This window comes from Thiothrix sp. UBA5583 (assembly GCA_002425225.1).
Lineage (GTDB): Bacteria > Pseudomonadota > Gammaproteobacteria > Thiotrichales > Thiotrichaceae > Thiothrix > Thiothrix moscowensis.
In genome coordinates, this window is sequence record DILV01000003.1 from 1 (window position 1) to 55,750 (window position 55,750).

The 55,750-nt window shown below is 53.8% G+C and carries 59 protein-coding genes and 2 tRNA genes (1 of these 61 cut by a window edge); 32 read left to right on the top strand and 29 right to left on the bottom strand.

Annotation, left to right across the window (positions count from 1 at the left end; translation table 11 throughout):
* Positions 1-220: 220 nt before the first annotated feature.
* From B2U47_RS00295 to B2U47_RS00340, 10 genes are all read left to right on the top strand, one after another.
* A tRNA-Val gene (locus tag B2U47_RS00295) sits at positions 221-297 on the top strand.
* Between the two features lie 62 nt (positions 298-359).
* Complete coding sequence (gene thrS, locus B2U47_RS00300) at positions 360-2,285, top strand: threonine--tRNA ligase (RefSeq protein ID WP_296674760.1); 1,926 nt, start codon at positions 360-362, stop codon at positions 2,283-2,285.
* A 15-nt stretch (positions 2,286-2,300) separates the two neighbouring features.
* Positions 2,301-2,819: a translation initiation factor IF-3 gene (gene infC, locus B2U47_RS00305; RefSeq protein ID WP_296674767.1), complete on the top strand. Its 519-nt coding sequence runs from the start codon at positions 2,301-2,303 to the stop codon at positions 2,817-2,819.
* Positions 2,820-2,903: 84 nt separating this feature from the next.
* Entirely contained in the window at positions 2,904-3,104 is a 201-nt protein-coding gene (rpmI, locus tag B2U47_RS00310; RefSeq protein ID WP_296674758.1) for a 50S ribosomal protein L35, read from the top strand.
* A gap of 17 nt (positions 3,105-3,121) precedes the next feature.
* Positions 3,122-3,481: a 50S ribosomal protein L20 gene (gene rplT, locus B2U47_RS00315; protein WP_296674755.1), complete on the top strand. Its 360-nt coding sequence runs from the start codon at positions 3,122-3,124 to the stop codon at positions 3,479-3,481.
* Positions 3,482-3,673: 192 nt separating this feature from the next.
* Positions 3,674-4,693, top strand: a complete 1,020-nt coding sequence (gene pheS, locus B2U47_RS00320; RefSeq protein WP_296674753.1) for a phenylalanine--tRNA ligase subunit alpha — start codon at positions 3,674-3,676, stop codon at positions 4,691-4,693.
* A gap of 18 nt (positions 4,694-4,711) precedes the next feature.
* A complete protein-coding gene (gene pheT, locus B2U47_RS00325; RefSeq protein ID WP_296674751.1) occupies positions 4,712-7,099 on the top strand; it encodes a phenylalanine--tRNA ligase subunit beta in 2,388 nt (795 codons plus the stop codon).
* 16 nt (positions 7,100-7,115) lie between these two features.
* On the top strand, positions 7,116-7,424 hold the full coding sequence (ihfA, locus tag B2U47_RS00330) for an integration host factor subunit alpha (RefSeq protein WP_296674748.1): 309 nt from the start codon (positions 7,116-7,118) through the stop codon (positions 7,422-7,424).
* A complete protein-coding gene (locus B2U47_RS00335; protein WP_296674746.1) occupies positions 7,402-7,785 on the top strand; it encodes a MerR family transcriptional regulator in 384 nt (127 codons plus the stop codon). The genes ihfA and B2U47_RS00335 overlap by 23 nt, the downstream gene beginning before the upstream one ends.
* Before the next feature lie 51 nt (positions 7,786-7,836).
* Positions 7,837-7,913 (top strand) — tRNA-Pro (locus B2U47_RS00340).
* Between the two features lie 139 nt (positions 7,914-8,052).
* Here the strand turns inward: B2U47_RS00340 and ssb are convergent.
* The 3 genes from ssb to B2U47_RS00355 form a co-directional block, all read right to left on the bottom strand.
* Entirely contained in the window at positions 8,053-8,520 is a 468-nt protein-coding gene (ssb, locus tag B2U47_RS00345) for a single-stranded DNA-binding protein (RefSeq protein ID WP_296674744.1), read from the bottom strand.
* Positions 8,521-8,552: 32 nt separating this feature from the next.
* Positions 8,553-9,911: an MFS transporter gene (locus B2U47_RS00350; RefSeq protein ID WP_296674741.1), complete on the bottom strand. Its 1,359-nt coding sequence runs from the start codon at positions 9,909-9,911 to the stop codon at positions 8,553-8,555.
* 93 nt (positions 9,912-10,004) lie between these two features.
* Positions 10,005-10,457 (bottom strand): universal stress protein, encoded by a 453-nt coding sequence (locus B2U47_RS00355; protein ID WP_296674738.1) that lies wholly within the window; start codon positions 10,455-10,457, stop codon positions 10,005-10,007.
* Positions 10,458-10,710: 253 nt separating this feature from the next.
* Here B2U47_RS00355 and dsbD point away from each other — a divergent pair, with 253 nt between their 5' ends.
* A complete protein-coding gene (gene dsbD, locus B2U47_RS00360) occupies positions 10,711-12,546 on the top strand; it encodes a protein-disulfide reductase DsbD (protein ID WP_296674736.1) in 1,836 nt (611 codons plus the stop codon).
* 3 nt (positions 12,547-12,549) lie between these two features.
* On the opposite strand, the gene B2U47_RS00365 is transcribed toward dsbD, so the two are convergent.
* Positions 12,550-13,602, bottom strand: coding sequence for a thioredoxin fold domain-containing protein (locus B2U47_RS00365; RefSeq protein WP_296674734.1), 1,053 nt, complete (start codon positions 13,600-13,602; stop codon positions 12,550-12,552).
* Positions 13,603-13,626: 24 nt separating this feature from the next.
* Positions 13,627-14,832 (bottom strand): NnrS family protein, encoded by a 1,206-nt coding sequence (locus B2U47_RS00370; protein WP_296674731.1) that lies wholly within the window; start codon positions 14,830-14,832, stop codon positions 13,627-13,629.
* 170 nt (positions 14,833-15,002) lie between these two features.
* Between B2U47_RS00370 and B2U47_RS00375 the strand changes: the two genes are divergently transcribed.
* Complete coding sequence (locus B2U47_RS00375; RefSeq protein ID WP_296674727.1) at positions 15,003-15,398, top strand: YchJ family protein; 396 nt, start codon at positions 15,003-15,005, stop codon at positions 15,396-15,398.
* Here B2U47_RS00375 and B2U47_RS00380 read toward each other — a convergent pair.
* From B2U47_RS00380 to B2U47_RS00390, 3 genes are all read right to left on the bottom strand, one after another.
* Positions 15,380-16,162: a sulfite exporter TauE/SafE family protein gene (locus tag B2U47_RS00380; protein ID WP_296674725.1), complete on the bottom strand. Its 783-nt coding sequence runs from the start codon at positions 16,160-16,162 to the stop codon at positions 15,380-15,382. The genes B2U47_RS00375 and B2U47_RS00380 overlap by 19 nt on opposite strands.
* Positions 16,163-16,192: 30 nt before the next feature.
* Positions 16,193-16,951 carry a hypothetical protein gene (locus B2U47_RS00385; RefSeq protein WP_296674723.1) on the bottom strand — a complete coding sequence of 253 codons (759 nt, stop codon included), beginning with the start codon at positions 16,949-16,951 and terminating at the stop codon, positions 16,193-16,195.
* Positions 16,952-17,013: 62 nt separating this feature from the next.
* Positions 17,014-17,805 (bottom strand): inositol monophosphatase family protein, encoded by a 792-nt coding sequence (locus B2U47_RS00390; RefSeq protein WP_296674721.1) that lies wholly within the window; start codon positions 17,803-17,805, stop codon positions 17,014-17,016.
* A 243-nt stretch (positions 17,806-18,048) separates the two neighbouring features.
* Between B2U47_RS00390 and B2U47_RS00395 the strand changes: the two genes are divergently transcribed.
* On the top strand, positions 18,049-18,396 hold the full coding sequence (locus B2U47_RS00395) for a hypothetical protein (RefSeq protein ID WP_296674719.1): 348 nt from the start codon (positions 18,049-18,051) through the stop codon (positions 18,394-18,396).
* A 46-nt stretch (positions 18,397-18,442) separates the two neighbouring features.
* Here B2U47_RS00395 and B2U47_RS00400 read toward each other — a convergent pair whose 3' ends face one another.
* From B2U47_RS00400 to B2U47_RS00445, 10 genes are all read right to left on the bottom strand, one after another.
* Positions 18,443-18,868 carry a DUF1841 family protein gene (locus B2U47_RS00400; RefSeq protein WP_296674717.1) on the bottom strand — a complete coding sequence of 142 codons (426 nt, stop codon included), beginning with the start codon at positions 18,866-18,868 and terminating at the stop codon, positions 18,443-18,445.
* Positions 18,868-19,500 (bottom strand): endonuclease III, encoded by a 633-nt coding sequence (gene nth, locus B2U47_RS00405; RefSeq protein ID WP_296674715.1) that lies wholly within the window; start codon positions 19,498-19,500, stop codon positions 18,868-18,870. The genes B2U47_RS00400 and nth overlap by 1 nt, the downstream gene beginning before the upstream one ends.
* Entirely contained in the window at positions 19,497-20,240 is a 744-nt protein-coding gene (locus B2U47_RS00410; protein WP_296674713.1) for an electron transport complex subunit E, read from the bottom strand. Before B2U47_RS00410 ends, nth begins: the two co-directional genes overlap by 4 nt.
* Positions 20,237-20,881 (bottom strand): electron transport complex subunit RsxG, encoded by a 645-nt coding sequence (gene rsxG, locus B2U47_RS00415; RefSeq protein WP_296674710.1) that lies wholly within the window; start codon positions 20,879-20,881, stop codon positions 20,237-20,239. The genes B2U47_RS00410 and rsxG overlap by 4 nt, the downstream gene beginning before the upstream one ends.
* Positions 20,882-20,892: 11 nt before the next feature.
* Positions 20,893-21,906, bottom strand: a complete 1,014-nt coding sequence (gene rsxD, locus B2U47_RS00420) for an electron transport complex subunit RsxD (RefSeq protein ID WP_296674708.1) — start codon at positions 21,904-21,906, stop codon at positions 20,893-20,895.
* Positions 21,903-23,450, bottom strand: a complete 1,548-nt coding sequence (rsxC, locus tag B2U47_RS00425) for an electron transport complex subunit RsxC (RefSeq protein WP_296674706.1) — start codon at positions 23,448-23,450, stop codon at positions 21,903-21,905. The genes rsxD and rsxC overlap by 4 nt, the downstream gene beginning before the upstream one ends.
* Positions 23,447-24,031 carry an electron transport complex subunit RsxB gene (gene rsxB, locus B2U47_RS00430; protein ID WP_296674704.1) on the bottom strand — a complete coding sequence of 195 codons (585 nt, stop codon included), beginning with the start codon at positions 24,029-24,031 and terminating at the stop codon, positions 23,447-23,449. The genes rsxC and rsxB overlap by 4 nt, the downstream gene beginning before the upstream one ends.
* A gap of 7 nt (positions 24,032-24,038) precedes the next feature.
* Positions 24,039-24,620, bottom strand: a complete 582-nt coding sequence (rsxA, locus tag B2U47_RS00435; RefSeq protein WP_296674702.1) for an electron transport complex subunit RsxA — start codon at positions 24,618-24,620, stop codon at positions 24,039-24,041.
* A gap of 351 nt (positions 24,621-24,971) precedes the next feature.
* Positions 24,972-25,964, bottom strand: a complete 993-nt coding sequence (gene pdxA, locus B2U47_RS00440) for a 4-hydroxythreonine-4-phosphate dehydrogenase PdxA (protein WP_296683038.1) — start codon at positions 25,962-25,964, stop codon at positions 24,972-24,974.
* Positions 25,957-28,140 carry an LPS-assembly protein LptD gene (locus tag B2U47_RS00445; RefSeq protein WP_296674695.1) on the bottom strand — a complete coding sequence of 728 codons (2,184 nt, stop codon included), beginning with the start codon at positions 28,138-28,140 and terminating at the stop codon, positions 25,957-25,959. The genes pdxA and B2U47_RS00445 overlap by 8 nt, the downstream gene beginning before the upstream one ends.
* Positions 28,141-28,589: 449 nt before the next feature.
* On the opposite strand from B2U47_RS00445, the gene B2U47_RS00450 reads away from it, so the two are divergent.
* Positions 28,590-29,054, top strand: coding sequence for a DNA-binding protein (locus B2U47_RS00450; RefSeq protein ID WP_296674692.1), 465 nt, complete (start codon positions 28,590-28,592; stop codon positions 29,052-29,054).
* 21 nt (positions 29,055-29,075) lie between these two features.
* Here B2U47_RS00450 and dapE read toward each other — a convergent pair whose 3' ends face one another.
* The 6 genes from dapE to B2U47_RS00480 all read right to left on the bottom strand — a co-directional run bounded on the left by dapE (position 29,076) and on the right by B2U47_RS00480 (position 33,242).
* Positions 29,076-30,209: a succinyl-diaminopimelate desuccinylase gene (dapE, locus tag B2U47_RS00455; RefSeq protein WP_296674690.1), complete on the bottom strand. Its 1,134-nt coding sequence runs from the start codon at positions 30,207-30,209 to the stop codon at positions 29,076-29,078.
* Between the two features lie 18 nt (positions 30,210-30,227).
* Complete coding sequence (locus tag B2U47_RS00460; RefSeq protein ID WP_296674688.1) at positions 30,228-30,578, bottom strand: ArsC family reductase; 351 nt, start codon at positions 30,576-30,578, stop codon at positions 30,228-30,230.
* On the bottom strand, positions 30,575-30,976 hold the full coding sequence (locus B2U47_RS00465) for a S24 family peptidase (protein WP_296674684.1): 402 nt from the start codon (positions 30,974-30,976) through the stop codon (positions 30,575-30,577). The genes B2U47_RS00460 and B2U47_RS00465 overlap by 4 nt, the downstream gene beginning before the upstream one ends.
* Positions 30,977-30,979: 3 nt before the next feature.
* Complete coding sequence (gene cysG, locus B2U47_RS00470; protein WP_296674682.1) at positions 30,980-32,410, bottom strand: siroheme synthase CysG; 1,431 nt, start codon at positions 32,408-32,410, stop codon at positions 30,980-30,982.
* A 126-nt stretch (positions 32,411-32,536) separates the two neighbouring features.
* Complete coding sequence (locus B2U47_RS00475) at positions 32,537-32,986, bottom strand: hypothetical protein (RefSeq protein ID WP_296674680.1); 450 nt, start codon at positions 32,984-32,986, stop codon at positions 32,537-32,539.
* A 19-nt stretch (positions 32,987-33,005) separates the two neighbouring features.
* A complete protein-coding gene (locus tag B2U47_RS00480) occupies positions 33,006-33,242 on the bottom strand; it encodes a hypothetical protein (RefSeq protein ID WP_296674678.1) in 237 nt (78 codons plus the stop codon).
* A gap of 166 nt (positions 33,243-33,408) precedes the next feature.
* Here B2U47_RS00480 and B2U47_RS00485 point away from each other — a divergent pair, with 166 nt between their 5' ends.
* The 4 genes from B2U47_RS00485 to B2U47_RS00500 all read left to right on the top strand — a co-directional run bounded on the left by B2U47_RS00485 (position 33,409) and on the right by B2U47_RS00500 (position 39,169).
* Positions 33,409-34,587, top strand: a complete 1,179-nt coding sequence (locus B2U47_RS00485) for a M20 aminoacylase family protein (protein ID WP_296674675.1) — start codon at positions 33,409-33,411, stop codon at positions 34,585-34,587.
* 15 nt (positions 34,588-34,602) lie between these two features.
* Complete coding sequence (locus B2U47_RS00490; protein WP_296674672.1) at positions 34,603-37,476, top strand: UvrD-helicase domain-containing protein; 2,874 nt, start codon at positions 34,603-34,605, stop codon at positions 37,474-37,476.
* A 124-nt stretch (positions 37,477-37,600) separates the two neighbouring features.
* A complete protein-coding gene (locus tag B2U47_RS00495; protein ID WP_296674669.1) occupies positions 37,601-37,888 on the top strand; it encodes a hypothetical protein in 288 nt (95 codons plus the stop codon).
* Between the two features lie 96 nt (positions 37,889-37,984).
* Positions 37,985-39,169, top strand: coding sequence for a pyridoxal-phosphate-dependent aminotransferase family protein (locus B2U47_RS00500; RefSeq protein ID WP_296674667.1), 1,185 nt, complete (start codon positions 37,985-37,987; stop codon positions 39,167-39,169).
* 10 nt (positions 39,170-39,179) lie between these two features.
* Here the strand turns inward: B2U47_RS00500 and B2U47_RS00505 are convergent, their stop codons facing one another.
* The gene (locus tag B2U47_RS00505) at positions 39,180-40,454 is read right to left on the bottom strand and encodes a lytic murein transglycosylase (RefSeq protein ID WP_296674664.1); all 1,275 of its coding nucleotides are present in this window, start codon (positions 40,452-40,454) and stop codon (positions 39,180-39,182) included.
* Positions 40,455-40,559: 105 nt separating this feature from the next.
* On the opposite strand from B2U47_RS00505, the gene B2U47_RS00510 reads away from it, so the two are divergent.
* Entirely contained in the window at positions 40,560-41,375 is an 816-nt protein-coding gene (locus tag B2U47_RS00510; RefSeq protein ID WP_296674663.1) for an NAD(P)-dependent oxidoreductase, read from the top strand.
* 3 nt (positions 41,376-41,378) lie between these two features.
* Here B2U47_RS00510 and B2U47_RS00515 read toward each other — a convergent pair whose 3' ends face one another.
* Positions 41,379-41,708: a DUF1820 family protein gene (locus B2U47_RS00515; protein WP_296674660.1), complete on the bottom strand. Its 330-nt coding sequence runs from the start codon at positions 41,706-41,708 to the stop codon at positions 41,379-41,381.
* Positions 41,709-41,832: 124 nt separating this feature from the next.
* Here B2U47_RS00515 and B2U47_RS00520 point away from each other — a divergent pair, with 124 nt between their 5' ends.
* The 10 genes from B2U47_RS00520 (at position 41,833) to pyrF (ending at position 52,136) form a co-directional block, all read left to right on the top strand.
* Positions 41,833-43,071, top strand: coding sequence for a glutamate-5-semialdehyde dehydrogenase (locus B2U47_RS00520; protein ID WP_414717827.1), 1,239 nt, complete (start codon positions 41,833-41,835; stop codon positions 43,069-43,071).
* Positions 43,072-43,104: 33 nt separating this feature from the next.
* Entirely contained in the window at positions 43,105-44,235 is a 1,131-nt protein-coding gene (hisC, locus tag B2U47_RS00525) for a histidinol-phosphate transaminase (RefSeq protein ID WP_296674655.1), read from the top strand.
* Positions 44,232-45,113, top strand: a complete 882-nt coding sequence (locus B2U47_RS00530; RefSeq protein ID WP_296674652.1) for a prephenate dehydrogenase — start codon at positions 44,232-44,234, stop codon at positions 45,111-45,113. The genes hisC and B2U47_RS00530 overlap by 4 nt, the downstream gene beginning before the upstream one ends.
* Positions 45,110-45,967 carry a CHAP domain-containing protein gene (locus tag B2U47_RS00535; RefSeq protein WP_296674650.1) on the top strand — a complete coding sequence of 286 codons (858 nt, stop codon included), beginning with the start codon at positions 45,110-45,112 and terminating at the stop codon, positions 45,965-45,967. The genes B2U47_RS00530 and B2U47_RS00535 overlap by 4 nt, the downstream gene beginning before the upstream one ends.
* A 38-nt stretch (positions 45,968-46,005) precedes the next feature.
* Entirely contained in the window at positions 46,006-47,328 is a 1,323-nt protein-coding gene (aroA, locus tag B2U47_RS00540; RefSeq protein ID WP_296674647.1) for a 3-phosphoshikimate 1-carboxyvinyltransferase, read from the top strand.
* Positions 47,325-47,978 (top strand): (d)CMP kinase, encoded by a 654-nt coding sequence (gene cmk, locus B2U47_RS00545; protein WP_296674645.1) that lies wholly within the window; start codon positions 47,325-47,327, stop codon positions 47,976-47,978. The genes aroA and cmk overlap by 4 nt, the downstream gene beginning before the upstream one ends.
* A gap of 121 nt (positions 47,979-48,099) precedes the next feature.
* On the top strand, positions 48,100-49,767 hold the full coding sequence (gene rpsA, locus B2U47_RS00550; RefSeq protein ID WP_296674642.1) for a 30S ribosomal protein S1: 1,668 nt from the start codon (positions 48,100-48,102) through the stop codon (positions 49,765-49,767).
* A gap of 139 nt (positions 49,768-49,906) precedes the next feature.
* A complete protein-coding gene (locus B2U47_RS00555) occupies positions 49,907-50,212 on the top strand; it encodes an integration host factor subunit beta (protein ID WP_296674640.1) in 306 nt (101 codons plus the stop codon).
* 64 nt (positions 50,213-50,276) lie between these two features.
* The gene (locus tag B2U47_RS00560) at positions 50,277-51,428 is read left to right on the top strand and encodes a tetratricopeptide repeat protein (RefSeq protein WP_296674637.1); all 1,152 of its coding nucleotides are present in this window, start codon (positions 50,277-50,279) and stop codon (positions 51,426-51,428) included.
* Between the two features lie 15 nt (positions 51,429-51,443).
* Entirely contained in the window at positions 51,444-52,136 is a 693-nt protein-coding gene (gene pyrF, locus B2U47_RS00565) for an orotidine-5'-phosphate decarboxylase (RefSeq protein ID WP_296674635.1), read from the top strand.
* On the opposite strand, the gene hflD is transcribed toward pyrF, so the two are convergent.
* The 3 genes from hflD to B2U47_RS00580 form a co-directional block, all read right to left on the bottom strand.
* Positions 52,125-52,760 (bottom strand): high frequency lysogenization protein HflD, encoded by a 636-nt coding sequence (gene hflD / locus B2U47_RS00570; protein WP_296674632.1) that lies wholly within the window; start codon positions 52,758-52,760, stop codon positions 52,125-52,127. The genes pyrF and hflD overlap by 12 nt on opposite strands.
* 70 nt (positions 52,761-52,830) lie before the next feature.
* On the bottom strand, positions 52,831-53,943 hold the full coding sequence (mnmA, locus tag B2U47_RS00575) for a tRNA 2-thiouridine(34) synthase MnmA (protein ID WP_296674630.1): 1,113 nt from the start codon (positions 53,941-53,943) through the stop codon (positions 52,831-52,833).
* A gap of 1 nt (position 53,944) precedes the next feature.
* Entirely contained in the window at positions 53,945-54,403 is a 459-nt protein-coding gene (locus B2U47_RS00580; RefSeq protein ID WP_296674627.1) for an NUDIX hydrolase, read from the bottom strand.
* Between the two features lie 143 nt (positions 54,404-54,546).
* On the opposite strand from B2U47_RS00580, the gene nadD reads away from it, so the two are divergent.
* The 3 genes in view from nadD to rlmH are tightly spaced (each overlapping or abutting the next) and all read left to right on the top strand, a layout consistent with a single transcriptional unit that may run on beyond the window.
* Complete coding sequence (nadD, locus tag B2U47_RS00585) at positions 54,547-55,170, top strand: nicotinate-nucleotide adenylyltransferase (RefSeq protein WP_296674625.1); 624 nt, start codon at positions 54,547-54,549, stop codon at positions 55,168-55,170.
* The gene (rsfS, locus tag B2U47_RS00590) at positions 55,170-55,526 is read left to right on the top strand and encodes a ribosome silencing factor (RefSeq protein ID WP_296674622.1); all 357 of its coding nucleotides are present in this window, start codon (positions 55,170-55,172) and stop codon (positions 55,524-55,526) included. Before nadD ends, rsfS begins: the two co-directional genes overlap by 1 nt.
* A protein-coding gene (gene rlmH / locus B2U47_RS00595) for a 23S rRNA (pseudouridine(1915)-N(3))-methyltransferase RlmH (protein WP_296674619.1) crosses the window boundary here: on the top strand, positions 55,527-55,750 show its beginning. Its footprint extends 250 nt past the window's final position; the window shows 224 of its 474 coding nt (coding positions 1-224); its start codon is at positions 55,527-55,529; its stop codon lies beyond the right edge, outside the window. It begins immediately after the preceding gene.

Consider the following 55,750-nt stretch of genomic DNA (forward strand, 5'->3'; position numbering starts at 1 on the left):
GCATCACTTCCGGTCACACCCGACCAGTTCTATTGATCAAGTCAGGTTGATTAGCGGCATTTCATTAGTTTTTATTATTTAAATATTCTGTATTGGATTTGTTTTTCTTATAAAAAGATTTGCAGCCTTGTTTAATAAGCAGTTTCTGCTGGTTGCAGCCTATCATGAAAAAATGCTTGCACTGTCGTGTCATCTGGCTATAATGCGCTCCTTCAACGGCAGGCGCGTAGCTCAGTTGGTTAGAGCACCACCTTGACATGGTGGGGGTCGTTGGTTCGAGTCCGATCGCGCCTACCATTCTTGATTACCCCTAATATAACCATGTGACTCCTCGTATAGGTCACCACTGGAGTAAAATTATGCCAGTCATTACACTCCCTGATGGAAGTCAACGTTCTTTCGCTGAACCCCTTTCTGTTCTTGCTGTAGCCGCCGATATTGGTGCAGGTCTTGCCAAAGCCACACTGGCAGGCAAAATTGACGGCCAATTGGTTGATGCTGCTCATGTCATTGATCGTGATGTGGCACTGAGTATTGTCACTGCCAAAGACACAGAAGGGCTGGACATCATCCGCCATTCTTCCGCCCATCTGATGGCACAGGCAGTCAAACAACTGTTCCAGGATGTGCAAGTCACGATTGGGCCGACCATCGACAACGGCTTCTACTACGATTTTGCTTCTCCGCGCCCATTCACACCAGAAGATTTGCAGGCGATTGATGCGCGGATGCAGGATCTGATCAAGCAGGACATCCCGGTCGAGCGCAGTACCCTGTCACGTGATGAGGCTATCGCCTTCTTCAAAGGTATGGGTGAGGCCTACAAAGCCGAGATCATCGAAAGCATTCCGGCAGGTGAAACACTTTCCCTCTATCGTCAGGGCGATTTCATTGACCTGTGCCGTGGGCCACATGTGCCTAGCACTGGGCGGATTCCCGCTGTCAAGGTAATGAAAGTTGCAGGCGCTTACTGGCGTGGCAACTCCAACAACGAGATGTTGCAGCGTATCTACGGTACTGCGTGGGCGAACAAGAAAGATTTGCAAGCCTACCTGACCATGCTGGAAGAGGCTGAAAAGCGTGACCACCGTAAACTGGGGCGTCAGCTTGACCTGTTCCACTTTCATGAAGATGCGCCGGGTGCAGTGTTCTGGCATCCAAAAGGCTGGTCGGTTTTTCAGGAACTGATTGGCTACATGCGCCAGCGCCAGCAACGTGCCGGTTACGTTGAGGTCAATACCCCGGATGTCATGGATCGCAGCTTGTGGGAAATCTCTGGTCACTGGTTCAATTACCGCGAGAACATGTTCACTACCAAGACTGAAGATGAACGTGTATTCGCCCTTAAACCGATGAATTGCCCCGGTTCCGTGCTGATGTTCGCGCAGGGGCTGAAAAGCTACCGCGATTTGCCATTACGCATGGCGGAATTCGGCAAGGTACACCGTTACGAGCCATCCGGTGCGCTGCATGGCCTGATGCGCGTGCGTCACTTCACCCAGGATGATGCCCACATTTACTGCACCGAAGAGCAGATGGCGCAGGAATGTAAGGATGTAGTCGCGCTGGTGCTGGACATTTACAAGGATTTCGGCTTTGACAATGTGCGCATCAAGCTGTCCACCCGCCCGGAAAACCGTATTGGTTCCGATGAGATCTGGGACAAGCTGGAAGGGGCACTGGCTGATGCACTGGAAAGCATGAATCTGCCATACACGCTGTTTCCCGGTGAAGGCGCATTTTACGGTCCTAAACTGGAATTTGTGCTGCGTGACGCCATCGGTCGTGATTGGCAGTGTGGCACTTTGCAGGTGGATATGAACTTACCGGAGCGTTTCGACGTGTCCTACGTGGCGGAAGACAACACCCGCAAACGTCCGGTCATGTTGCACCGGGCGCTGTTCGGCTCACTGGAGCGTTTTGTCGGCATCCTGATCGAACATCATGAGGGGCGTTTCCCGCTTTGGCTGGCTCCTACCCATGCCGTAGTGATGAATATCACTGACAAACAGGCGGATTTCGTGCAAACTGCCGTCAAGCAACTGCAACAGGCCGGCATCCGTGCCGTGGCAGACTTGAGAAATGAAAAAATTGGTTTTAAAATCCGCGAACACACTTTACAGCGTGTCCCTTACCTGTTGGTAATTGGTGATCGTGAAGTGGAAACGCAATCCGTGTCTATGCGCACGCGTTCCGGTAAAGACTTGGGCACATTCCCGTTGAATGAAGTCCAGCAGCGTCTGCTTGAAGAAATTGCCGCACGTAGACTCTCGTTGTCCGAATAAAGGAGGACTGAACTTATCGCTCTCGAAAAAGAACACCGTATCAATGACGACATCAATGTTCCAAAGATTCGTCTGATTGATAAGGAAGGGGAAAACAAAGGTGTTGTTTCCCTGCGCGAAGCCCTGGAAATGGCTTACGACGCCGAACTGGATCTGGTGGAAATCGTTCCTAACGCCAAGCCACCTGTCTGCCGTATCATGGATTATGGCAAATTCCGTTTCGACGAAAGCAAAAAAGCGGCGCTAGCGCGTAAAAACCAGAAACAGGTACAGGTCAAGGAAATCAAGATGCGTCCGGCAACGGACGAGGGCGACTACCTGATCAAGATGCGCAAGCTGAAAGAGTTTCTGGATGAAGGCGATAAGGTCAAAGTTACCCTGCGCTTTAAAGGGCGTGAAATGGCGCATAAGGAACTCGGTATGGATGTTCTCAAGCGCGTTGAAAAAGAGCTGGAAGAATTGGCAGTTGTTGAGCAATTCCCTAAGCTTGAAGGTCGTCAGATGGTAATGATGCTGGGGCCGAAAAAGAAGTAGGGGGAATTCTCCCCCACACCATCCTGTTAAGGTGAGGCACTCTTGCAGGATGTTTTAATCTACCTCTCGTTGAAGGAGACCAAGATGCCTAAAATGAAATCCAGCCGCGCTGCGGCGAAGCGTTTCAAAAAGTCGGGTAGCGGCTTGTTCAAACGCAAGCAGTCACATCTGCGTCACATTCTGACCAAGAAGTCCACCAAACGTAAGCGTCATCTGCGCTCTGGCGACAACTACGTTGTTGCTGCGGATCACGCTAACGTTCAAAAAATGCTGCCTTACGCATAATCAGGAGGACTTGAAACATGGCAAGAGTAAAACGTGGTGTAACGGCACGCGCCCGTCACAAGAAAATCCTGAAACTGGCAAAAGGCCATTACGGTGCGCGTAGCCGCGTCTACCGTGTAGCCCACCAGTCTGTCATCAAAGCCGGTCAGTATGCATTCCGAGACCGTCGCCAGAAAAAACGCCAGTTCCGTGCTTTGTGGATCGTGCGTATCAACGCTGGTGCGCGTCAATTCGGTCTGTCTTACAGCCGTATGATGAACGGCCTGAAGAAAGCTGGCATTGCGCTTGACCGCAAAGTGTTGGCTGATCTGGCAGTCCGCGACATCGCGGCGTTTGGTGCGGTCGCAGAAAAGGCAAAATCTGCCCTGGCTGCTTAATGGAAGAACCCCTCACCTCCTAACCTCCTCTCCCTCAAGGGGGAGAGGAGGAACAAAGAGATCCTCTTAGCCCCTCTCCCCTTGAGGGAGAGGGGTTGGGGTGAGGGGTAACACAGCCAATCAAGGCGGGGGAAGGTTTTATGCCTCTCCCCGCCTTTTGTTTTTTACCCAACCCCACTAAAGGAAACCGTCGTGCAAAGTTTGCTGGAACTGATGGGTCAAGCCCATGAGCAGATTGCGCAAGCCGCCAACCTCACCGCGCTGGATCAAGTACGAGTGCAGTACTTGGGCAAAAGCGGTCTGTTGACTGAGCAACTCAAGCAATTGGGTAAATTGCCGCATGAAGAGCGCAAAACCGCTGGTGCAGAAATTAACAATGCTAAGCAAGCTCTGACGTTGGCATTGGATGACCGTAAGTTGAGCCTGCAAGCGGAAGCCCTTGATGCACGATTGCAAGCCGAAAAGGTTGATGTCACCTTGCCCGGTCGGCGTATGGATACGGGCAGTTTGCACCCGGTCACATTGACGATCCAACGTATTACAGAGATATTCGCGCAACTGGGTTTCAGTCTGGCCGAAGGTCCTGAAATCGAAGATGATTTCCATAATTTTACGGCGCTGAACATCCCCGAATCACACCCGGCGCGGGCGATGCACGACACGTTCTACATGGAAAGTGGTTTGCTGCTGCGTACCCATACCTCATCCGTGCAAATTCGTCATATGCAACACAACCCACCACCGCTGCGTATCATTGCACCGGGGCGCGTGTACCGTTGCGATTCCGACATGACCCACAGCCCCATGTTCCATCAGGTGGAAGGGTTGATGGTGGATGAAGATGTCACTTTCGCTGATTTGAAAGGCATCCTCGACGCGTTCTTTAAAGCGTTTTTTGAAGTGGATGAATTGCCGACCCGTTTCCGGGCGACCTTCTTCCCGTTTACCGAACCGTCAGCGGAAACCGACATCCAGTGCGTCCACTGTGGCGGTGACGGTTGCCGTGTGTGCAAGGGCACAGGCTGGCTGGAAGTAATGGGTTGCGGCATGGTGCATCCGAACGTATTGAACAACGTCGGTATCGACAGCGAGAAATACACCGGCTTTGCCTTCGGTTTCGGGGTTGAACGGCTGGCGATGTTGCGTTACCAGATCAATGACTTGCGCGTGATGTTTGATAATGACGTGCGCTTCCTCAAACAATTCAGCTAAACAAAGCGGAGTAACCTTATGAAAGTCAGTGAAAAATGGCTGCGTGAGTGGATTGATACCCCGCTGCCACTGGATACCATTGCCGACAAGCTCACCATGTCTGGCTGTGAAGTGGAAGCCCGTGAAGCGGTGGCAACAGCTTTCACCGGCATTGTGGTGGGTCATGTGCTGGAGCGTGAAAAACACCCGGACGCCGACAAACTGAGTGTGTGCAAGGTCGATAACGGTCAAGGCGAAACCCTGCAAATTGTCTGCGGGGCGCAAAACGTGCGGGCGGGCATTAAAGTGCCATTGGCATTGATTGGCGCAGTGCTGCCGATGCCGGATGGCAACCCCTTGAAAATCAAGAAGGGCAAACTGCGCGGGGTCGAATCCTTCGGCATGTTGTGTTCATCCACTGAATTGGGGATGTCCGACAAGTCCGACGGTTTGCTGGAATTGCCGCAAGACGCGCCTGTGGGGGCAGACATCCGCGACTACCTCAAGCTGGATGATGAAGTTATTGAACTGGCGATTACCGCCAACCGTGGCGATTGCATGAGCATGATCGGCGTGGCGCGGGAAACCGCTTTGTTGCTGGATGTGCCGTTGACACTACCCGCTATTGCTCCGGTTGCCGCGCAACACACCGATACCTTCCCGGTTGAGGTTCAGGCGACGGATGCTTGCCCGCGTTACGCTGGGCGGATTATCCGCAACGTCAACCCGCAAGCAGCAACACCAGTGTGGATGCAGGAAAAACTGCGCCGTGCCGGAATCCGTAGCATTTCCGCGCTGGTGGATGTGACCAATTACGTATTGTTGGAACTCGGTCAGCCGATGCACGCTTTCGACCTCGACAAGCTACAAGGTCAGATCGTGGTGCGTTATGCGCGTGACGGCGAAACCCTGAAAATGCTTGATGGGCAAACCGCGACCTTACGCAGAGATACGTTGGTGATTGCTGACAGTGAAGTTCCTGTCGCCATGGCAGGTATCATGGGCGGCGAGCCGACTTCTGTTACCGACAGCACTTGCAACCTGTTCCTTGAAAGTGCGCATTTCCGCCCGGCGAAAATCATGGGCAAGGCGCGTAGCTATGGGCTGCAAACTGATTCTTCCGCCCGTTTTGAGCGCGGTGTTGATCCGGCTATGCCGTTGCAGGCGATGGAACGTGCTACCCAACTGATTCTTGACATTTGCGGTGGTGAAGCCGGTACAGTGGTTGATACGCTGGCAGATGCGGGTGTATTGCAACGTAAGGCTATCCTGTTGCGCCCGCAACGTATCCAGCGTGTGTTGGGTGTGGTGATGGATGACGCGACGGTGGAAGGTGTGCTGGCACGCCTGCACTGCGAAGTCAGCAAGAGCGATGCAGGTTGGCAGGTACAAGCACCGTTGGCACGTTTCGACCTCGCCATTGAGGAAGATCTGATTGAGGAACTGGCACGGGTTCGTGGCTACGATGCCATTCCGGCGGAATTGCGCCCGCGTGCACCCCGTATTACCCAGCCCAGCGAGAAAAGTGTGGGGCAGGGCAAGCTGCGTAACCTGTTGGTGGCGCGTGGTTATCAGGAGGCGGTGACATTCAGTTTCGTCGATCCGAAAATGGAACAGACGCTTGCGCCTGCGGCTGATGCGATTGCACTGGCAAACCCGATTTCTGCCGATTTGGGGGTAATGCGCAGTACACTTTGGTCGGGCTTATTGCGTTCAGTGGGCTATAATCTGAACCGTCAGCAGAATCGGGTGCGTTTATTCGAGCTGGGGCCTTCTTTCCATCAGGATGAAGCTGGTCAGCCGCAGCAGAGAACCATGTTGGCAGGGGTGATTACCGGTAATTTGTACCCGGAGCAATGGGGGCAGGTGAACCGTCCAGTCGATTTCTATGACCTGAAAGGGGATGTGGAAGCCTTGCTGGAACAGGTAACGGGTATGCAATTCCATTTTGCACCGGTGGCTCATGCTGCGTTGCATCCCGGTCAGTCTGCACAGATCATGACGCAGACCGATGTGGTGGGTTGGATGGGGATGTTGCATCCTAAACTGGAAGAACGCTTGGGTCTCAACCAGCCTGTGTATCTGTTTGAGCTGGATATGGCAGCACTGGCACTGCGGGAGTTACCGAAGTATCAGGCTGTTTCCAGATTCCCGGCAATCCGTCGCGATCTGGCGTTACTGGTCAGGGAAGATGTATTGTCAGTTGGACTGGAAAATGCGCTGAAAAAGGCGGCGATTCCACAACTAGTGTCCTATTATTTATTTGATGTCTATGCTGGCAAAGGTATACCAGAAGGTCAGAAGAGCGTCGCTTTGAGCTTGATTTTGCAGGATTTTTCGCGCACTCTTGAGGACGCGGAAATTAACCGGATTGTAGATGCGATTATCGCTTCACTTCAGGAGGAAGTGGGCGCGGTGTTGCGATAAAACAGGGAGAAAGTGCATGACAACAACATTGACCAAAGCGGATATGGTCGAACATCTGTTTGAAGAACTGGGCTTGAACAAACGCGAAGCCAAGGATTTGGTGGAGATGTTTTTTGAGGAAATCCGTGATGCTTTGGAAACAGGTAAAAACGTGAAACTGTCAGGGTTTGGCAATTTCATGCTGCGTGACAAGACGCAACGTCCGGGGCGCAATCCAAAGACAGGGGAAGAAATTCCGGTAACGGCTCGCCGTGTGGTGACGTTCCGGCCTGGGCAAAAGCTCAAACAGCGGGTAGAGGAATATGCAGGAAGCGCTGACGCCTAACAGCCAACTGCCTCCCATTCCGGGCAAGCGCTATTTCACCATTGGAGAAGTTAGTGACTTGTGCGGGGTAAAAACCCATGTGCTGCGCTATTGGGAGCAGGAGTTTCCTTCTCTCAAGCCCATGAAGCGGCGTGGCAACCGGCGTTATTACCAGCGCGAGGATGTGGTGCTGATTCGTCATATCCGTGGTTTATTGTATGAGCAAGGTTATACGATCAGTGGTGCACGCCAGAAATTGCTGGATGATGCGCACACGCCGCCACAACCAGCCCTGCCGTTGGAGCCAATTGTTGTCAATGGCAATGATGTGGCTCCCATCGTGCAGGAACTGGAGCGGATTCTCTATATCCTCAAACACTGATTTGCCCTTGAGCTTGGGTAGTGGTTGCGGTAGACTTGCCCCTCTTTCGGTCGGAGCGTAGCGCAGCCTGGTAGCGCACCACTCTGGGGGGGTGGGGGTCGGAGGTTCGAATCCTCTCGCTCCGACCATTCAACCATTTCAGGTTGTATCAGGATACCTCAAAAGCCCTTGCAGGCCGCAATCTGCAAGGGCTTTTGTGTTTGCTGAAAACAAAGAAGCCCCTCGCTGATAGGGGCTTCTTGGGATTATCTGCGTTGACGTGCTGTTTTAGAACGGAATATCGTCATCAAAATCTTCAAAGCCGCGATCCTGCACAGGTGCATTGCTGCCGCCGGAATTGCTTTGCTGACGAGGAGCTGGTGTGTCTTCATAACTGCCAGCGCTCATACCGCCACCGGGGCGACCGCCCAGCATCTGCATCTCGTTGGCAATAATTTCCGTGGTATAACGGTCTTGTCCATCTTGTCCCTGCCATTTACGGGTACGTAGACTGCCTTCCACATAGACTTGCTGGCCTTTGCGCAAATATTCACCGGCAATTTCCGCCAGCCGTCCGTAAAAAACAACCCGATGCCATTCGGTGGTCTCTTTTTTTTCACCAGTCTGCTTGTCTTTCCATTGTTCGCTGGTAGCAAGACTGACATTGGCAATGGCGCCGCCGCTGGGCATGTATTTGACTTCTGGGTCGCGTCCCATGGTTCCAACCAAAATGACTTTATTGATACCTCGTGCCATGTTCTATCCTTCCTTTTATGATCTCCCGAATTCTACGCTGAAGTAGCGGAAAATGCACGGAGCGCACTTTCGTCCAGATTTTCCTTGTCGACTTTCAGATAAGCGACACATTCTTCACTAGCAATGGCTGCTTCCTTGACACCGGGAACTGCCAGCAATGCCTGATATAAGCGTTCCTTGTCGGAAAACAGCAAAGGGTCAATTTTCAGTACGCGACTGGTATGGAATGCCGGTTGTGGCAAGCGCCATGCCAGCAGCAACCATGCGGCAACAATCAGGGCGCTGAAAACAAATACACCGCTGGTTCCCCATGCATGATTAACTACCCCACCCAGTACACCACCGGCAAAAATGCCCAGAAATTGCGAACTGGTGAAAATGCCCATCGCCGTGCCCTTGCTGCTGACATCAGAGTACTTGGCAACCAGTGAGGGTTGTACGGCTTCCAGAAAGTTGAAACCGACGAAGAACAGGAAAAAGGCTGCCAGTAACCAGGCAATATGCGCATGACCTAAGGCCATGCCCAGTTCGGCAATGACCAGAACCATCGTGCTGCCCAATAACAAGCTACGGATTTTCTGCTTTTTCTCGGCCATGATGATCAGGGGAATGGCGAGCAGAAACGAGCCAGCCAATACCGGCAGGTAGACTTTCCAGTGTTCGGTGCGGGGTAGGGCAAGGTCATGCTCGAAAATGGGCGGCAGCACCAGAAAGTTGGCGGTCATGACCAGATGCAGGATAAAAACCCCGGCATTCATGCGTAACAAGGCGCTATTGCCGAGTGCCTTGCCCAGATAACCTTCGATAATCCCGGCATCGCGGTGTTGGGTCGGGTGTTCGGGGGTCGGAATTGCCAGTACCACCAGCGCAATACCGGTGAGAGCCAGCAACATGGTGAGCCAGAAAATGCCGGGTACACCCGCGATTTCACTGACCAGTGGCCCCAGAATCATCCCGAGCATGAAGGACAGGCCAATGGTCATGCCGATGACGGCCATGATGCGGGTTCGGTTTTCTTCACGGGTCAAATCGGCTGCCAACGCCATAGTGGGTGCGGCAACAGCCCCCATGCCCTGGATAGCTCGCCCCAGCGCGATCAGCCAGACAGACTCTGCAAGAGCGGCAATGATGCTGCCGAGGGCAAATACCAGCAAGCCACCGATGATAACAGGCTTGCGACCTATCTTGTCAGACAGGATGCCAAGGGGAATCTGGAAAACTGCTTGGGTCAGACCGTAAATGCCAATTGCCAGACCAATCAGGAATGGGGTGGAATCCGGCAGGGTTTCCGCATACAGTGCAAATACGGGCAGAATCATGAACAAGCCCAGCATCCGCACGGCGTAAATGGCAGCTAATGACGCAGTAACGCGCCACTCCAGACTATTCATAAGCGCTTTGATACTCTACAGACCGGGGAAGGGGCATATCTTAGCGGTTTTTGCTGTTACCCCATAGCCCCGCCCGGTTGTGAGTAATGGATTTTAGTCCTGCCTGATGGCCATGACATCACAGGGAACCCCCTTGAGGGTGGCTTCTGCGGTGGAACCCATGAAACCCAGTACGCTCTTTTTGCCACTGTTGCCGACAATGACCAGATCAACGCCCTTGTCCTTGACAAACTGGATAATGGCTTCACTGGGCTTGCCAGTAGCATAGGTGGTTTCCAGAGCGGCATTGGCAGGCAACCCAACACTTTCTGCCAGTTGTTGTAGCTTGTCGATCGCTGTATCAACCTGTTTTTGCTTCATGCTGGGGTGAACTGGCAGCTTGTCCGTACCGCCGAAAGCGACATTGCCCAGTGGAACATCGCCCAGTACGTTCAACAGGGATAGTTTTGCGCCATAGAAGTTTGCTAGCTCATTGGCGCGGGTAACGATGGCATTGGTAATCCGGGTGAAGTCAACCGGCACAAGAATGTGTTCATAGGCTTTCATTGGGAACTCTCCCGCTAACTGGTGAAGCTCATCATGTCTTGGTTTGGCTTGCGGCAGAAATGATCCAGATCAACAGTTTGTTGAATGATGCCAGCTTTCCGGTGTAAATGGATGTTGTGTGGCGACTCCGTTACACTGGGAGGGCTATCAGAGAGAGGAGGGAACAAACGTGGGCATTCGTCCAAAACTATTGAATTATCTGCGTTATACGTTATTAGTCTGCTGTTGCTGGCTGGTAGGGGGCAACGTTGTCATGGCAGAACCTGCTGGGCTGGCTGCTATCCAGGCTGTCGCCAAAGGCACGGATGACAGCTTCGATTTCGGGGAAGATGGCAGTCTGTCAAGCGAGGAAGCCTTTGCGCTGGGGCAACCCGTACTGGATGAAGATACCTTGCGTATCCAGTGGGTGGTTGCGCCTGAGCATTACCTGTACAAGGACAAATTCTTGTTCAAGGTGCATGAGGCCAAAGGCCTGACGGTTGGGGAACCGCAATTGCCCAGTGGCAAGGTCAAGCAGGATGAGTTTTTCGGCACGATCGAAGCCCTCTACGACCTCGCAGAAATCCGTCTGCCAGTGCAACGCACCGAATCCGGCAAGGCAGGCAGCTTTGTGCTGGAGCTGGGTTGGCAAGGGTGTGCGGAAAATGTGTTGTGTTACCCGGCAGAGCTGAAAGCCTTCAAGGTCAGTCTGGCTGCCCCCAAAGCGGGGGAACAGACGGGCAGTGTGAGCTGGGAAGAAACCACCCCACCGATCCCCGTGGCTTCGGCTGTGCAGGCAGGAGACACTTTTGTTTCCGAACAGGATCAGGTAGCAGCAACACTTGCTAGTGGCAACACCTTGCTGACCTTGCTGGGTTTCCTCGGCTTTGGGTTGTTGCTGGCGTTTACCCCGTGCGTCTTTCCGATGATCCCGATTTTGTCCGGTATCATTGTCGGGCAGAAAGATCTGACACCCCGCAAGGCGTTTTTCCTGTCGCTGGCTTATGTACTGGCCATGGCGTTGACCTATACCGTGGCGGGGGTGCTGGCAGGGATGTTTGGGCAAAACTTGCAAGCCATGTTCCAGAACCCATGGATATTGGGGGTATTCAGTGCCATCTTCGTGCTGTTAGCTTTGTCGATGTTTGGTTTTTATGATTTGCAGATGCCATCTTCCATCCAGACACGCCTGAACAATGTCAGTAACCGGCAGGAAGGTGGCAGTCTGATTGGGGTCGGTATCATGGGCGCATTGTCCGCCCTGATTGTTGGCCCCTGTGTGGCAGCACCCCTGGCAGGAGCACTGATCTATATCGGGCAAACCGGTGATGCATTGCTGGGTGGTATGGCATTGTTTGCCCTCAGTATCGGCATGGGCATTCCCCTGTTGCTGGTGGGAACCTCGGCCGGAAAATGGTTGCCACGGGCAGGCATGTGGATGGATGCGATCAAGGGCGTGTTTGGCGTTATGCTGCTGGCGGTTGCCATCTGGATGCTGGAACGGATTTTGCCTGAATCAGTGGCATTGTTACTGTGGGCGGCATTGTTCGTGATTTCAGCGATGTTCCTCGGTGCACTGACGCACCTGCCGGAAGACAGCAGTGGCTGGCGCAAATTCTGGAAAGGAACCGGCATATTGCTGCTGTTGTACGGCAGTTTGCTGATGGTGGGCAGTGCAACCGGCAGTGGCGGCTTGTGGCAGCCCTTGAAAGGCTTGTCGCTGGGGCAGGGTGGTGGTGCAGCGGAAGCAGCCTTGCCTTTCCAGACTGTGAAAAGCCTGGAGGAATTGCAACAGTCGGTCAAGGATGCCAAAGGCCAGCCCGTCATGGTTGATTTCTATGCTGACTGGTGTGTGACCTGCAAGGAGATGGAAAAGTACACTTTCCCTGACCCTGCGGTACAGGCGCAGTTGCGCAATGTGATTTTGCTGAAGGCCGATGTTACCGAAAACTCGGCGCAAGCCAAGGCATTACTGGCGCATTTCAAGATTCCGGGGCCGCCTGCCATCCTGTTTTTCAACAAGGATGGCACGGAGTTGCGTCAGTTCCGGCAAGTCGGTTTCATGCCTGCTGCCGCGTTTGCTGCGCACGTCAGCAAGGCTTTGCAATAAGGTTTATTCCATCAGCTCGACCGGGATGCCATGCCCGGTCAGCACTTCCCGGCGGTGTTGCAGGTAACGCTGGAATTCTGGCTGCCATTGGTAAGCACCCGAAATGACATAATCCATCGCGCCGTGAATATGGAATGCCTTGAAATAGGCTTCGGCGCGGAACACTTCCTTGCCATCAGCCGCAAAGAACAACAGGCTGGGGCTGTACTTGAGGTCTAGCGTTTTGGCCCATTCCGCCAACTTCATATCCTTGCCATCCGGGGTCTGGATACTGGTGTCTGCATCCGGGTTGGCGATGGCTACATCAAGGTTACTGAGGCTAAAAGCCAGTTCCTTGCGCTTGAGGATGTCATTGAACAGCTCATCGCAAGTATCGCAATCCTGCTGGGCGAAAATTACCATCAGCGGGCGTTTGCTGTCCTTGCGGGCTTCCTGCAAACGTAACGGGGCAGGCAGGCTGCCGGGCAAGGTGTAAGTTTTGTCGCTGGTTTTGACCTTGCCTTCCGCTTTGAGTTTGGCGTAGTAGTCCTTGAAGCTGCCTTGCTGGTCATGTTTGCCGGACACAAAATCCAGTGCCAGATCAAACTTGTCGGGGGCGTAATAGCCATTTACCCTCAGTACCACTTTGCCGCCTTCATCCAGGAACAGTAAGGTAGGGGTGTATTGCACCTTGAGGTCAGCCGAAAAAGCTTTTTCTGTCACCTGTTTACCGTCAAGATTGGTCACTTCTCTGTCGCCCCACATGTTGATGGCAACCACATCGAAATGCTTTTGGGTCTTGTCAGCAATTTCCTGTTTCTCGAAATTGTCTTTCAACAGTTTGGCACAGTAGGGGCAGCCATCCTGATAGAAATACAATACCACCCGCTTGTTAGCAGTAGTGGCTTCCTTGATGTCGTCACGGATGTCGAGAAACGACTCCTTGAACCATTTGGGTTGTTCGTGATGGCCGGGGTTGACCAGCCCTGCATCCAGAGCAGCGGGCTGGGATGCAGGTTGCGCAGCATGACCCCAACCACTTGCTAGCAGCAACACCAGTGGCAGCATGTATTTCATGAAAATTCTCCTCTCTCCTGTTGTTTAACCGTAGCGACCATCAACACGCGGTTTGATCAGCATGGGTAAATATTGCCATAAAAACAGGGAGAAAGCGGTAATCCATAGCAATTGTGCCGTCAAAATCCATTCCCCGTAAAATTCGGGAACCAGCCAGATGTTGAGGACACGGATGAAGGCGGCACTGAACAGCAACAGGAATACCACGATCAGGATTTGGGGTGGGTCGAACACATTCCGCCCGGTATGCCCCAGTATTACCCGCGCCATCATGCCCACGGTCATCATGCCGATACCGCCAACCGCAAACGCATGTACCCCAATCCAGGGGGAAATGCTAAATGCTGTTGCCAGAAACTTGAACAGGAAACCAGCCACCAGCCAGCCATAGGCCATGTACAACACCCACAACAGCGGCTTTTCCCAAATATTGGGGTGATACCAGCCCATCATGCGAAAGGCGTGGAAAGGCATCTGTGCCAGTGCCAGCAATGCAGCCAGGAACGCAGCGGTGGTGTTGCCGGTTGCCAGCGCCACCAGGTCGGCAAGCACAAACACCACAAACAGGATCAGGCTGAAACGGTCAATCCACACATCATTCTTGGCTTCAAACGGGCAGCCCACCCCGCGCTCGATGAAAAAGGGAATAACTCGCCGCCCCATCGTGAAAATCAGTGCAAGGATGATGTAAAAACCCGCATACAGCCCAACCTGTACACCCGCAGGCCAATAACCGGATAAACCCAGATAGAACACCAGATTGGCGGGTATCAGGAGTGCTATCTTGCCCACCAGTGCCATTTGTTTCCATTGCTTGCTCTTTATGACCGGGCGGGCAATTTCATAAGTTAGCCACAGCAGGAACAGGGTATCCACCAACGCTGCTAGCGGCAGTATCCCGCTGAATGGCGATACCCGAGCAAGCAGCCATACCAGTGCCAGAATCAGCAAGGGTTGACGGTGGATGGTCTGAATGTTGGTCCAGTTTTTGACTGCTGTCAGCAGGAAACCAGCCGCAACTGCCACGGCGTAGCCGAATACCATTTCATGCGCGTGCCATACATTTGCCGGGTAACTGACAGGTAGCAATGCCCAGGCGAAATTATAGATTCCCAGCCACAAGACCATACCAATAACGGCAAATATTGCGGATAAAAGGAAAAAGGGGCGGAACCCCAAGTGGGAAAGGGCATACTTGCCAGTGTAAGGCTGTTCAATGGTTAGCATCATGATGACATCCGTGTTGATAAATCAGATTTGGGACTCAGGCGGTGATTTTACGCTGCATTACAAGAAAAACGATAGCATGAATGCTGTTATAAGCCGTTTGCGTTCCAAGGCTTCAAGCAACGTTGGAAGACTGCTAGTATCGCAGTCCGACAGACAGCAACGTGCGGAACATGATGAGTAATCCTTGCCCCTGCGGCTCAAACCTTGCCTATAACCAGTGCTGCCGACCTTACCATGACGGCAAGGCAGCACCGACTGCCGCAGCACTGATGCGTTCGCGTTACAGTGCTTATACCTTGCGCAACGGTGCTTATCTACACCGCACGTGGCACGGCAGCACCCGCCCGAACAAAAAAAGCCTGTTGCAGCTTCCACCAACCGAATGGCTGGGTCTGGAGATTGTACGCACCGAAGCCGGTGGCACGCAGGACGAACGTGGTATGGTCGAATTCATCGCCCGTTATCAGGAGGGTGAGCAGACAGATGCCTTGCATGAATCCAGCCGGTTTGTGAAAGAAGCAGGACGCTGGTATTACGTGGATGGCGACTATGAGCGCAGCCAGTAAGCCACAGCAATCACTATCCCAATAGAAACCACCAGCCAGCGCAAGGTGGTAGGGTTGATTTTTCCCGCCAGTTTGCCGCCCAACATCCCGCCGAGTAGCGCACCAACAGCCATGATGGCAGCGACCGACCAGACGACCTTGCCGGAAAACAGGAAAAATACGGCTGCTGCTATATTCACACAAAAAGCTACTGCTTGTTTGAGCGCATTCAGACGGGTCAGGGAGTCATCCATAATCAGTGCCAATGCTGCCAGTACAATCACGCTCAAGCCAGCACCGAAATAACCACCGTAGATGGCAGCTAGCAGGATCAGGGGTATAATCCAGAAGATCGGAATACCTTGTGCTTCATGTTGTTGCAAGCGTTTATTCAACCAGTTTCGTACCGGATTCTGCACTGCTAGCAGCACGGCAGCCAGCAGGATCAGGAAAGGAACCAGTGACTGAAAAACCTTTTCTTCGGTGTTGAGCAGCAGTATTCCGCCCAAAATGCCGCCTGCAACCGCAGCAGGCACGACCAGCCACAAGCGCTGGGTCTGGGTGCGAATCTCAGAAAACTGGGCAAGGGTCGCACCGAAATAACCAGGGCACAGGGCAACGGTACTGGTGACATTGGCCATGACCGGCGGGATGCCGATTGCCACCAAGGTTGGAAAAGTGATCAATGTGCCACCACCTGCCAGGGCATTGATACCGCCCGCTGCCAGCGCAGCCAATACTGCCAGCAGATACTCAATCCAGCCTAGTTCCAGCCCGCTCAGCATCAGCAATATCCTCGTTACAGGGAAAAGTGGCTAGTGTGGCAGGTCGCGGGCGTATTCGACAAGGGCTGTTTCAATACGGTGAAAGGCTTCAGGCTTTTGGGCAGAGCCGGGGAAACTCTGATAAATTAGGTGTTTTTCCTTGCCATCCACACGGGCTTCCACATGCTGGGCGTAATAGCGTTGCCCGGCTTTGGCTCCCCCGATCTTGTCAGCTTTGATACCAAAAATGCCGCTTTCGTTGGCGACGGCATAAAGGTTGTCGAGGTCTTCCTTAGGCAGTGCCATGCTAATGGTTTTGAGGTCGCTTTCCCTCCAGCAAGGGCTACTTTGTACCCATTTGGCACAGCGGTTATTGCTATCTGCGAAGTAGGTGTAGCTGAGGATGCCGTTTTCTAGGGTTATTTCTGAGTAAAAACTTTCTCCGGTGGCAAGAAAACGCAGGTAGAGTTTGCGGTCAGGTGTGGTTTGCCGGGTAAACGAAGGCACGCTGGGTTTGGCAGGTTTTGCGGGGGGGGATAAGGTGTCAAGTTCAACAGGTTTGAGGGATTGAGTAATGTTTTCGGCAGGTTTGGCTGGTACAGGCAGTGATGGCTGGATTTCCTGCGGAATGATGACAGTTTCATCATTACCAGTAGGGGTATCGGCAGCAGCTTTGCTGGGGTTGGTGGTCTGGTTCATGGGGGCAGGCTCCGGTGGTGGCACTGCCGGTGGTTCGGGTGATGAGTCACACGCAGATAACCCTGCCAGCAGGCACACCAGACAGATCAAATGGATGAGGGATGCTTTCATCCCCTGAATTTAGTCCATCTGCCCGCACTTTACCGGGGCAGGCATGACGGATGGGCAGGCAATCAGGCTTTCTGCATGACCGGATGCAGGCGCTTGATCATTTCCTTGAAAACTTTGGGATTGGCAGCAACGACATCGCCGGTAATCATGTGGTTATTATTGCCGTGCATGTCGCTGATCAGTCCACCCGCTTCCTGCACCAGCAGTACACCGGCAGCCATGTCCCATTCGTTGAGGCCAAATTCCCAGAAACCGTCAAAGCGCCCGCAGGCCACGTAAGCCAGATCCAGTGCCGCAGAACCAGGGCGGCGTACCCCGGCGGTATCAGGCAGCAGGGCTTTCATGGTTTGCAGGTAGAGGTCAAGGTTCTGATTGGCACGGAAGGGGACGCCTGTACCCAGCAGGGCATTGTGCATGGTGGTGCGTTCGGAGACGCGGATACGTCGTCCATTCAGGGTTGCGCCTTCACCACGAGCAGCGCCAAAGGTTTCATCGCGCAGCGGGTCGTAAACCACGCCAACTGCCAGACGGCCTTTGTGCTTGAGGGCAATGGAGACTGAATATTGGGGAATGCCGTACAGGAAATTAGTGGTGCCATCCAGCGGGTCAATGACCCACTCGTAGTCACTGTTGCTGCCGGTTTTGCCGCTTTCTTCACCGAGAAAGGCGTGATCCGGGTAAGCACGTTGCAATGCCCGCACGATGATGTATTCGGCCTGCTTGTCAACTTCGCTGACAAAATCGTTGTGATCCTTGTTCTGGACATCCAGCTTGTGCACTTTGTTCGAGTAGTGGCGGATAGCCTCACCTGCCTGGCGGGCAGCGTCAGTGGCTTTTCTGAGCATAGGATGCATGTGTAAGGAACTCCGTTTCGGGTCTGGCTACGGGGGCGCTAGGATAGCATATTCGCCGCAGGCATGAGAAAGGAAAATGTGCAGATTCCAGCATTTTACAAAAAATGCAAAAAGTTCCAGCAAAAAAAGTTATTAGCAGGACAAATAGAATCTAGTGGCAATTTAATGTATTTCCGCTAGATTTAGTAGGCATAAGGAAGGGTTAGTTAAATTAACAGGAAACGGGGGCAAGGAGATGCCGCTATGCGATTTAAGAGATTGCGCTTTTTTAGTGCTGCCATGATGGCTACTGTTGTGTTGATTGGTTCTGTATCCGTAGTTAATGCGGCGATTGCAGAGGAGCCGCGTGCAAATGTGACTCTGGTAGCCACCATTAACAACGGACCTGCCATGCGCCCTGTACGTTGGACGCTTTATCGTTTGGAAAATAACAGCCCGGTGTGGGTCGATTCATTTCGTCGACACTCTGCCACCATTCCGCTCAAACCTGGGCGTTATCGTGCAGAAGCCAATTTGAATAACGTTAACCGTTCACGGGTGTTTGATGTCAGTACCCGCTCCAACAGTAGTGTTGTGGTGGCGATGGACTGATTCAGTGTCTGCAAGGAATAGAGGGCGGCCTTGAGTGCCGCCCTTTTTATGAGAACAACGCTTGTAAACATTGCAGGTATTGTTTTTCGTCTGGCATGGTCTGGTTGCGTTGCGCCAGCCAGATGCTTTCTGCCAGGCAATCCATCATGCGATGTTCCGCTTCGAGTATGCCATGACGGCTAGCAAGTTGCTGGTGGATAGCACTGATGCCTAGCGGACGGTTGGTGGCAACCTGTTCACGGATACCCAGATGCAGCCCCATGTGCAGGAAGGGGTTGGTGTTGCCATTCTCAGGCAGATAGTCGCGTTGTAGGGCTTTGTCAGCCTGCTCCAGCAAGGTGTGGTATTCCGGGTGTTCGGCAATCACTTGCGCGACACTTTGTTCCAGTGCATCCATCGGCAATTTCTGGCGGAATTTATGCCAGCATTGCAGGTAATAGCGACGCATCGAATCACGGTCATTGCCAAACATCAGGCAGTTTTCTCCTTGAAATCACACAGGTCGGCAATAATACACTGCCCGCATTTGGGGTTGCGTGCCACACAGGTATAACGCCCGTGCAGGATCAGCCAGTGGTGCGCATCCAGCAAATAGGCTTTGGGGATGTGTTTGAGCAAGCCTTTTTCGACTTCCAGCACGTTTTTGCCGGGGGCAATGCCGGTGCGGTTGGCGACGCGGAAAATGTGCGTATCCACCGCCATGGTCGGTTGGCGGAAAGCAGTGTTGAGGATCACGTTCGCCGTCTTGCGCCCCACGCCCGGTAAGGCTTCCAGGGCTGCACGGTCGTCGGGGACTTGCGAGTGGTGCTTTTCCACCAGCATCCGGCAGGTTGCGATAATGTTTTTCGCCTTGCTGTTGAACAGGCCGATGGTCTTGATGTAATCCTTCAGCCCTTCCTCACCCAGTGCCACAATGGCTTCCGGGGTATTGGCAACCGGAAACAGTCTGGCAGTCGCCTTGTTCACACCCTTGTCGGTGGCTTGTGCTGACAGGATTACCGCAATCAGCAGTTCAAACGCGCTGGCGTATGCCAGTTCAGTGGTAGGGTTAGGGTTGGCACCATGCAGGCGGCGGAAGATTTCCTCCCGCTTGGCTTTATTCATGCCGCCTCACCCGCAGTAGCAGACGGTGCAGCCGCTACCGTAGCCGCTTTGGGTGCTGGTTTGCGCAGCCGCTGGTCGATGGAGTTCTTCATTGCTACCAGCAAACCCAGCCCGATGAATGCGCCCGGTGGCAAGGCTGCCAGCAGCAGGCCGTGGAAATCCTTGCCGAAACTGATTACCCAGCCGCGTGCCGCCTCACCAAACATGAGGTGTGCCTGTGAAAACAGCGTGCCGTTGGCAACCAGTTCGCGCATCCCGCCCAGCACCATCAGTACCAGCATGAACCCGATGCCCATCATCAGGCTATCCAGCCCCGCCCGCACTGGCTCGTGTTTGGAGGCAAACGCTTCGGAACGCCCCAGCACCGCGCAGTTGGTGACGATCAGCGGGATGAAAATGCCGAGGATATTGTACAAATCGTGGAAAAACGCTTTCATCAACATGTCGATAATGGTGACGTTGGCAGCAATAATCAGGATGAAGGTGGGGATGCGGACTTCCTGACGGATAAAGTTGCGCACGGCGGATACCGCCACATTGCTTGCCAAGAGTACGATGATGGTGGCTAGCCCCAGCCCCAAGCCGTTGACCACGTTGTTGGTGACAGCCAGCAGCGGGCATAGCCCCAGCAATTGCACCAGACCGGGGTTGTTACGCCACAGCCCTTCCAGGCTGAGGCTGCGGAACTCGTCACGGCTCAGGTTGACGGGTTCCAGCTTGAAGGTGGGCAACTTGATCATGGTTTTATCTCCGTAGCCGGGTTGGCGAACGCACTGGGCAGGTTGTTTTGCGCCCATACCAGCACCCGTTTGGTGGCATTGACCACCGCACGCGGGGTGATGGTTGCGCCGCTGAACTGGTCGAATTCACCGCCATCCTTACGTACTGCCCAACCCTCCAGCGGGGGTGAGCCGATAGCTTTGCCGGTGAAACGGGTGATCCAGTCGTCTTTCTCGGTTTCGATTTTGTCACCGAGACCGGGGGTTTCCTTGTGGGTAATGACACGTACCCCGGCAAGGGTCTGGTCAGTGTTCACCGCCACCAGCAGGCGGATATTGCCGCTGTATCCGTCGGGCGCGCTGGTTTCAAACAAGGCTGCTACCGGCTGGCCTTGCTGGCGGGCGCGGTAGACTTTGACGGGTTCTGCACTGCCGAAATCCTGTGCAGGAAGCTGGATGTTGTCCTTGACCGGATCGTTGTCGTAACGTTGCGGCTGCACCAGCGCATTCAGGCGCTCCAGCGTGGCCAAGCGTTCGTTTTCCTCAATTTTGGGCTTGGTCAGGCCGAAAATGAACGACAGTGCCACCGCACCGCCCAGCGCAAACCCAGCCAGCAGCAGGGCAGGCTTGGTTACGTCTTTGAAAATCGGGTTATCCAGCATCCTGTAAGCCCTCAAGTCCCGTAAACCCGTGGTTGGGTGTAATGGTCAATCAGCGGAACCACCATGTTCATGATGATGACCGAGAATGCAACGGCATCCGGGTAGCCGCCCCAGGTGCGGATAATGTAAATGAACAGGCCAATGCCTGCTGCATAAATCAGCTTGCCGCGTGGGGTGGTGCTGGCAGTCACCGGGTCGGTGGCGATGAAGAACGCACCCAGTATCGCTGCCCCGCTGAACAAGTGAAACAGGGGTGAAGTGTATTGCGCTGGGTCGATTATCCAGAACATGCCAGCGATCAAAACCAGTGAACCCAGAAATGCTGCCGGGATGTGCCAGCTAATGATGCGTTGCCGTAGCAGCCACAAACCGCCCAGCAACCACGCCAGATTCACCCATTCCCAGCCTCTGCCGCCCAGCCAGCCAAAGGTTTCCTTTGCATAAATATCCATCAGGGGTTTATGCGTCCGTAAATCAGTTTTGACGGTATCCAGCGCAGTGGCTGCACTGAATCCATCCCAGCTTGCCGGGCTAGCACCACCAAACACCAGTTGCATGGTCTGCTCGAAACCGACCTGCCCAAACCCGGCATCCAGCGGGGCTGGCCAAGCCGTCATTTGCAAGGGGTAAGACACCAGCATCGCCGCATACCCCACCATCGCCGGGTTGAACGGGTTGTAACCCAGCCCACCGTACAAATGCTTGGCAATTACCACCGCAAACAGCATCGCCGCCGCCATCAACCACCAGGGCGAATAAGCCGGAAGTGCCACCGCCAGCAGCCAGGCCGTGACAATCACGCTGTAATCGAGCAGGAACGGCTGGATCGGGCGCTGACGCCATTTCAGCATGATAGCTTCAAATCCTAACCCGAAACCAATCGCCAGTACCCAATTGGTCAGCAAGCCCCAGCCGAAGAACCACAACAACAGCAAGGTGCCGGGGATCAGGGCATACAACACCTGCCGCATGACCTGACTGACATCCAGCGGGGCGGTGGAGGTGGAATGGGAAGCAAACATCATGCGGGGTTATCCTGTTGGGCTGCGGCCTTCTTGGCTTGGGCGCGTTCCAGTGCGGCCTGGATAGCGGCTTTCTTGCCGTCATCGGTGCTGGTTTGTGCCTGTTCCCTGTGCTTGGCGAGCTTTTCGGCTTTTTCGCGCTTGGCACGTTCTTGCCGTTCCAGCCGGAACTCGTGGCGGTCGCGGGCGATTTCAGCTTTGCGCTTGGTGTCACGCTGGGTGCGGATTTCGGCTTTGGCAAAACGGTAGTAATCCACTAGCGGGATGTGGCTGGGGCAAACGTAAGCGCAGCAGCCGCATTCGATGCAGTCGAACAGGTGCAGGTTTTCGGCCTTGTCGAATTCGCGTGAACGTGAGTACCAGTAAAGCTGTTGTGGCAGCAGGTTGGCGGGGCAGGTTTCCATGCAGCGTCCACAGCGGATGCAGGGCATGGCGGGCGGCACGGGTTTGGGCTGTTCCACCAGAATGCAGTTGGTGGCTTTGACGACCGGAATTTGCGGGTTGTTGAGGGTAATGCCCATCATTGGCCCCCCCATGAGCAAGCGGTGGACGGCTTGGGTATAACCGCCAGCCTGTTCAATTAGGTGCTGGACGGGGGTTCCCACTGGCACATTCAGGTTGCAGGGCTTGGCGATGCCGGAGCCGCTGACGGTGACGTAACGCTCAACCAGCGGCTCACCTAGGGCGATAGCGCGGTAAATGGCACGGGCAGTGGCAACATTGTGGCAAATCATGCCGATGCTGGCGGGTCTGCCGCCGCTGGGGACTTCCTTGCCGGTGAGGATTTTGATCAACTGCTTTTCGCCGCCCGTGGGGTACAGGGTGGGGACAGGGATTGCCTGAATGCGGGTGTCGCCGCTGCTGGCAATGGCGGCTTGCATGGCAGCAACGGCTTGTGGCTTGTTGTCTTCAATCCCGATCAGGCACTGCTGGGTGTTGATGATGTGCATCATGATCTGGATACCGGCGATGATTTCCTCCGGCTTCTCACGCATCAGGCGGTCATCGCAGGTGATATAGGGTTCGCATTCCGCGCCGTTGATGATCAGGGCGCTGATGGGAATATTGTCGTGGACATTGAGTTTGATTGCCGCCGGGAATACCGCGCCGCCCATGCCGACGATTCCGGCAGCGCAGATGCGCTTACGCAAGACTTCGCCATCCACTTGGGTATGGTCGGGGTAGGGTGTCATGCGGGCATTGCCCCAGTCATCCTTGCCGTCGGGCTTGAGGATGATGCACAGGTCGTTGAGACCAGAGGGGTGGGCAATCGGACGTTCTTCGATGGCGGTAATCGTGCCAGAGGTGCTGGCGTGTACCGGCACTTTCATGAAACCGTTGTGTTCCGCCAGTTCCTGCCCCTTGTAGACGTAATCACCAGCCTTGACCGTCAGGTTGGGCTTGTAACCCATGTGCTGCTGGAGCGGGATCACCAGTTCGGCAGGCAGCGGGATGTCGCGTGCTGGCGATTGGTTGGAATCTTCCTTGTGGTAATCCAGATGCAGGCCGCCGTGGATGTTCCAGAGTTTACGCAGGGTCTGGATCATGAAGCCACCTTGCCGTTGGCTGTCGCATCGTTGGCGGGCTGTTGCGTCAGTTTGAATACGGGGTAAGGCCATTTCCAGGAGGCGGGTTCGAGCTTGAGCGGAACCATGGCAATGCAATCGACCGGGCAGGGTGGTAAGCACAGCTTGCAGCCGGTGCATTCGCTTGCAATGATGGTGTGCATGTGTTTGGCAGCACCGACGATGGCGTCTACCGGGCAAGCCTGGATGCAGAGGGTGCAGCCGATGCAGGTGTTTTCGTCGATGACTGCGACCAGTGGGACAGGTTCGGCAGCATCGGCATCCAGTGGGATAGCTTCCACCCCCATCAGTTCGGCGATGGCCTTGACGGTGTTTTCGCCGCCGGGGACGCACAGGTTGACCGCAGCTTCGCCCTTGGCAACCGCTTCGGAGTAAGGGCGGCAACCGGGGTAGCCGCATTGCCCGCACTGGCTTTGGGGCAGCAGGGCGTCAATTTTTTCCGCGACAGGGTTGCCTTCCACCTTGCAACGGATGGCGGTGTAGCCCAGCAATGCGCCAAAAAACAGGGCCAAGCCGCAAATGACCAGAATTGCCATTAACATGGTGCGCTTATCCTTTTACCAGACCGGAAAAACCCATGAAGGCTAGTGCCATCAACCCGGCAGTGACCAGCGCGATGGCACTGCCCTGAAAGTTTTGCGGCACATCTGCCGCCGCCAGCCGTTCGCGGATACCGGCAAACAGGATCAGGGCGAGGGTGAACCCCATGGATGCGCCGAAGCCATACAGGGCTGACTGGATGAAATCGTGGGTTTCCTGCACGTTCAGCAGCGCCACACCCAGCACTGCGCAGTTAACGGTAATCAGTGGCAGGTAAATTCCCAGTACGTTGTACAGCACCGGGCTGCTCTTGCGCATCACCATTTCGGTGAAACCGACCATTGCGGCAATCACCAGAATAAAGCTGATGGTGCGCAGGTATTCCAGCTCAAACGGAATCAGCAGGTAATGGTCTACCAGATAGCTGACAACGCTGGAAAGCGTCAGCACGAAGGTGGTGGCCATGCCCATGCCGAGCGATGCTTCCAGCCGTTTGGAGACGCCGACAAAGGAACACAGCCCCAGAAAATGGGACAGCACGAAGTTGTTGACCCAAATGGTGCTGACAAGGATCAGGAGGTATTCACTCATGGTATTAAGGTTTCAGGCATCCGGTTGCAGACAAACAATGAGGTGGCGCATTGTGCCACAGCTTTCCGTTTATAACCTACAGCAAAGCTACGGCATATGATAATTGTCAGAAAGATCATGCTACTATTGCTGCCTTAAGATATTTTTATTGCAAGCTTGTTTTGACCTGAGAGCTAAATTAGTTCATCATTATATTATAAAATATTGAGAATATTTCTCAGAGAAATTGAACGCTTTTGTACTGGAGAGCGACAAACAGGCGTTTTGTGTGGAAGGATACAAGCAACATGGGCAGATGTTGTCTGTATCCTCCTAGCGGTTGGGCATCCCTCGGGATGCCCTTTTTTACTTTCATCGACTGCTCAGTTCGACTGCCAGATCAATGGCTGCTTGCAAACTACCCGTTTCTGCCTGCCCGGTACCTGCCAGATGCAGGGCAGTGCCGTGATCAACCGATGTGCGTATGATGGGCAAGCCTAGCGTGATGTTGATGGCTTTGCCGAAACCGACATGTTTCAGTACCGGCAAGCCCTGGTCATGGTACATGGCAAGCACCGCATCAGCTCCTTGCAGGTTGCGTGGGGTAAACAGGGTGTCTGCCGGTAGTGGTCCGCTCAGGTTCACGCCTTGTTGTTGCAGTTTCTGAATCACCGGGATGATGACATCCAGCTCTTCGGTTCCCAAATGCCCACTTTCGCCTGCATGGGGATTGAGGCCGCAAACCAGAATATGTGGGTTGGCAATGCCAAACTTTTGCTGCATGTCATGTTGCAAAATGACCAATACCTGTTCCAGTAAGGCCGGGGTGATGAGTGAACTGACCGCGTGTAACGGTACATGGGTGGTTGCCAGTGCAACCCGCAGTTTGTCAGCCGTGAGCATCATGACCGGCAATGGAGCCTGGCTCAGTTCTGCCAGAAATTCTGTGTGCCCGGTAAACGGAATGCCAGCATCATTGATAACCCCCTTGTGCAACGGGGCTGTCACCATCGCAGCAAATTCTCCACTCAAGCAGCCTTCGGTCGCACGCTGTAGGGTTTGCAGGACGTAATCGGCATTTGCCGGGTTCAGTACGCCGGTTTCTACTGGCACATGACAGGCAATAGGCAGGATGCTGTATTCGCCACATCGGGTGGGTTTCATCTGGCTGTCAGGAGTGTAATGTCGCATCTGTAGGCTTATGCCGAGTTGTTGCGCTCGTGCTTTCAATACGTCAGGGTCAGCAATGATCACCAGTTCAGCAGGCCATTGTTGTGCCTGCAACAGCATCAGGATGATGTCCGGGCCGATTCCGGCAGGTTCTCCTGCGGTGATGGCAATACGTGGCAGGTTGTTATTACTCATAACCATATATGCGTTCTTGTAACAGGTTGCGGGTGCTACTGCCGAAATTGCCCAAGCCTTTCAGCTCAAATTCAATGAAGACTGCATTATCCTTGGTCTGGTTGTCGGGCAGCAGGTAGTTGCGGGCGGCAATCCGGGTTTTCCAGCAGCAGCTTTCGTATTCTGCCCCGAGGACGGTTTCCAGATTGCGTTCATTCAACAAATCCCGTTCCACGCTGCCGACAGCTTTCCACTGAGGTTTGACCGGCACGGAAAACGAGACATTGGCAGATTCAAAGTCATCCTTGCGCTGGGCATAGCCAACGTTAAGGATGCGCTTTTTGTCGTCCTTGTAACGCAGCCTGACTTCACCTGCGGCGACTTCGGATTTGTCATTATCCCAGTAGGCTGTGCTGCTGATCTGGGTGCGTCGGTTGATTTGCCCGGCAGCTTCTAATACCAATTCCGAGCGGTCGCCCTGTTGGGGTGTTTCATTGGGCATGGTGACATTGCGGTCATCGAAATGATACATCTGCCCGATACTGGCGCGGAACAGTTCACTCCCAGCTTTTGGATCCTGGATCCGGGTGGTCAGGGAGGCAGAAATACGGTTGGTGTCACCAATGCGATCCTTGCCTGTAAAGCGGTTTTCGGCAAACAACTGGTTGTAACTCAGGCTGCGTTCGGAAGAGTCAAAGATGGGGATGGCACTTTGATCCTTGTACGGTGTGTAGGTGTAAAACAGGCGTGGTTCCAGCGTCTGGACATACTGCCCCTGTTTGACATTACGTTCGAAAACCAGTCCTGAATCAACACTGGCAGTAGGTAAGGTGCGGCTAATTTTGGTGTTGTCTGCATCATCCAGCCGGTATTCCGTGTGGCGCATTGTCAGGGATGGCTTGATGTAGCTGGCATCGTTGGCAAACTTTTTGCTGACCCGTGCCTTGAGGTCAAGACGCGAACCGTTGGTGCTGGTATCACTGGCGGTGAAGTTAGTGTATTCACCTTCAGCACTCAGATCAAGCCCGCCGGGTTTTTGGGTAGGGTTATATTTCAACTGCAACTGCGGAAGGCGGGCATGGGGGGATGTACCGCCATCCAGTACCTGATAATTTTGCAGCATGGTGGAGAATGTCCAGTCCTTTTCCTGGGTATGGTATTCCAGACGACGTTCAAGGTTTACCACACTGGTTGCTTCCAGTGAGTTGCCCAGATCAACGAAATACTGATCGTCGGATACCCCTTCAGCCTTGAGCTTCAGGGTGGAACGGTTGTTGATCCGGGTATTGTCTTCCAGTTTGTAGTAATAACGGTTGTTTTCTATCGTGCTAACCCGGTCATCGGGCAATAGCACGTAATTGACGGAACCGGTATGTTTGTCGGTCAGGTAACGGAATTCACTGCCTACCTGGATACCCCGGCGGCTAAGCAGCGTCGGTGTCAAAGTCAGGTCATAATTGGGGGCAAGGTTGAAATAATAGGGGGCGCTGATTTGCAAACCGGATTTTTCATTAGTGCCGATATTGGGCCAGAGAAAGCCGGATTTGCGTGCATCTGTCAGGGGAAAAGACAGGTATGGCAGGTACAGCACAGGGGTATTGCGTATTTTCAGGGTGACATTGCGGGCAGTTCCCTGTTCCTTGTCATGCTGCAAGCGAATGTCTGGCGAGTTGAAACTCCAGTCAGCCTGCTCAGCAGGGCAGGTTGTATAGCTGGCTGTTTCCAGACGGGTCAGGTCGGGGTTTTCCTGCACAATCCGCTTGCTTGAACCACGCCCTTCAGCGGTTTTCATCTGGTAGCGGGCATTGTGAATTTCCCCTGTATCATGTGTGAGGTTGTATTGCAGCCGGGAGCTTTTGACCTGCATGGAGGGGGTTATGAAATTGACATTGCCGACACCGCTGATATTGGCAGTAGCCTGATCATAAGTTGCCTTGTCTGCGTGTAGGGTTTTGTCTTGCTGGGAAATATGCACGTTCCCGGACATTTCTGACGTGCCGCGCTCACGGAACAGGGCTGTATCAGCTTCAATATAAACAGCCCCAGGGGTAAGGCCAGCAGGGCGTTGCGAGGTATCAGCATAGGTATCAGGCACAGGACACACCATCCAGTGTGACTGGGCAGCAGCGACCAGCGGGCTGCAACAAAAGCCAGGTAACAACAGGTGAATAACGGATTTAGGCAGTGAATTTACCATGTGTCCAATGTGGTGGCCTCGAAGCACGCTAACATCGCATACTCTGTCAACAGACTCAATGCCAATTGGCGGAAACCCGTTTGTGTCGATGCTACCCATCCACAACTTTAATGCAATTCTTGTATTAAACACCTGGCTGAAATTGTTTACAGCAATTCCATAACGCGCTAGAGTGTCCCGGTTATGATGCGGTTGCATGGCGAGGTGTAATCGGTATAAGCTGCTATTAAGTGTGTTTTAATTACCCAGATACAAGCTGAGCAGCCATTAGTGCCTTTTTGGTTTGCCAGATGACGTGTTTGTGGTAATAATTAATAAACTGAATATCTACATCCATTAAATTTTTATATAATTGTCTTGAATTGGTTGATGATTGCTCAGATAATGCTATTCATCGAGTGTCAAGTAACAAGTCATCCGTTTCTTATGAGAGTTGAGGGAGTGTAAGGATGAGAGCTGAATATGGTAGCGGTTCTACGGGTGTCATCGTAACTGGACGTGATAAAACCGAGCAACAACAGACGGCAGGGCGTCAGATGCAGGAAGATGATTTTAATCAGAGAAGAGGGCGCGGGCGTCCAAAAGGTGCGACATCCAGTACGCTTGCTGAAGTGCGCGAGCAAGCGGCGGAGGAAAAACGTAAACTCAAGGACGATTTGAATCATAAACTCAACCAGTTGCGTGAACAGCTTGAGAATGTGGAAGCCCGATACAAGGAAGAAGTCCGTGAGTTGCAGGAGGCATTGAAAGCCAGTGAGCAACGCGAAGCCTTTTTCCGTACAGCTTTGGAAGACCGTTTGCAGATTGTTGCTGACCACATCCACAAAAGTCTGATTGATTGGGCAGATGCGGAACTGGAAGAAGGGCAGATCACCCGCCGCAAGCGGGGGCGTCCGCGCAAGACCTTCAAGTAACAAAATGCTGCCGGGTTTTTGTTACCTGGTAGTTAGTAAGCGCTCCAGTATTTTCTGGTAAATAATAGCAAGGGCGTTCAGATCATCGACTGAAACGCATTCGTTGATTTTGTGAATGGTCTTGTTGACTGGCCCTAGTTCCATCACCTGTGCTCCGGTTGGCGCAATAAAGCGTCCGTCTGATGTGCCGCCGGAAGTCGACAGTTCTGTTTCCTGACCACTAAAGGCACGAATCGCTTCCACACTCGCGGCAACCAGATCGCCGCGTGCAGTCAGGAATGGGTTGCCGGACAATGACCATTGCAAGCCATAGTCAATGCCATGACGGTTGAAGATGGTTTCCACCGCCTCACGCAACCCCGCTTCCGTCTGTTCGGTGGAAAAGCGGAAATTGAATTCCACTGTCATTGCCCCCGGAATCACGTTGTTTGCCCCTGTCCCGCCCCGGATATTGGAAATCTGGAAGCTGGTCGGCGGGAAAAACTCATTACCCTTATCCCATTCAATACTGACCAGTTCAGCCAGTGCTGGCGCTGCCCGGTGGATCGGGTTGTCTGCCAGATGCGGATAAGCCACGTGCCCTTGCTGACCGTTGACCGTAAGAACACCATTCAGTGAGCCGCGCCGCCCGTTTTTCACCACATCGCCCACGCAGCAGGTACTGGAAGGTTCGCCGACCAGACACCAGTCGATTTTCTCGTGACGCTGTTCCAGCACTTCCACCACCTTGACCGTGCCGTTGACGGATGGCCCTTCCTCATCACTGGTGATCAGGAAAGCAATCGAACCCTGATGGTCGGGATTTTCACGTACAAAGTTTTCACAAGCGACGGTGAAAGCGGCAATGCTACCTTTCATGTCGGCAGCACCACGCCCGTACAGCATTCCGTCACGGATTTCCGGCTGGAACGGGTGGCTGTCCCAGGCTTCCAGCGGGCCAGTGGGCACGACATCGGTGTGCCCGGCAAAGCAGAATACCGGAGAGGTATTGCCACGGCGCAACCATAGGTTGTCTACTTCACCAAAACGCAGGTGTTCGGCGACGAAACCGAGCGGGGCAAGCCGCTCTGCCAGCAATTGCTGGCAACCCTCATCCAACGGGGTGACAGAGGGGCGGGAAATCAGGTCGATGGCAAGATCAAGAGTAGCAGACATGTCGCAAAGCCTTTGTTATTAATTCTGAAACAGTTGTCGATAAGAATCTGGTGAGAACCCCACCACATGGCGAGTCCCTAAATCCAGTAGAGGGCGTTTGATGATAGACGGGTTTTCTTCCATGACCGCCAGTGCCAAGGTTTCGTCCATATTGTCACGGGTTTCTTCCGGCAGCTTGCGCCAGGTTGTACCCTTGCGGTTGACCAGCGTTTCCCAGCCGAATTCGGCTGTCCAGTCGCGCAGCCATACCGGGTTGAGGCCATCCTTGCGGAAATCGTGGAAGGTGTAGGGAATGCCACGTTCTTCCAGCCAGGCACGGGCTTTTTTCACTGTATCGCAGTTGTGGATGCCGTATAGGATGGCGGTCATTTGTCGTACCACTTGTGATAGGAACGGCGTTTGCCCGCCCGTTGGGTAATGACACCTTCGATGTGTTCAAGCCCGCTGATTTCGATACGCTGGTAGGCATCGTTAAGTGCCACCAGCCAGTGCTTGCCATCAATAATGCGCAACTGGCGGAAGATGTATTCGCTCTTGTCGTCGACCGCGAACACATACGCGCCGTCACGCACCACGCCGGTCGGGTCGATAATGATGATACAGCCTTGGGCAAATTCCGGTTCCATGCTGTCGTCGATGACTTGCAGGGCATAGGGTTCGGCTTCGGCACAACTGCCAAGTTCGCCCATGCCGCCACTTTGCTTGAAATTGACGGGCTGCCCAAGGCTTTGCTTGAAAGTTTCAACGCTGATGCGGGTTTCGGACATGATTTAACCCTCCACAGGGGTGTTGCGGCTGAATTCGCTGGCAACCACATGGCGCTGTGGTTCGTACCAGTGCAGTTTGTCATGCAGTTGCACCACTTCGCCGATAATGGTCAGGGTGGGGGCACGTACCCCGCTGTCTTTCACCAGTTGCGGCAAAGTGGCAACCGTGCCGATGTGGACGCGCTGGTTACGGGTGGTTCCCTGTTCGACCAAGGCTGCCGGGGTGTTGCCGGAACGCCCGTATTCCTGCATTTTCTGGCTAATGACTTCGATGCCGGTCAGCCCCATGTAAAACACCACGGTCTGGTTGGGCTGGGCTAGTTGCGTCCAGTTAAGGTCAATCGTGCCGTCCTTCAGATGCCCGGTGGCAAAGGTGCAGGATTGCGCATAATCGCGGTGGGTGAGCGGGATACCTGCGTAGGAGGAGCAGCCGGAAGCGGCAGTGATGCCGGGCACAACCTGGAAGGGCACGCCGTTTTCCGCCAGCGTTTCGATTTCTTCGCCGCCACGCCCGAAGATGAACGGGTCGCCACCTTTGAGGCGTAGCACGCGCTTGCCTTGCTTGGCGAGTTCCACCAGCAGGTCGTTGATTTTGTCTTGTGGGACAGCGTGGTTGGCCTTTTCCTTGCCAACATAAATGCGTTCGGCATTCTGGTTAGCCATGTCCAAGATCGACTTGGATACTAGCCGGTCGTACACCATCACATCAGCCTGTTGCATCAGGCGCAGCGCCTTGAAGGTGAGCAAATCCGGGTCGCCGGGGCCTGCACCGACCAGGTAGACTTCGCCCATGGTCTGACCATTGGGATAACTGGCAAGCATATCATCCAGCAGGCGGCGAGCGTCTTGCACATGACCGGCATACACCAGTTCGGCAAACGAGCCTTTTAGTGCCTGTTCCCAGAAAGCCTTACGCTGATTTTCCGGCAAACGCTGTTTCACGATGTCGCGGTATTCTTCGGTAATGCCTGCCAGCTCACCGCATTGGGAGGAAATCATGGTTTCCAGCCGCATCCGCAATTGCCGCGCCAGCACAGGTGATGCACCGCCGGTAGAAACCGCCACGATCACGGGGGAACGGTCAACCACAGAGGGTACGATGAAACTGCATAGTGCCTGATCATCGACCACATTCACCGGAATATGACGGGCATTCGCTAGAGCGGCGACATGGGCATTGACCTTGGCATGGTTGGTGGCAGCAATGATCAGGAATTTCCCTTCCACATCACTGTCGGCAAATTCGCGGGCATGGTGGGTGACGTTCTGCCCACTGAGGGTATTACCCATTTCGGCGGTAATTTGCGGTGCTACCAGCGTGACATGTGCACCTGCCCGTAGCAGGCTGTCTACCTTGCGTTCGGCGACCTTGCCGCCACCTACCACCAGGCAGGAACGCCCGTGCAAATCAAGAAAAATAGGAAAACGATCCATTAATCACCTAAATTATCTTCAATTACCCCTCACCCCCCAGCCCCCTCTCCCTCAAGGGGCGAGGGGGAGTAAAGAGGGTTTTTGCCCCTCTCCCCTTGAGGGAGAGGGGTTGGGGTGAGGGGTAAATCACTGCCGTTTGGGGCGGCTTTCGTAGTGGACAACGCCCTTGACCAGCTCGCCATACGGGAAACCGGCAATGTTAGCGTATTTTGACAAGGCGATGTTGACCAATTCGTCGATGTCCTGCACGGTTTTCTCGCCTGCCCGTGCCGGAAACAGCAGCAGTTGCAAGGCCAGTGTGCCACCTGCTTGCACCTTCAGTTCCTTGTTGTGGGGCAAGGGGCCGTCGATGAAGGTTTCACGCAGGGCAAAGCGGGATTTTTCGCGCAGGGTATTGAGGAATTCCGTGCAGTTGGCAAGACTAGTGGCTGACAGGCAACCCACCCCTTCGCGGGTCGCCAGCAGGAACCGCTCCTTGCGGCTGCAATCACAGCGACGGTTGTTCAAGGCTTTCTCGAATACGCAGCGCTGGGTGTTGATTTCCCGGTAAACGGCGCGGAACTGGTCTTCATCCATACGTCAAACGGACTCGCTATTATTTTTCCCATTCCATCAGGATGGGTTTTTCACGGTGTTCCAGCAGACGCTCTTCAGCCTCCAATTGGCTGGCGGCAAGAATCAGCTTGTAAGTGGCTCTGTCAGCGGGTTCCTGTTGCGCCCGTAGGTTACGCGCGACTTCGCGGGCTTCCTTGTAGGTTTCGCAGGTTTGCTGCAAGTCCAGATTTTTGATCAACTGGGTTGGTTGGGTAATGCGGAAAACGTAGTAGGGCATGTGTTCTACCTGTCACAAAACAAGAACGGCAAAGGGGTTATTTCCCCATGAATGCGTCAAGATTATCGGGCACGGTGGGTAAATGCCAATAGTACGGATGGGGTGGTGGAAATAACCGGGCAACTGTTATTCTTGGGCATTCATCAACAAACACAAGGCGAGTGCCATGAGTGCCAGACTTCCCGTGATTGCCAGTGATGCAGCCTTGCACCAGCAAATGCAGGCATGGCGGCGTGACATCCATCAGCATCCTGAAACGGCTTATGAAGAATTCCGCACCAGCAAGGTGGTGGCAGAACGTTTGCGCGAGTTTGGGCTGGAAGTCCATACGGATATTGGTGGTACAGGTGTGGTTGGAGTATTGCGTGGCAAATACGCCGGTGACAGGCATGTTGGTCTGCGGGCCGACATGGATGCCTTGCCCCTGACCGAACTGAATACCTTTGCCCATGCTTCCTGTCATCATGGCAAAATGCATGGTTGCGGGCATGATGGGCACACCACCATGTTGTTGGGGGCGGCGGCAGCGTTGGCAGAAAACCCGGAATTTGCCGGGGCAGTGTATTTCATCTTCCAGCCTGCCGAAGAAGCATGGGCAGGGGCGAAACGCATGATTGAGGAAGGGCTGTTTACCCGCTTCCCGATAGAGGAAGTGTACGGGATGCACAACTGGCCGGGGATTCCGACAGGGCATTTTGCGGTACATCCAGGCGCAGTGATGGCTTCCACTGATTCGTTTGACATTGAAATTACCGGTAGGGGTGGTCATGCGGCGATGCCGGATACCCTGACCGACCCGGTGCTGGTTGCCGGGCACATCATTACCAGCGTGCAAAGCATTGTTGCCCGTAACCTGCGCCCGGTAGACAGTGGTGTGGTCAGTATCACCCGCATGATTGGCGGGAGTGCGTATAACGTCGTGCCGGAATCCGTTACCTTGCACGGTACAATCCGCACACTGGCAGAGGCACAACGCACACTGATCAGGCAGCGCCTGCAAACCCTGGTGGAACACACCGCGCAGGCATTTGGGGCAACTGCTGTGGTCAAGTTTACGCCTGGTTATCCTGCGACTATCAACCGTCCAGCGAATGCACAGACCTGTTATCAGGTGGCGGTGGAACTGGTGGGCGAAGCCTGTGTAGAGTGGAATCCACCGCCAAGCATGGGGGCTGAAGATTTCGCCTACATGCTCCAGCAGCGTCCGGGGGCTTATATCTGGATTGGCAACGGCGATGCGCAGGAAAGCCGTCCGTTGCATAATCCGCATTACGATTTCAATGACAGGATTTTGCCGTTGGGAGCCAGTTACTGGGTGCGGCTGGTACAAAACTTGTGTAGCTGAACAACCTGGAGAATCATGCAAGTCCTCCTGTATAACGAACTGAATCCTGACAAGATCAGCGGCTTTGCCAAATGGCGGGCTTTCATGGAAGCAGGTGATCTCAAGTCAGCCGATGTCAAAAAGATTGGTGACAACCTTTACCGCGCTCGTCTCAATCGCAGTGATCGTCTGTTGCTGGCTTTTTACAGCCATGCAGGGGAACGTTATGCGCTGGTGCTGGAATACCTGAAAAGCCACGACTATGCCGGTTCCCGTTTCCTCAGTCACGGCGTAACGGTGGATGAAGACAAAATACCGCCGCTGACACAGTTGCCGGAAGACGTGCCTGCACTGGCGTATGTCAATCCGCAACATCCGCATTTTAACCTGCTGGACAAGATCATTTCGTTTGACGACACCCAGCAGGCTGTTTTCAGCCTCAAGCCACCCCTGATCATTATTGGTTCGGCAGGCAGTGGCAAAACGGCCCTGACGCTGGAAAAGCTCAAGGCGTGTGCTGGTGACGTGTTGTACGTCACGCTCTCGGCTTATCTGGTCAAAAACGCCCGCGATCTCTATTACGCACACCAGTATGAAAACCCGCAACAGGTGGTCGATTTCTTTTCTTTTCAGGAGTTTCTGGAAAGCATTCAGGTTCCTTATGGCAAGCCAGTAACATTCCGTGAGTTTGCCGCCTGGTTCAGCCGTTTGCCACGCCCCGGCATCAGGGATGCCCACAAGCTGTTTGAGGAGTTCCGGGGGGTACTGACTGGCCCTTCGGTAGAGTCAGCCTGGCTGACACAGGAAGAATACCTTGGCCTTGGGGTCAAACAGTCCATTTTTCTGGAAGAAGAGCGTCCGCTGGTTTACGACATTTTCAGCCGTTATCTGGCATTTTTGCAGCATAATCACCTGTATGACAGCAATATCCTGAGCCACAACTATTTGGAGCGGATTACGCCACGCTACGATTTTGTGGTGGTGGATGAAGTACAGGATTTAACCAATATCCAGTTGTTCCTGATCCTCAAATCCTTGCGTAATCCGGTACATTTTCTGTTGTGTGGTGATTCCAACCAGATTGTTCATCCCAATTTCTTTTCATGGAGCAAGGTCAAAAGCCTGTTTTATACCCATGATGAGTGGGATGAAGCAGGTTTGATCCAGATCCTGCGTACCAATTACCGTAATTCCCCGCAGGTAACGGCCGTTGCCAACCGCTTGCTGTTGCTGAAAAATGCCCGGTTTGGCTCTACCGACCGGGAAAGCAGCTATCTGGTGCAAAGCAATGGGCATGTGCAGGGCAGTGTGCTGTTTTTGCAGGATAAGGAGAATATCCGTCGGGAATTGGACAGCAAAACCCACGCCTCCACCCGTTTTGCGGTGGTGGTGATGCATGACTGGCAAAAGCAGCCTGCCAGTCAGCATTTCAGGACACCACTGGTGTTTTCGGTACAGGAAGCCAAAGGGCTGGAATACGAAAACATCATTCTTTACAACTTCCTCAGTGATGAAAGCAAGCGTTTCCGCGAAATCAGCGAGGGTGTCAGTCATGAGGATGTGCAGCAGCAGGAACTGAAATACGCTCGCGCCAAAAGCAAAACCGACAAATCGCTGGAAACCTACAAGTTTTACATCAATTCACTGTATGTGGCGCTGACCCGTGCAGTACGCAACCTGTACTGGATTGAAGCTGAACCCAGACAACGCCTGCTGGATTTGCTCGGTTTGCAGGATGCGCAGGCAAGTCTGGATCTGGATGCCCAGGGATCCAGTCTGGATGAATGGCAACGTGAAGCCCACAAACTGGAGTTGCAAGGCAAACAGGAACAGGCTGAACGCATCCGCCGCGAAATTCTTCAACAGCAAGTACCAGACTGGGATGTATATGCCGGTGAAACACTCGACAAGCTGTATAACCAGGCCATGACGGGTGACAAGAAAGCCAGGCTGGCTCTATTTGAATACGCGCTGGTGTATGAAGACCGCCGTTTCCTGCATGACCTTGCCGTGCGTGATTTCAAACCGGCGCGGCATCCTGCCAATGGCCTCAAGCAGCTCCAGCAGAAATATTACCTGCCATACCAGAGCAAGCATCCGGTTGTGTTGCGCAACCAGTTCAAACGCTTCGGGGTGGATTTTCGTAATCCGTTCAACCAGACGCCGTTGATGGTGGCGGCATGGCTGGGCAACACAGGGCTAGTGGCTGAACTGGCGGAGCAGGGGGCGGATACGGAAAGCGTTGACAATAACGGTTTGACCGCTTTCCAGATTGCACTGAACCAAGCCAGCAAGGACAACAAATATGCCCGTCAGTATCTGGCAGCCATTTACCAGCAACTGGAACCGGCTAGCCTGAGTATCCAGATTGATGCGAAATTACTCAAGCTGGATAGCAGCAGCATGGAGTTTTTCCTGCTGAACCTGATGATAGGGCTGTTTTACCGGGTATTGCCTATCAACATGATGCGTTGCGGGGCGTTTTCGGCGCAGACCTTGCAGGACGCCATCAACCATTTTCCGTCTGAGGTGTTGCCGGAAAAGCGCAAACAGCGGGCATATATTTCCAGCATCCTGTCAAAGAACGAGATGTATGGTAAAGACCGTTACAACCGCAAGCTGTTTTACCGGGTCAAGCAGGGGCACTACCTGTTCAACCCGACCTTGATGCTAAGGATTCAGGGGGAATGGCTCAATGTCTACAATTTGCTGGATATTGACCGGCTGGTGTACCTGCCAGCCAATACTCCAGCCTGGTGGGATAACCGGGAGCAGGCTTTCTATGATGATGTGCTGAACCGGGGGCGAGAGCAGGTCAAGAACCAGTTGCAACAGGTACGGAGTGAGATGCTGCAACAGGCGGTATCCATGTTGGAAGAGTTGTGCAAACAGCAGTTGAAACAGTTGTAGGCAGGCTGTTTTCCCTTGGACAGGCAGTAGTAAGTAGTAAAAAGAAAAGCGTGCCATGAAAACAGCAGCCAAACAGGGCAAGAAACGCTAAGCTTCAGGTGTAGCTATTAGGGTGGGGTGTGTCATGTTGTTATGGGTTAATACGGTTATCAGCCTGTTGGGTATTGTTTTGGGAATATTTGTCGCATCAGGCAGTGCCATCAGTATTGCCAATATGCAGGTGTCATGGGCTGCGTGGTTAATGGTTGCTGCGTTTGGCATTCCGGTGGCATTTGGTCTTTCCGGCATAGGGGCGTGGCTGGTTCACTGGTTCGGTGCGTCGCACTTGGTAATTTATTTGGTGGCATTTCCGTGGGTTTATTTTGTGCTTTTCATCGCAGCAATGCTGGCGACGTTTAAGTTCTTGGCTTAGCGTGCGTATTACCCTGTGGAAAAACGCTGGACATTGGGAAGGCGTTTCTTTTCATAGTATGATTCCCCGCCTTATTGGACACCACAGAGAATACTCATGACGACAAAAACTTTTCACCCGCCTGTTCGTACCCTGATGGGGCCGGGGCCATCCGATGTCAGCCCGCGCGTACTGGAGGCGATGGCTCGCCCCACCATCGGGCATCTTGACCCGGTATTCGTCACCATGATGGATGAGGTCAAGGAAATGCTGCAATACGCCTTCCAGACCCGGAATGACCTGACCATGCCGGTATCTGCTCCCGGCTCGGCAGGCATGGAAACCTGTTTCGTCAATCTGGTTGAACCCGGTGACAAGGTGATTGTCTGTCAGAATGGTGTATTCGGCGGGCGCATGAAAGAGAATGTCGAGCGTTGTGGTGCAACTCCGGTCATGGTGATGGACGACTGGGGCAAGCCGGTTGACCCCAACAAGCTGGAAGATACCCTGAAAACCCACCCGGATGCTAAAGTGGTGGCATTCGTACACGCAGAAACCTCCACAGGGGCACAATCCGATGCCAAAACCTTGGTGCAACTGGCACACCAGCATGACTGCCTGACCATCGTCGATGCTGTTACCTCACTGGGTGGTTCGCCGCTCAAGGTGGATGAGTGGGCAATCGACGCCATTTATTCCGGCACACAAAAATGCCTGTCGTGTGTCCCCGGCATTTCCCCGGTCAGTTTCAGCCCACGCGCAGTGGAGCACATCAAAAACCGCCGGAGCAAGGTACAAAGCTGGTTCATGGACATGAATCTGGTGATGGGCTACTGGGGGGGCGGCACGAAACGTGCCTATCATCACACCGCCCCGATCAATACCCTGTATGCATTTCATGAATCCCTCGTCATGTTACAGGAAGAAGGGCTGGAAAATGCCTGGGCACGTCATGCCCGTAACCATCAGGCACTGAAAGCCGGAATCGAAGCAATGGGTTTGCAGTTCGTGGTGGATGAAGCCTATCGTCTTCCACAACTGAATTCCGTTACCGTGCCAGCGGGAGTGGATGAAGCGGCAGTACGGGCGGAATTGCTCAACCGTTACAGTCTTGAAATCGGTGCAGGTCTGGGCGCGTTGGCGGGCAAGATCTGGCGCATTGGTCTAATGGGTTTTGCCAGCAACCAGAAAAACGTATTGAACTGTCTGGGCGCATTGGATGCGGTATTGTCTGATATGCAGGCTCCTATTCATTCCAGCATGGCAGTACGGGCTGCCAAAGCGGCATTCGACGCAGCCTGATGGTGTTTCTTCAGCCCCTGTTTTCTGGAGCAGGGGCTTTGGAAGCCGGGCTGATGGGGGTATTAAGCCTGATTTCTTCCCTGAGAAATTCCAAGTGTTCCAGCGTGGCGTAACCATCTGCCGGGAAACCTGAATCCATCTGCCAGCGGCGCAGGGCGGCACGGGTATTTGGCCCCAGTTTACCGTCTACGCCATCCGTACTGTAACCAGCGGTGGTTAGCAATTGTTGCAGTTCGGCTTTCTGGGTGTGGCTTAACGGTTTTTCATCGTCTGGCCAGGTTCCCAGTAGTGGTGTTTCCCCCCGGATACGGTCGCCCAGATGCCCAACTCCCAAGGCGTAGCTGTAGGCATTGTTGTATTTCAGGATGACCCGGAAATTCTGGAAAGCGAGGAACGCTGGCCCCCGATAGCCCGCTGGCAGCAGTACAAAGGCATTGTCATCACCATCGTTAGCAGTCAGTTGAGCGCTTGCGCTCACGACACCATTTTCTGCCGCCCAGACGCTGACAGGTTGCCAGATGTCAGGATCAGCTTGTTCCCAGGCAAAATTGACTGGCAAACTGGCTTCAATTCCCCAGCGACGCCCAGATTGCCAGCCGGATTGCGCCAGATAGTTGGCTGTTGAAGCCAGTGCGTCAGGAATGCTGTTGACCAGATCGCGCCGTCCATCACCATCGTAATCGACAGCATAGCGCTCAAACGTGGTGGGAATGAATTGGGTATGCCCGATTGCACCCGCCCAGGAGCCACGCAAAGACACCATCGAGATGTCACCCTTGTCGAGAATCCGCATGGCAGCCAGCAGTTGTTGCCGCCAGAAGTCACGGCGTTCCTCGGTTCCAGCGTAAGCCAGCGTTGCCAGTGCCCGCACGATGCTGCGCCCACCCCGGTTTCGTCCAAAATCGCTTTCCATACCCCAGATTGCCAACAGGTATTCCGGTTGCACGCCGTATTGCTGATAGAGGCGCTCTAGAAGCGGAGCATATTCATGGAGGCGGGCTTGCCCGGCAGCCACCCGATCATCGGATACGGCGCTTTCGAGGTATTCCCAGACAGGTTTGGTGAATTCGGGCTGATGGGTATCCAAGCGGAGAACAGTTTTATCCGGCAACAGGTCACGCAACGCGATGTCCAGTGTTTGCGCACGAATGCCCTGGGTGAGCGCAAGCTCCCGGAACTGGCTTTTCCAGCGGTCAAAAGCACTATCTGTGGCTGCTGTATAACCAAACAACATCACCGCCAGCACCAAAGTGGTCTGTACGAAACGCACCAGTTTTCGCCTCATTCGGCAATTCCAGACACTACGCTACACATCCGGTTATAATAACAGACTTGTCAGCAAGTACCTCAATACTTGGCAGTCAGTTACTGAATTTTCAGGAAAATTTTCATGTCAGAAGCAGTTTTTCTCGATCTTGGCAGCACCAGCCGTGATGACCTTGACCTATCACGCCTGCAAGCCGCTTGTGGCTCCCTTGCTGTCTGGCAACAGACCTTGCGGGGGCAGTGCCTGCACCATATTGGCAATGCCAGCATTGTTATCAGCAACAAGGTGATTCTCGACCGACCTCTGCTTCGTTCCCTCGCAACACAACTTGAACTCATCTGTGTTGCAGCCACTGGCACTAACAATATAGACCTGCAAGCTGCGCAAGAGTTTGCCATTCCCGTTGCCAATATCCGCGATTATGCCAGTCAGTCCGTTGCTGAGCATGTCATCGCCATGATATTTGCCTTGCGCCGCCAGCTACCAGCATGGCAACAAGCCTTGCAACGGGGTGAATGGCAACGCAGCCCGCATTTTTGCCTGTTGGACTACGCCATGCCGCAAGTGGCGGGCAGCACGTTGGCAATTATAGGACATGGCGTGCTGGGAAGGGCGGTAGAAAAACTGGCCTTGGCTGTAGGACTGCGGGTAATCATTGCCGAGCAGCCCGGTAATCCTGTCAGGGCAGGGCGGGTTGCTTTTGAAGAAGCCCTTGCTCAGGCTGATATTGTCAGTTTGCATTGTCCACTGACGACCACTACCCGTCACCTGATCAATGCCGAGCGTTTACGCCTGATGAAAGCGGATGCCATCCTGATCAACACGGCGCGGGGTGGAATTGTGGATGAAATAGCCCTGTTGCAGGCGCTCGAGGCAGGGCAGTTGGCAGACGTAATTACGAGCTGGAAAACAGGGCAGTTGCTCAACCGGGTGGTTTAAGCGCTATTTTTTGTTGCCAGCCGGGCGCGAAAAGGGGCTAACATTGCCACTGACGGAACCATCCAGAGCGTGGATCTTGCTAATTCCCGGTTTTTCGACTTCATCAATGCGGATGACGGAATGAATTGGGATAAAACTGCGTTTGACGGCATCAAATTCGGTTTTCAGGCGCTCTTCACCGGGGTCAATCACCACGCTGCTTTGCGTGCCGAAGACGATCTCTTCCACTACCACAAAACCGTACAAGTCGGATTCATACACCTGCCGGGCAAAGATTTCATATACCTTGTCCTGATTGACGAATGTAATGCGGTAGATACGGTCGCTGCTCAAGGTCTTCTGGCCTCACGAAAAAATGGCGTAGTTGTAACAGAAAACGCGGCACAAGTCACTTCCCGTGGTATTATGCCCGCCTGATGTGACAGCAAAGGAAGCGATTTTGGACGTTATCAATTACATGCAGGAAACCGGTCAGCAGGCTCGTGAAGCCGCCCGGATTCTTGTCAATACCGATACCAGCACCAAGAACAATGCATTGTTACACATTGCCGATGTGTTGCTGGAACGTGCCGACTGGCTGAAAACTGAAAATGCGAAAGACCTTGTTGCTGGTCGTGACAAGGGTCTGGATGCGGCGATGCTTGACCGCCTGACCCTGACTGACAAGACCATCGCAGGCATGGCAGAAGGTGTACGTCAGGTGGCAACCCTGGCTGACCCGGTGGGGACAATAACGGATCTTGCTTATCGACCTTCTGGGATTCAGGTGGGCAAGATGCGTGTGCCGTTGGGTGTGGTCGGCATCATTTACGAGTCACGCCCGAATGTCACCGTGGATGCGGCCGCCCTGTGCCTAAAATCCGGTAATGCCACCATTTTGCGTGGTGGTTCCGAAGCGATCCATTCCAACCAGGCCATAGCCAGTTGTGTGCGTGCCGGGCTGGAAGCCGCCGGTTTGCCAACAGCCTGCGTGCAAGTGGTGGAAACCACGGATCGTACCGCCGTCGGCGAATTGTTGCGTATGCCGCAGTATGTGGATGTCATCGTGCCGCGTGGTGGCAAGAGCCTGATCGAAAGGGTCAGCGCCGAGTCACGCATCCCGGTCATCAAACATCTGGATGGTATCTGTCATGTCTACATTGATGATCAGGCAGACATGGACAAAGCCATCAGGGTGGCGTTGAATGCCAAAACCCATCGCTACGGCGTGTGCAATGCGATGGAAACCTTGCTGGTTGCGGAAGCAGTTGCGGCTGAAGTCCTGCCACCGTTGGCAGAACAATACACAGCCAAGGGCGTGGAATTGCGCGGCTGTGAACGAACCCGTGCCATTTTGCCTGCCTGTATTGCTGCCAGCGAGGAAGACTGGTCGACGGAATACCTGGCTCCGATCCTCTCCATCCGTATCGTGGCGGACATGGCAGTCGCGATCAGTCATATCAACCATTACGGTTCCCACCATACCGATGCCATCATTACCGAAAACTACACCCGCGCACGGGCATTTCTGCGGCAGGTGGATTCCAGTTCGGTGATGGTCAACGCTTCCACTCGTTTTGCTGACGGGTTTGAATATGGCCTTGGTGCAGAAATCGGTATCAGTACCGACAAGATTCATGCGCGTGGGCCGGTTGGGCTGGAAGGGCTGACTTCCCAAAAGTTTGTGGTGCTGGGTGACGGACATATCCGCCAGTAATCCTGATATTTGATTTTTATTGCAAGGCCGAACATGCAATCAAACATTGATTTCCAGCAGCTTGCCGTCAGTGGTGTGCAAAAGTTGCACCCTTACCAGCCGGGCAAACCGATAGAGGAGCTGGAACGTGAACTGGGCATTACCAACATCCTCAAACTGGCTTCCAACGAAAACCCGCTGGGAGCTAGTCCCAAAGCACAGGTTGCTTTGGCAAACCCGTTAAAAACGCTGGAGTTGTACCCTGATGGCAGTGGCTATCAGTTGAAAGCTGCCATTGCACAGAAACTGGGTTTGCAAAGCGCACAAATTACTTTAGGTAACGGTTCCAACGATGTGCTGGACATGATTGCTCGTGTCTATCTGGATAACAGTCGGGCTGCGGTGTTTTCGGAATACGCCTTTGCCGTTTACCCGATTGTGACGCTGGCGGTAGGGGCTGAATTGCGCATTGCCAAGGCTAATCCGCCTGACCACCATACGATGCCTTACGGTCACAACCTGCCGAATCTGGCAGCGAAGATTGATGACAAGACCCGGCTGGTCTTTATTGCCAACCCCAACAATCCCACCGGGACATGGCTTGGCAAGGATGATTTGCACCGTTTTCTTCAGCGTGTGCCGGAAGATGTTATCGTGGTCATTGACGAAGCCTATACCGAATACGTGCAGGATGCTGCCTTCCCCAATGCGCTGGCATGGCTGGAAGAATTCCCCAATCTGATTGTTACCCGTACCTTTTCCAAGATTTATGGTCTTGCCGGGTTGCGGGTGGGTTACGCTATATCCAACCCGGCAGTGGCCGACATGCTCAACCGGGTACGCCAGCCGTTCAATGTCAACTCGCTGGCTTTGGCGGCTGCCGAGGCGGCACTGGATGATGATGAGTTCCTGAAGCACAGCGTCATGACCAATACTGCCGGTTTGCAACAATGGTTCGACGCCTGCGCCGAGCAGGGCTGGGAATACATCCCGACCGTGGGCAATTTCATCACCCTCGATTGCAAGCGTCCGGCAGCACCGCTGTATGATGCCTTGTTGCGTGAGGGTGTGATTGTGCGCCCCATTGGCGCTTACGGCCTGCCGCACCACTTGCGCATCACCATCGGTTCAGAGTCGCAAAACACCCGCTGTATCAATGCATTGAAAAAGGTTCTTGCAGCGTGATAAAGAAACTTGTCATCTTTGGTGTTGGCCTGATCGGCGGCTCGCTGGCGTTGGCTTTGCGTCAGGCTCATTATTGCCAACAAATCGTTGGTTGCAGCCGTAACGCCGAACATTTGCAGAAAGCCGTCGATCTCGGCGTCATTGATAGCTTCACCCTCGACCCACAGGACGCAGTACACGATGCTGACATGGTATTGCTTGCTGTCCCCATGGGTGCGATGGGCAAGCTGTTGCAGCAAATCAAGCCGGTATTGCCCGCCGACGCCATCCTTACCGATGCTGGTAGTACCAAAGGCAGTGTGGTGGCGGAAGTGGAGCAGGTATTCGGCAAGGATTTCACCCGCTTCGTCCCCGGACACCCGATTGCCGGGCGCGAAAAGAGCGGGGTGGAAGCGGCTATCCCGGACTTGTACATCAAGCGCCGTGTCATTCTCACCCCGCTGCCACATACCGATGCAGATGCGCTGGCAAGCGTCGCAGCCATGTGGCAAGTCACAGGCGCCGTACTGGAGCAAATGCCGGTTGAACTGCATGATCAGGTACTGGCAGCGACTAGCCATTTGCCGCATGTACTGGCGTTTTCACTGGTCGATACCTTGCTGAACCTGCCAATGCGTGAGGATATTTTCCGCTATGCTGCCGGTGGCTTCCGCGATTTCACCCGTATTGCCTCCAGTGACCCGGTGATGTGGCGTGATATTTGCCTGACCAACAAAACCGCGATTGTGGACATGATCAGCAAATTGCAAGCCGATTTAAGCGAGTTTGCCGCCCTGATGGAACAGCAGGATGGCGACGCGCTGTATGAGCGCATGTCACGCGCCAAGCAAGCCCGCGACAGTTACATGGCCTATCTGGAAAATGGCAAACCTGCATGATTGCAAAGTCATCCTTTCCGTTGTCTGCCTGGATTCTAAGTGCTACCTTGTTGCTGGGTGGTTGTGCAAGCCTGCCGGAAACAGGCAGCAGCGCCTATCCTGCCGGTTTGGCAGCGGTGTTGCCCAATACTGATGGTTACGGGTTGCTGGCCAAACCTGCACCCTTGCCGGAAGCGGTAAGCAAACAGGCGTATGCACAAGCCAAACAATCCTGCGATACCGGCTGCGTAACACCAGCGGGCAAGCTGTTGGGGGTGGCAGACCAGGTTCCGGGCTATTCCAACTGCCAGTCGACTTGTGCACGATCCGAGTTTTCTTTCATGGACTTGCGCAGTAAAGCGATCTCATTACATGAGAAACCACCCGCAGACAAACAACTGCATTATGTCGGTTTGAGCTACCAGTGTGTGGAATATGCACGGCGTTGGTGGATGACCAACCTCGGCATTACTTTCGGTGATGTGGATAGCGCCCATGACATTCTCTATCTGACCGAAGGCGAAAATATCCATACCGATGGCAAATTCCCGCTGGCACGTTCCATCAATGGCACGGCAAAACGTCCTCCCAAGCGCGGCGACTTGCTGATCTATTACCCCAATCCGGCTGACCCGAAATGGCGGCACGGGCATGTGGCGGTGGTGGTCGGAGTTGACTTGCAACACGGCTGGGTGAATGTGGCGGAACAGAATTACAACAACCTGCCCTGGGCGCAGCCAAACCGGTATGCGCGTCAACTGCGCTTGTTTGAGGTCGGTGGGCGCTACCATATCGCTGATGTGGCGAGTGACAAAACCCGTAACCCGGCAGGCGGGTTGGTTTCCGGTTGGATTTACCCCGCTACCGCGCAATAATGCCAGCCTGATTTTTTATGTAGAGCAAGGAAAACCGCGTGAGCCATTCCAGCACCAACCTCCAGTTCATCGTCCAGCCCGGCGGCCGCCTGCACGGTAGCGTGCGCGTCCCCGGCGACAAATCCATTTCGCACCGTTCCATCATGTTGGGGTCACTGGCAGAAGGCACAACCCATGTCAGTGGTTTCCTGCAAGGTGAAGATTGCCTTTGCACCCTGAAAGCGTTCCGCAGCATGGGTGTGGAAATCGAAGGGCCGACCGATGACGGTAAAGTGACTATCCACGGGGTAGGGCTGCATGGCCTCACCGCACCTGCGCATGATCTGGATATGGGCAATTCCGGTACATCAATGCGCCTGATGTCCGGCCTGATGAGTGGGCAAGCCTTCGATGTGCGCATGGTCGGTGATGCTTCCTTATCCAAACGCCCGATGAAGCGCGTCACTGTGCCACTGGCAAGCATGGGCGCGGAAATTGACGCTACCGAAAAAGGTACGCCGCCGTTGCTGGTGCATGGCGGGCGCAAGCTGCAAGGCATCCATTACGACATGCCGGTTGCCAGTGCGCAGGTAAAATCCTCCCTGTTGCTGGCGGGTTTGTATGCCGAGGGTGAAACCTCCGTCACTGAGCCTGCTCCGACCCGTGACCATACCGAACGCATGTTGCGCGGTTTCGGTTATGCTGTGCAAACGGACGGCAACCGCATTAGCCTGCAAGGTGGCGGCAAACTCACCGCAGCCGACATTGACGTGCCATCCGACATTTCTTCGGCAGCCTTTTTCATGGTGGGAGCCAGCATTGCGCCCGGCTCTGACCTGACCATTGAACACGTTGGCATGAACCCGACCCGTACCGGCGTGATCGACATCCTGCGCCTGATGGGGGCAAATCTTGAAGTGGTGAACGAACGCGAAGTAGGGGGGGAGCCGGTTGCCGACATCCGCGTGCGTTCCGCCCAACTGCGAGGGATCCAGATCCCTGAAGCCCTTGTGCCACTGGCGATTGACGAATTCCCCGTGCTGTTTATTGCGGCGGCTTTCGCCGAAGGGCAAACCGTACTGACGGGAGCAGAAGAATTGCGTGTCAAGGAAAGTGACCGCATTCAGGTGATGGCAGATGGTTTGCTGGTGTGTGGTGTCGATGCCCAACCAACCCCGGATGGCATCATTATCAATCCGGGTAACTTTACCGGTGGCATGATTGACAGCCATGGTGACCACCGGATTGCGATGGCCTTTACCATGGCAGCCTTGTGCGCTACCCAGCCAATTACTATCAATGACTGTGCCAATGTGAATACCTCCTTCCCCGGTTTCGTACAACTGGCGGCTAATGCAGGCGTGAGGATTACCACCGCATGAATGAGCAAACCCTCGTTATCACCATTGATGGCCCTGCCGGGGCTGGCAAAGGCACTATCGCCTGTAGGCTTGCCGACAAACTTGGCTGGCACATGCTGGACAGTGGCGCGATTTACCGGGTAGCGGCTCTGGCTGCACTGCGCCAACATCTGGATTTGCAGGATGAAACAACTCTTGCCGCCATGATCCCCACGTTGCAGATTGAATTCAAACAGGGTGAAGCCTGGCTGGATGGCGTGATCGTGACTGGCGAAATCCGCAATGAAACCTGTGCCAGCGCTACCTCACAAATCGCTGCCTTGCCTGCCGTGCGGGCAGCCTTGCTGGAAGTGCAACGCCATTTTCAGCAAGCCCCCGGCTTGGTGGCTGACGGGCGTGATATGGGGACAGTGGTGTTCCCTGAAGCCAGCCACAAGTTCTATCTGACCGCCAGCGCCGAAATCCGTGCAGAACGCCGCCTAAAACAGTTGAGTGAACAAGGGCTTAGTGCTAAACTCTGCGACCTTATTCAGGACATCAATGCCCGCGATGAGCGCGATGCCAACCGCCCGGTAGCCCCACTGAAACCTGCTGACGACGCAGTGTTGATTGACACCAGTTCGCTGGATCAGGATGAGGTATTTGCCGCCGTGTTGCACCACATTGCCTAAGCATCTGAATTGAATAGCTAACTATGAGGTAGCCCTGACAGGAAGTCCGGGCTTTTTGCGTTTTAACCCGTCATGCAAGGATGCGTTGGCGATAACATTTGTTTAACAGGTATTTTTATTCATGACTGAAAGTTTTGCCGAACTGTTTGAAGAGAGCCTTTCCTACACCCAGATGCAGCCAGGCGCTCTGCTCAATGCAACAGTTCTCGAAGTACGCTCTGATTTCATCATCGTTAGCGCTGGTTTGAAATCCGAAGGTGTTATCCCTGCCGAACAGTTCAAAAATGAACGCGGTGAAGTGACCGTCAAAGTTGGCGATCTGGTTGAAGTGGCACTGGATACCGTGGAAGACGGTTTTGGTGAAACACGCCTTTCCCGTGAGAAAGCACGTCGCCTGCGTGCATGGGAAATTCTGGAAGAAGCCTTCACCAACGAAGAAATCATTACCGGTATCATCTCTGGCAAAGTCAAGGGCGGCTTTGTGGTTGAACTGGGTGACATCCGTGCGTTCCTGCCGGGTTCACTGGTTGATGTACGTCCAGTCCGCGACACTTCCTATCTGGAAAACAAGGAACTGGAGTTCAAGCTGATCAAGCTCGACCAAAAGCGCAACAACGTGGTCGTTTCCCGTCGCGCTGTGGTGGAAGAAGAGTACAGTGCAGAGCGCGAAGCCCTGATGGAAAACCTGCAAGAAGGTCAGGTGGTCAAGGGTATCGTCAAGAACCTCACCGACTACGGTGCGTTCCTCGACCTGGGTGGTATCGACGGCTTGCTGCACATCACCGACATGGCCTGGAAGCGCGTCAAGCATCCTTCCGAAGTGGTTAGCATCGGCGATGAAATCGACGTTAAAGTCCTCAAGTTCGACCGTGACAAGAACCGTGTTTCCCTCGGCCTCAAGCAACTGGGTGAAGACCCATGGCAAGATCTGGTACGCCGCTACCCGTCTGGCACACGCATCTTCGGTAAGGTCAGCAACCTGACTGACTACGGTTGCTTCGTGGAAATCGAAGACGGCGTTGAAGGCTTGGTACACGTGTCCGAAATGGACTGGACCAACAAGAACGTCAACCCTGCCAAAGTCGTTACGCTGGGTGATGAAGTCGAAGTCATGATCCTCGACATCGACGCTGACCGCCGCCGTATTTCTTTGGGCATGAAGCAGTGCCAGCCTAACCCGTGGGATGAGTTCGCTGGTTCCCACAACAAGGGCGACCGCGTTTCCGGCAAGATCAAGTCCATCACTGACTTCGGTATCTTCATCGGTCTGGATGGCGGCATCGACGGTCTGGTACATCTGTCTGACATCTCTTGGAATACACCAGGCGAAGAAGCAGTGCGTAGCTACAAGAAAGGCGATGAAGTGGAAGCTGTCGTGCTGGCAGTTGATCCTGAGCGTGAGCGTATCTCTCTCGGTATCAAGCAACTGGAGCAGGATCCATTCTCCAACTTCGTTGCAGCCCACGCCAAGGGTAGTGTTGTCCGTGGTACTATCGTTGAGGTCACGCCAAAGTCTGCCAAGGTGGATCTGGGTGATGGTATCGAAGGTATTCTGCGTGCTTCCGAGCTGTCACGTGACCGCGTGGAAGATGCGCGTACCCTGTTGAAGGAAGGCGACAAGATTGAAGCCAAATTCATGGGCGTTGATCGCAAAACCCGTTCCATCAACCTGTCCATCAAGGCTAAGGATGATGACGATGAAGCTCGTGTGATGCGTGAATACACCGGTCGTTCCGGTGGGGCATCCACATCACTGGGTGACATCTTCAAGGAACAAATGGGCGAATAATTTTTGCCCCAGGACGGCAAACAGGCCATGGATGGCCTATAGTTCAAGCAGTACGAGCTTATAAACCCGTACTACTTTCCGAAACTGGAAATAGTAACAACGATTACGGAAACCCATCGCTTGTTCAGGAGTGGAAAGGATGACCAAGTCTGAAATTATTGATATTTTGTCACGCAAACAAAGCCACCTCAGTGGGCGGGATGTGGAAACTTCCGTCAAACTGCTGCTGGATAAAATGAGCGAGACATTGGCAGGGGGCGGACGCATTGAAGTCCGTGGATTCGGCAGCTTTTCGCTGCACCATCGTTCCGCCCGTAATGGGCGCAACCCGAAAACCGGGGATCAGGTAGAACTGCCACCCAAACACGTTCCCCATTTCAAGCCAGGCAAGGAATTGCGTGAGCGGGTCAATGAGTCACGTGCCCAGTATCCGGTTCAGGACTGAGTTCGTGTACCAGTAACATATACAAAGGGAGGCAATATGCCTCCTTTTTTCTGTCTAGGGTCACATGCAAGAAATTCTGTTTTTTTTACTGCCGATTGCCTTTTATTCTGGTTGGCAGGCTGCCCGCAAGCGCTATCGGGAACGCCAGGAAAAACGCAAGGAAATTTCCGGCAGTTTCGTGCGTGGCATCAATTACCTGCTGAGCGAAGAACCGGACAAGGCACTGGATGTATTCCTCAATTACCCGGAAATTGACGAATATACCGCCAACACCTTTCTGTTGCTGGGCAACTTGTTTCGCAACAGGGGGGAAATTAACCGTGCCCTGCGTATTCACCAGAATCTGGTGGCGCGTTCCGATTTGAGCAAGTCGCAGCGTTTGGCTGCCATGTTGGCTTTGGGCGAGGATTTCTTTTCTGCCGGGATGCTTGACCGGGCAGAAAGCGTATTTACTGAACTGCTCAAGGATGACCCCAAACATGCTGAAGCCTGCGAACAATTACGCAGCATCTATGAACAACTGCATGAATGGGACAAAGCCATCGAAATCACCCAGTGTGCGCAACAACAACGCAGCAAGGCGGATCATGCCCGTTTGATTGCCCACTATTATTGCGAGTTAGCAACTCAGGAACTGCAAAAACAAAACCTGTTCCGGGCAGAGGAGACCATCAACAAGGCAGCCAAGGCTTACCCTGCATCTGCCCGTGTGATTGTGTTAAAGGCTGATCTTGCCTATGCACGAGGACAACGCGGTGAGGCATTGGAGGCTTATCAGCAGGCAATTGGCAAGGATAGCCGTTTACTGGGTATGCTTTTCAGCCAATTGGTGAATAATTTCAACCAGCCGGATGAGCTGGAACGTTTGTATGTTTTTGTGCAGAAAGCCTTTGTGAAAACGCAGGACGCCAAGCTGTTCGGTTACTTGCTGCAATTAGCTCGCAAGCTGGGCAAGCTGACGGACATGCGCCAGCAGGTTGAGGAACACTTGACCAAGGGTAAGCCTTCCCTTAACACCTTGGTGCATTCCAGCGATATGCTCTCCTCCTTGTGGCGGGAAGAAAGTGGTTGTGAAATTGCTCAACTGCAAACAGCCTTGCAACGTCTGGCAGCCAGCCAGCCCGATTTCCAGTGTGGGCATTGTGGGTATAAAATGCACGGCTATCTGTGGCGTTGCCCAGCTTGCCACCAGTGGGATACTGTCAGTAATGTTTGATTTTCAGGAAAGTGTATGTCTAGCCGTTTGATTATTGCCCTGGATTTTGCCACTGCGGAACATGCACTGGCGTTTGTCGAGCCGCTTGACCCTGCCCAGTGCAAGCTGAAAGTAGGGTTTGAACTGTTTGTGGCTGCCGGGCCTGACTTTGTCCGTCAGCTCAGTGGTCGTGGGTTTGATGTATTTCTTGATTTGAAATTCCATGACATTCCCAACACAGTCGCTTCCGCTTGTAAGGCTGCCGCCAACCTTGGGGTGTGGATGATCAATGTACATGCTTCTGGTGGCAGCAAGATGATGGAGGCGGCTCGTGCGGCCTTGCAAGACTTTGCGCAGCCTCCTCGCCTGATTGCCGTTACTGTATTGACGTCAATGGACAAGCAGCAGTTGCAGGGAACTGGTATTGCACTTGACCCGGCAGCACAGGTGCAACATTTGGCACAACTGACGGCTGCAAGCGGGCTGGATGGGGTAGTGTGTTCAGCACAGGAAGCTGCCTTATTGCGCAAGGCGTTGGGTGATGATTTTCTGTTGGTGACACCAGGAATTCGCCCGGCAGGCAGTGAGCAGGGGGATCAGTCCCGTGTTATGACACCTGCGCAGGCACGCGCGGCAGGCGTCAGCTATGCGGTTGTTGGCAGACCGATAACCCAGGCTGCCGATCCATTGGCGGTCATTGCGCAAATCAACGCAGATTTAGGCGCGTAACAAACCCTGTGCTTCTTTTTGCATAACGCCGCGCGAAAATATCAGTTTCCAGCGGCTGCCACCTGCTTGACGCCACAGCAAGGCGGCTCGCACGCCAGCCAACAACAGGGCGCGGATGCGGGCAGCATTTTCCGGGTTGGACAAATGATTTTGATCCCCCTTGATCATGATCCGTGGGCCTATCTTGCTGACGGTATTGCTGTAAATCTCAGCCAGTCGTGCAATCATGTTAGGGTGGGTCATGCCAAAAAAGTCCAGTTGCTGCTGGGCGTTTTCGATATTTTTCAGCAACGCTTGGAACATGTTCGGGTCATTCGCCAGTTTTTTCTCCAGATATAGCAGGTTGACGGCATAACGGGTCGCTTCAATGTCCTTGGGGCGTCCATCCGGGGTCATGCTGCCTGTACCCAGTTGGTGCATGAGGACACGCAGCCCGGTACGAAGCTTTTCCACTCCACCATACAAGGCTTCCGGTGAACTGGCATCCTCAGTCAGTACGCTGTTGATGCAGGCATCAAACAATTCGCTGTCCACACTGCCACGTGATGCAATCTGGGTGACGCCTTCCACGCATTGGAACAGGGCAGCAAGGGCAATGGTACGGTTTCTGGTATTGGCTTCCACAGTCTGGTTTTCGTCTTGTTCAGGGGTAACGGGTGCTTACTAGGATAGGGATTGTTGCCGATAATTCAAGTTAAGCCTTTGAATCCGGGCAATCTTGCTGCATCTTGTCAATAATGCCACCACCAAGGCAGGTTTCACCCTGATAAAACACAATGGACTGACCGGGCGTAATGGCGCGTTGCGCATCCGGGAAGCAGACGGTGCAACAGGCATTGTCCAGCATCTGTACCCGGCAGGTTTCCTCGGTCTGGCGATAACGTATTTTGGCCTTGCATTCAAACTGCTGGGCGGGGGGCTGGCCTGCAACCCAGTGCAGTTGCGAGGCGTACAGGAAATGTTTCATCAACAGGTCATGCTGATGCCCCTGGGTAACAATCAGGCGGTTGTTTGCCATGTCCTTGTCGACCACAAACCAGGGGGATTCGCTGGCATCCTTGCGCCCGCCAATGCCCAGCCCCTGACGTTGCCCGATGGTGTAATACATCAGGCCGTGGTGTTTGCCGATCACCTCACCTTGCGGTGTCATAATGTTGCCTGGCTGAGCGGGCAGGAAACGTTGCAGGAAATCGCGGAACTTGCGTTCGCCAATGAAGCAGATGCCGGTGCTGTCTTTTTTGCGAGCGGTGGTAAACCCGGCCTGTTCAGCAATGGCGCGTACCCGGCTTTTTGCCAGTTCACCCACTGGGAATAGACTGCGTTGCAACTGATGCTGTTGCAAGGTGTAGAGGAAATAGGTTTGATCTTTGGTGTTATCCACGCCCTTGTGCATTTGTACAGAGCCGTCAGCTTGCCGGGCAATACGGGCATAGTGACCGGTGGCAATGTAGTCCGCGCCCAGTTCCAGTGCCAGTTCCAGAAAAGCCTTGAACTTGATTTCCTTGTTGCACATGATGTCCGGGTTGGGAGTGCGCCCGGCACGGTATTCGTCAAGGAAATAGGTGAAAACCCGATCCCAGTATTCGCTGGCGAAATTACGGGTATGCAGTTTGATCCCCAACTGATCGGCAACAGCCTGAGCATCGGCAAGGTCAACGGCAGCAGAGCAATAGTCTTGCGTGTCGTCTTCCTCCCAGTTTTTCATGAACAAGCCTTCGACCTGATAGCCCTGTTGCAACAACAGCAAGGCGGCGACCGAAGAATCAACCCCGCCGGACATGCCGACAATGACACGCTGCTGCTTCATTTCAGTCATTTGCCAGGAAGTAATGCAAGCTGTCGAGAGGATAGCGGATACCACTTTGGTACAGGTCAAGGGAACGCCCAACCAGTTCGCTGCGCCACATGCGAGGTTGCTGGTTGTGGATTTGTTCGGCAGTCAGCCAGTGCACCGCTGTGATGTCCTTGTCGATCTGGTAGTTGGGAACAGGTTCCAGCAAGGTGCCGGTAAATGTGAAACGCAGGTATACCCTATCAGGATCCTCGCGCTGCATGTGGAAAATGCCGAGCAGGGCAGTCGGTTCAAAGCGCCAGCCGGTTTCTTCCAGCGTCTCGCGGCGTACTGCATCCAGCAGGCTTTCGCCGTGTTCCATGTGTCCGGCAGGTTGGTTGATGGTCATTTGTCCGTAATGCATTTCTTCAACCATGAGGAAGTGGCCTTCATGCTCAATTACGCTGGCGACGGTGACTCGGGGTTTCCAGGTCATAAGGTAAGGGTTCTCTAGGGTGCGAAAGCGCACATTCTACAACAAGTTTGCGTGAGTCTGTTACCCCTCTGTAAAACGGGAAGCACCACTCAGCGTGGCTGTGAGCCTGACTTGCTGGCGGTTTGTAGGGTATAATTGCGCCCATGATTGGTATTCTTGGTGGCACATTTGATCCTGTCCATTGCGGGCACTTGCGTACTGCACTGGAAGTGGCGGAATATTTCGGCCTTGCCGACATGCGCCTGATCCCTGGCAAAGTGCCACCACACCGTGCGCAACCGGTGGCTAGCCCGGAACAGCGTCTGGCAATGTTGCAGTTGGCTGTGGCGGGTGAGCAATGCCTGCGGATTGACGGGCGTGAGCTGCACCGTGCAGGCTTTTCCTATACGTTTGACACACTGGTTTCCTTGCGTCAAGAACTGGGGGATGAATGCCCAATCCTGTTTACGCTGGGGTTTGATGCCTTCCTGCATTTCCAAAGCTGGTATCGCTGGCAGGATATTCTGCAATTGGCACATCTGGTGGTTGTTCACCGTCCGGGGTATAGTCTGCCCTCCGCAGGCTGGTATTCGGCATGGTTAGGAACAAATGCACAGGAACTTTCTGTCATGCCAGCAGGCAAAATTTACCCGCTCGCTGTAACCGCCTTGGAAATTTCAGCAACTGACTTGCGCAAGCGCTTGGAAAACGGCAGAAATCCCCGATATTTGTTGCCAGATAGCGTGCTTGATCATATTAAAACCCATCAACTGTATTGTGGAACTTAATGGAACTGGAAAAACTTCAACAGTTAGTCATTGAAAAACTGGACGATATGAAAGCCCAAGACATCAAATGTGTCGATGTCCGTGGCAAATCCTCCATCACTGACATGCTGGTTATTGCAACCGGCAACTCAACCCGCCACGTCAAATCACTGGCACAAAGTGTCGAGCTGGCTGCCAAGGAAGCTGGGGTCATGCCACTGGGTATTGAAGGTGAACGTGATGGTGAATGGGTATTGCTCGACCTGAATGACATCATTCTGCATGTGATGTTGCAGAGTACGCGGGATTTTTACAACCTCGAAAAACTGTGGGAAGCGGGCGAAGCCATTCCGCAGGTGCGTGCCGGGGCTGTCTGAGTGCGTATCCACCTGCTGGCTATCGGTACCAAAATGCCGGGCTGGGTGAATACCGGCACGGATGAGTATGTCAGCAGGATGCCCCCACAATGTCAGGTGCTGATACGTGAAATTTCTGCCGAGAAGCGCACTAAAAACAGTGATTTGCAACGGATTCGTCAAGCCGAAGGTGAAAAGTTGCTGGCAGCTATTCCCGATGGCAGTCTGGTGGTTACGCTGGATGT

What these genes read in the sequence shown, in the direction of transcription:
- thrS (WP_296674760.1), top strand. Translation starts at nt 360, where the DNA reads ATGCCAGTCATTACACTCCCTGATGGAAGTCAACGTTCTTTCGCTGAA.
- rpmI (WP_296674758.1), top strand. Translation starts at nt 2,904, where the DNA reads ATGCCTAAAATGAAATCCAGCCGCGCTGCGGCGAAGCGTTTCAAAAAG.
- rplT (WP_296674755.1), top strand. Translation starts at nt 3,122, where the DNA reads ATGGCAAGAGTAAAACGTGGTGTAACGGCACGCGCCCGTCACAAGAAA.
- pheT (WP_296674751.1), top strand. Translation starts at nt 4,712, where the DNA reads ATGAAAGTCAGTGAAAAATGGCTGCGTGAGTGGATTGATACCCCGCTG.
- ihfA (WP_296674748.1), top strand. Translation starts at nt 7,116, where the DNA reads ATGACAACAACATTGACCAAAGCGGATATGGTCGAACATCTGTTTGAA.
- B2U47_RS00335 (WP_296674746.1), top strand. Translation starts at nt 7,402, where the DNA reads ATGCAGGAAGCGCTGACGCCTAACAGCCAACTGCCTCCCATTCCGGGC.
- ssb (WP_296674744.1), bottom strand. Translation starts at nt 8,520, where the DNA reads ATGGCACGAGGTATCAATAAAGTCATTTTGGTTGGAACCATGGGACGC.
- B2U47_RS00350 (WP_296674741.1), bottom strand. Translation starts at nt 9,911, where the DNA reads ATGAATAGTCTGGAGTGGCGCGTTACTGCGTCATTAGCTGCCATTTAC.
- B2U47_RS00355 (WP_296674738.1), bottom strand. Translation starts at nt 10,457, where the DNA reads ATGAAAGCCTATGAACACATTCTTGTGCCGGTTGACTTCACCCGGATT.
- dsbD (WP_296674736.1), top strand. Translation starts at nt 10,711, where the DNA reads ATGGCAGAACCTGCTGGGCTGGCTGCTATCCAGGCTGTCGCCAAAGGC.
- B2U47_RS00365 (WP_296674734.1), bottom strand. Translation starts at nt 13,602, where the DNA reads ATGAAATACATGCTGCCACTGGTGTTGCTGCTAGCAAGTGGTTGGGGT.
- B2U47_RS00370 (WP_296674731.1), bottom strand. Translation starts at nt 14,832, where the DNA reads ATGATGCTAACCATTGAACAGCCTTACACTGGCAAGTATGCCCTTTCC.
- B2U47_RS00375 (WP_296674727.1), top strand. Translation starts at nt 15,003, where the DNA reads ATGATGAGTAATCCTTGCCCCTGCGGCTCAAACCTTGCCTATAACCAG.
- B2U47_RS00380 (WP_296674725.1), bottom strand. Translation starts at nt 16,162, where the DNA reads ATGCTGAGCGGGCTGGAACTAGGCTGGATTGAGTATCTGCTGGCAGTA.
- B2U47_RS00385 (WP_296674723.1), bottom strand. Translation starts at nt 16,951, where the DNA reads ATGAAAGCATCCCTCATCCATTTGATCTGTCTGGTGTGCCTGCTGGCA.
- B2U47_RS00390 (WP_296674721.1), bottom strand. Translation starts at nt 17,805, where the DNA reads ATGCATCCTATGCTCAGAAAAGCCACTGACGCTGCCCGCCAGGCAGGT.
- B2U47_RS00395 (WP_296674719.1), top strand. Translation starts at nt 18,049, where the DNA reads ATGCGATTTAAGAGATTGCGCTTTTTTAGTGCTGCCATGATGGCTACT.
- B2U47_RS00400 (WP_296674717.1), bottom strand. Translation starts at nt 18,868, where the DNA reads ATGTTTGGCAATGACCGTGATTCGATGCGTCGCTATTACCTGCAATGC.
- nth (WP_296674715.1), bottom strand. Translation starts at nt 19,500, where the DNA reads ATGAATAAAGCCAAGCGGGAGGAAATCTTCCGCCGCCTGCATGGTGCC.
- B2U47_RS00410 (WP_296674713.1), bottom strand. Translation starts at nt 20,240, where the DNA reads ATGATCAAGTTGCCCACCTTCAAGCTGGAACCCGTCAACCTGAGCCGT.
- rsxG (WP_296674710.1), bottom strand. Translation starts at nt 20,881, where the DNA reads ATGCTGGATAACCCGATTTTCAAAGACGTAACCAAGCCTGCCCTGCTG.
- rsxD (WP_296674708.1), bottom strand. Translation starts at nt 21,906, where the DNA reads ATGATGTTTGCTTCCCATTCCACCTCCACCGCCCCGCTGGATGTCAGT.
- rsxC (WP_296674706.1), bottom strand. Translation starts at nt 23,450, where the DNA reads ATGATCCAGACCCTGCGTAAACTCTGGAACATCCACGGCGGCCTGCAT.
- rsxB (WP_296674704.1), bottom strand. Translation starts at nt 24,031, where the DNA reads ATGTTAATGGCAATTCTGGTCATTTGCGGCTTGGCCCTGTTTTTTGGC.
- rsxA (WP_296674702.1), bottom strand. Translation starts at nt 24,620, where the DNA reads ATGAGTGAATACCTCCTGATCCTTGTCAGCACCATTTGGGTCAACAAC.
- pdxA (WP_296683038.1), bottom strand. Translation starts at nt 25,964, where the DNA reads ATGAGTAATAACAACCTGCCACGTATTGCCATCACCGCAGGAGAACCT.
- B2U47_RS00445 (WP_296674695.1), bottom strand. Translation starts at nt 28,140, where the DNA reads ATGGTAAATTCACTGCCTAAATCCGTTATTCACCTGTTGTTACCTGGC.
- B2U47_RS00450 (WP_296674692.1), top strand. Translation starts at nt 28,590, where the DNA reads ATGAGAGCTGAATATGGTAGCGGTTCTACGGGTGTCATCGTAACTGGA.
- dapE (WP_296674690.1), bottom strand. Translation starts at nt 30,209, where the DNA reads ATGTCTGCTACTCTTGATCTTGCCATCGACCTGATTTCCCGCCCCTCT.
- B2U47_RS00460 (WP_296674688.1), bottom strand. Translation starts at nt 30,578, where the DNA reads ATGACCGCCATCCTATACGGCATCCACAACTGCGATACAGTGAAAAAA.
- B2U47_RS00465 (WP_296674684.1), bottom strand. Translation starts at nt 30,976, where the DNA reads ATGTCCGAAACCCGCATCAGCGTTGAAACTTTCAAGCAAAGCCTTGGG.
- cysG (WP_296674682.1), bottom strand. Translation starts at nt 32,410, where the DNA reads ATGGATCGTTTTCCTATTTTTCTTGATTTGCACGGGCGTTCCTGCCTG.
- B2U47_RS00475 (WP_296674680.1), bottom strand. Translation starts at nt 32,986, where the DNA reads ATGGATGAAGACCAGTTCCGCGCCGTTTACCGGGAAATCAACACCCAG.
- B2U47_RS00480 (WP_296674678.1), bottom strand. Translation starts at nt 33,242, where the DNA reads ATGCCCTACTACGTTTTCCGCATTACCCAACCAACCCAGTTGATCAAA.
- B2U47_RS00485 (WP_296674675.1), top strand. Translation starts at nt 33,409, where the DNA reads ATGAGTGCCAGACTTCCCGTGATTGCCAGTGATGCAGCCTTGCACCAG.
- B2U47_RS00490 (WP_296674672.1), top strand. Translation starts at nt 34,603, where the DNA reads ATGCAAGTCCTCCTGTATAACGAACTGAATCCTGACAAGATCAGCGGC.
- B2U47_RS00495 (WP_296674669.1), top strand. Translation starts at nt 37,601, where the DNA reads ATGTTGTTATGGGTTAATACGGTTATCAGCCTGTTGGGTATTGTTTTG.
- B2U47_RS00500 (WP_296674667.1), top strand. Translation starts at nt 37,985, where the DNA reads ATGACGACAAAAACTTTTCACCCGCCTGTTCGTACCCTGATGGGGCCG.
- B2U47_RS00505 (WP_296674664.1), bottom strand. Translation starts at nt 40,454, where the DNA reads ATGAGGCGAAAACTGGTGCGTTTCGTACAGACCACTTTGGTGCTGGCG.
- B2U47_RS00510 (WP_296674663.1), top strand. Translation starts at nt 40,560, where the DNA reads ATGTCAGAAGCAGTTTTTCTCGATCTTGGCAGCACCAGCCGTGATGAC.
- B2U47_RS00520 (WP_414717827.1), top strand. Translation starts at nt 41,833, where the DNA reads ATGCAGGAAACCGGTCAGCAGGCTCGTGAAGCCGCCCGGATTCTTGTC.
- hisC (WP_296674655.1), top strand. Translation starts at nt 43,105, where the DNA reads ATGCAATCAAACATTGATTTCCAGCAGCTTGCCGTCAGTGGTGTGCAA.
- B2U47_RS00535 (WP_296674650.1), top strand. Translation starts at nt 45,110, where the DNA reads ATGATTGCAAAGTCATCCTTTCCGTTGTCTGCCTGGATTCTAAGTGCT.
- cmk (WP_296674645.1), top strand. Translation starts at nt 47,325, where the DNA reads ATGAATGAGCAAACCCTCGTTATCACCATTGATGGCCCTGCCGGGGCT.
- rpsA (WP_296674642.1), top strand. Translation starts at nt 48,100, where the DNA reads ATGACTGAAAGTTTTGCCGAACTGTTTGAAGAGAGCCTTTCCTACACC.
- B2U47_RS00555 (WP_296674640.1), top strand. Translation starts at nt 49,907, where the DNA reads ATGACCAAGTCTGAAATTATTGATATTTTGTCACGCAAACAAAGCCAC.
- B2U47_RS00560 (WP_296674637.1), top strand. Translation starts at nt 50,277, where the DNA reads ATGCAAGAAATTCTGTTTTTTTTACTGCCGATTGCCTTTTATTCTGGT.
- pyrF (WP_296674635.1), top strand. Translation starts at nt 51,444, where the DNA reads ATGTCTAGCCGTTTGATTATTGCCCTGGATTTTGCCACTGCGGAACAT.
- mnmA (WP_296674630.1), bottom strand. Translation starts at nt 53,943, where the DNA reads ATGAAGCAGCAGCGTGTCATTGTCGGCATGTCCGGCGGGGTTGATTCT.
- B2U47_RS00580 (WP_296674627.1), bottom strand. Translation starts at nt 54,403, where the DNA reads ATGACCTGGAAACCCCGAGTCACCGTCGCCAGCGTAATTGAGCATGAA.
- nadD (WP_296674625.1), top strand. Translation starts at nt 54,547, where the DNA reads ATGATTGGTATTCTTGGTGGCACATTTGATCCTGTCCATTGCGGGCAC.
- rsfS (WP_296674622.1), top strand. Translation starts at nt 55,170, where the DNA reads ATGGAACTGGAAAAACTTCAACAGTTAGTCATTGAAAAACTGGACGAT.